Genomic DNA, 57,671 nt, shown 5'->3' on the forward strand with positions numbered 1-57,671 from the left:
TATGAAGTTAACAAAAGATTGGTTGAATTAAATGGTAATTCAGAATCTCAAGATTACGTTATAAAAAATTCATTAGGAAAAGGGTATGATGTAGATGCTGAATATTTTTTAAAAAAAGCATTAAAAAGAAGTCCTAACAATAAGAAGTTAAGAATTCAATTAATGGAGCTTTATAAGCCCATGAAGACTTTAGAAAACTACGAAAGAGAAGTTAAATTAAATCACGAACAATTTCCTAATGATTCTGATGTAACCTTTGCCTTTAATACAATGATGTATAGAAAAGGTAAAGAATATACTGAAAATAAACAATACGATCTTGCATTACCTATTTTTACTGAACTAACCTCTTTTCCTGATTTTACTAAAGAAGCAGAACAGCAAATTTTTGGTATTCTTTTAGAATTAGGTAGACTTGATGAAGCCGAAGACCAAATTGATAAACTAATAGGTTTAGACTCAGAAAACCCCGATTATTTAGTTAGAAAATCTACTCTATACCAAAGAATGGGGCTTTATGAAGATGCACTTGATATAACAAGGAGTTTAGAGCAAAAATTTCCATTAAATTTAAGATATCCTTCAATTTATGTTAGTCAAGTAGAAGCTTATGCTACTTTTTTAATGAAAGAACAAAGATATAGTAAAGTATTACCAGTAATAGAAGATGGTTTAACAAGAGAAAACAATAACAAAAGGTTATTAGATATGGCTATTAATGCCTCTTCTGCAATACCAGATTACCCGAAAGGAATAAATTATAGCTTAAGTGCTTTGAGTTTTTATCCTAAAAACAAAAATTTTAAGTTAAAACTAACAGATTTATATACTCAAAACAAAGAATACGATAAAGCTTTAACTATTTTAGACACTTTAAAAACTACTTATCAATATGATAGAAAAATAAAAAATGCAGAAGCAGAAATTTTATTTTTTAGGGCTAAAAATCAAGAGGAAAATGGTTTAATAGATGAAGCATTAGCAAATTACGATTCTGCTTATACATTAAACCCTGCAGATGAAGGTTCTTTAATGAGAATGATAAACCTACACATTACTCAAAAACCTAATGACGAATCTTTAGAGTTTATAAATGCCAAAATAAAAAAGAATCCAAATGACAATTTCTTAAAATACAAAAAAGGTGTTGTTTTTGAATTATTGAAACAATACGACTCTGCATATTATTATCAAAAGTTTAGAAAATTAGATAATCCCTATGAGCAAATTGAATGGAATCATACTTTAGAAACAATTAGAGCTGGAAATCTTAAAAACGAACTAGCAGTTACTTATTTAAAAGCAACCTCAGATTCTGTTGCATTTAATACTTCTTTAGCAAGTTTAAATTATAGAAGAAAAGATGGTAAAAACACTTATGGTGCAGATATAAATTATGCAGCTAGAAGATCTGGTGTTGGGGTTCAAGGAGGAGTAAACTTAGCTCGAATATTTACTGAAACTTTGTATGCTGATGCAGGAATATTAATTGGATCTAAATTTTTTCCAAAATTTAAATTGTATGGAAATGCATATAAAGGTTTCAAAAATGGTTATGAAGCCCAAGTTGGAGTTAGTTATGATCGATTACAAAATGATCAGAACTATTTTACTTTAAAATTAGGTGCTGCCAAAACTTGGCAAGACATTTGGGTTAATGCAAGATTATCTTTAATGAATACGAGTCCTTCATTTTTTCAACGAAACCCAACTACTGGAGAAATATTAACAGAAACAGTTACTGTTAATGGTGAACCTGTCGTAAGAAATTTGACATATACAGAAAGTCTTTTTTATACTAATTTAATGGTACAAACAAGAATTAATGTAAATGCACGAAAGGATTATTTTTCTGTAATAGCTTCTGGTGGTAGTGCTCCTTTTGATCAACAATTAGAGTTTCAAACAAATACGTTTTTAAATTTTACAAATGTAATGATTGGTGCAGGTTATAAATATCATATGACGCCTAGAACATCAATTTTAGTAGATGGTACTTGGATAAACTTTCAAAGTAGTCAAACAACTCTTGATTCTATAATTACTGAAACTTTCTTTACTAATCAATATAATATTTCTGTAACATTAATTACAACATTTTAAGAATTCTACTTAACAATGAAGTTAGTAAAGTACATTTATATCGTTATGTTTTTTTAAGCCTCACTGCATGTGCTCAAAATAAAGTTACATTTTATTCTAAAAAACATAAAATTTTTCCTAAAATAAGTATTCCTCTTAATGCTGATAAGCTTCTAAGTAATGCTGCTAATGAATTTAATAACAATTTTAGAACCCTAACTGGCCAATATTTAACTATAGAGAGAGGAAATAGTCTAAATAAAAATTACAATTATATTCTTATTAGAGTAAATCCTACTCAAAAAGATAATTATTGTTTATATAAAAAAGGAAGAAACATTACTATTCAAGGTAAAACAACACAAGATTTAACTTATGGAATAGGTACTTTTTTTAAAGACTTTACAGGTTTAAGTTTTAATGATACTAAGAATACAATTAAAACATACAACACCAAAACAGAAATAGACATCCCTTATGAATTTAGTGTCTGTTCCTCTCCTCATTTTGAATATAGAGAACCTTACTTCTTTACAAGTTTCGATCCTAAGTTTAGAGTTTTTAACAAAACTAATTATCTAGAATTAGAATGGGGAATTTGGGGGCATAATTTAAATAAAGTTTTAAAAGGTAAAGATTTACCTAAATCAATTTATGCTAAGGTTGGTAATAAAAGATTAGAAAATCAATATTGTTTTACAAGTGATAGTTTATTTAAATATGTAAATGAAAGTGTAAAAAATATTTATGATAGTGATCATGCATTGTCAAAATATATGATTTTACCTAATGACAACTCTATAGTTTGCACTTGTAGTACTTGTAAAGCAGTTGGTAATTCAAGTAAAGATGCAGCTCCTGCAGTTTTTACTTTCTTAAATAAGCTTGCTAAAAATTATAAAAACTTATCTTTTTTTACTACTGCTTATATAACTATAAAAGATATCCCTAGGTTTAAAGCAGCAAATAATGTAGGTGTTTTTTATAGCACTATAGATTTCCAAAAAGGTGTTCCTTTAGAAAATACTAAGTTTTTTAATACATTTGAAGAGGATATTAAAAACTGGAGAAAATATTTAGACTATGTTTATATTTGGGATTATGCAGTAAATTATGATAACTACTTTGATATTTACCCATCCTTAAAAGTTACACAACAAAACTTAAAACTATATAAAAAATTAGGTATAAAAGGTGTATTTATTCATGGTAGCGAATATGAATACAGTACATTTCAAGATTTAAAATCTACAATTTTAGCTAAACTTTTATGGGATACAAACATTGATATAGATGAAGAAATCAACTCATATTTTAATTCAAAGTTTTCAAAAAAACTAGCAAATTCTTTAAGCAATTATTATTCATTTATAGATAACTCATTCTTTCTTAATAAAAATGAGTTAAGTATATATAGCGGAATAGGTAAATCTGTAAAAAAATATTTAGATCCTAAAGTGTTCTTTAGTTTTTATAATGAGTTTGATTTACATACCCAAATAAATAAATATGATAAAGATTATTTAAGAATAGCTACTGCTCTTACTTTTCTAAAACTAGAAATAATGAGAGATTCTGGTATTGGTACTTATGGTTTTGCTACTTTAAATAATAATAAAGAAATCATCGTTAAAAATGAAGCAGCCTTACTTTTAGACAAACTAAATGCCTATAGTAAATCTGCTAACCTTACTACTTACAACGAAAGAAATTATCAAATTGACGATTATATAAACAGTTGGAGAAAAACGATTTACAAGTACCATAAAAGAAAACATTATTTTTATAAAAAACCATTTGAAGTCTTATCAAAATTAGATGAAGACTATACAGATATTACTGTTTTAAATGATGCCGCTTTTGGTTTAAAAGATTATAATACTAATTGGCATATAAGTTCTCTAGATAATTTAGTTTTAAAAATTGACAAGTTACAGATAACAAAATCTAAACAAATTACGTTTTCATTTTTACAAGACTCCAAACATCATATATTTTATCCTAGTTCAATTGAAATTTTAGATACTGATTTTAAATTAATTAAAAAGCATAATTTAATACCTGATAATACTATTTTAAACACGAAAGAGGTAACTATAATTTTACCAACAGAGTTTGATGATGAACAGCTAACTAAAAAATTTATTATTAAGATTAACAAAAATAAAATAGATGGAAAAAATGCTTTAGCATGCGATGAAATCATCTTTAATTAAAAATTATTAAATTTACAGTAATGAAAAATATATTCTGGCTCTTATTAATTGTTCTTTTATCTTCCTCATGCGAGTTTAGAAAACCAGATATTGAAAATGTTGAAAAAACAAAAATGGAGATAGTGGACCCAGAAAGAAGCTACTATCCTATTATACGAGGTTCTGAACTTACTGCGTCTTATAAATTTTATAATAGAGGGAATGAGCCTTTAATTATATATGATGTACAAGCCTCATGTGGATGTATTGAAGTAGAATTCCCTTCTTCTTCTATTGGTAAAGACGATTTTGGATTTATAAATATAGATTATGATAGTGCCAAGAATATTGGGTATGTAGAATTTTATATAACAATTGTTGCCAATACAGAAAAAGATGTTTTTAGTACTATTAAATTCGATTTAACGGTTGTAACATCTCCACATTATACTCAAGATTACGAAGAAATATATTTAGATAGAAGAAAGAAAAAGTTGGCTGGAGAAGTTGATGGTGATTTAACAGAACAGGGGTATATGACTCCTGATGAAACTAAAACAGTTAGATAATTTAATAAAAAAATAAAACAATGAAAGCAAAATATCAAAGTGTACTAGATTTAGGACAAGAATTAGAAATTCAGAATGGTAATGTAAACGAAGAAAACGGTGTTTTACATGTTTCAGGAACTGCAAAGAACCAATATGAAAAAAACCTACTTTGGGATAAAATTAAAGAAATTGGTGGTGATAATCCTACAGATATAGTTGCAGATATTTTAATTGCTGACGAATCTGTTTATGCTAACCATACAGTAAAAAGTGGCGATACTCTAGGTAAAATAGCAAAACAATACTATGGTAATGCAATGAAATATACTGCTATTTTTGAAGCTAATACTAATATCTTAAAAAACCCTGATGTTATTCATCCAGGTCAAGAATTGGTAATACCAAATATATAATATAATTAATAAGATTTAGAAAACCGAAACAAATAGTTTCGGTTTTTTTATATTTGAAAATAAAATTAAGTTTAAAACATTGATCACAAACAAGAAAAAATTTTTCTCAGAAATTATTAAAGCTCTAATTAAGTTAATCATTGCTGGTATATTAATTGGAGTTTTAAAACAATACGATTTAATTATTGCTATACTCCTATTATTAAAAATTACTTATAATATTTACACAGAAATAATAAAACCAAAGTCGAATAAAAATTGGTTGTTATTAGTAGGAATGTTATTAACAGCTTTTGGAGGTATTGTTGGTGAAACTTGGGGTGTAAAAAGTGGTTATTGGGAATATCATGAAGTTACAAGAGAACTACCGTTATGGTTGCCTTTTGCTTGGATTCTTGCTTTTCATTATTTATATAAAGTAGAAAGAAATTTAATTCCGCTTTTAACAAATCAATCTCAAAAAAATAAAATAATTTTAGCAATAGTTCTTGCCTTAATTTTACCCGCTTTTGGAGAAGTAATTACAATTTATTTAGGAGTTTGGACTTATTATTGGCCTTATCAACTACTTGGTGTTCCTTTATATGCTTTTATATGTTTAGTTTTTGTACACATGCTTGTTTACACTCTTTTACATTTTATTTGTAAAAAATACAATATAAACGATCTGGTTTTCAATTAAAATAGAACGCAAAAAAATAACCTTTCTTCATAGAAAAAAAGTTATACTGTTTTCTATTAAATATTTCGCGTATGTCACTTCGAGTGATTTTTATGAAGTGGCAACATAATGAAAATTGTATCGAGAAGCGTTTGATTACTTCTCGATACAAAATTATTTTCCATAACATTTCAAATAATTTCACTCGAAGTGACAATACATTAATGCGAAATAATTACATATAAATCGTATAACTTAATTATTATTCTTTATTAAAATCATCTACTTAATATCTCCAACAAGCAATTCTAGTTACCTTATTTCCTTGATTCATAGCAATAACTTTAAACTCTTTTGCGCCTAATTTTCTAGACGATTTTTGTAAACTATCTATATTATCTTTTTTAGAAACTAAGCTTGTAAACCATTTACTAGATTCTTTAAACAAAGAACTTTCATATAAATAGTTATGCAAAAAAGCTTTTTCGCCACCAACATACCATAACTCATTATTGTTACCAGAAAAATTTCTAACCGCGCTATTACCTAAATTCCTATTTTTACGTTTGTTTGCTCCTTGTGCTTCTTCTGCAGATTTGTAAAAAGGCGGATTACAAATAACAGCAGAAAAAGAATCTTCATCTTTTAAAACACCTTTTAAGATATTATTTTCATCAAACTGCTGGCGTAATTCTATTTTATCACTAAAATTATTATCATCAATATTATCTTGTGATGTGTCTAAAGAGTCTAAATCTATATCTGTGGCAACAAAATCCCAATTATTTTCAGCTACACCTAAAAGTGGATAAATACATGTAGCGCCTGTACCGATATCTAAAATTTTTACATTTTCTTCTTCAGAAAGTAAATCTGTTAAATAAAGAATGTAATCTAATCTACCTGGAATTGGCGGACATAGATTTTCATCAGGAAAGTCCCAAACAGAAATCTTATCATAAGAAAATAATAATGCTTTATTTAATTCTTTTACGGCTTCCGGTATCGAAAAATCAATCGTTACAACATCAAATTTATTCTTAGAAACATAGGCTTCTAATTTAGGATTTGTTTGTATTAACTCTTCAAAATTGTATCCTTTATTAAATTTATTCTTTGGGTGAAGATTTTTTTCTTTCATTATAATTCTACTACTGTAAACTCTAATTGTAAAGGTTTTAAAGCACCTTTTAAAACTTTAATAAATGATTCTCCATATTCTAAATAATATTCAGAAAAGTTACGTTGTCTCTCTTCTAAAGATTGATTAGGAAGAATTTTATTCTGTAATTCTACAATTCTATCAACTAAATCCTTTTGTCTTTTCTTTTCGGCTTTTAACAAACGTTTTTCTAAATTCTCTAATCCTTTAATCTGTTTTCTTTCTTGTGCATTAACTGCATTTACAAAAGAAATATCTGTTTTTTTTGCAACATCTTTTAAATCTGCAAATTGATTTTTTAAAAATTGAATTTTCTCTTTAAAGTTTGTTTTTATTTCTGAATTTTCAATTACTTTTTTGGATAATAAATTATACTGATTTAAAAATAGTTCTTCTAATGAAATATTTAACTTCTTTAATTTACCTGCTTGTTTTTCTGAAACAACTTGAACAGAATTACGCAACAATAAAATAGGAAAAGGAATATTTACTTTTTCGAAATATGCTTTTAACTCAAACCAATACGCCATTTCTCCACCACCACCAATATAACAAAGGTTTGGTAAAATTACCTCTTGATACAAAGGTCTCATAATAACGTTTGGCGAAAAATCTTTAGGTTTTTTATCAACTTCTGCAAGAATTTCTGCTTTGGTAAAAACAATATCTGTGTTATTTACTTTATAAACATTGTTTTCATAAATAATTCGTTCTCTAAAATTATCGCCCAAATAAAACAAATTAATTTCTCTTGGATTTACTTGAATTTTATAATTCTTTTCAAGTTCTAAAATAGATTTAGATACTTCTGTAAATGAAATATTATTTTCTAACTCTTGTTTTACAAACGGATTAAATAATTCTTTTAATTTTTCATCATCACCATCAATAATTACCAAACCAAACTCACCAAACAAATTATTTGCAATAAAACGTGTAGCTTCGGCTAAATTAGAATGCTTTAAATAAGCTTCAGAAAAAAGGTTTTTTAAATATTTTGCGTTTTTAGAATTCCCTAAATGACTTGAAAATACTTCAAAAACATCTTTTAAATCATCAGTTGAAAAACGCCCTACTGCTCCGCCATCTTTTCTATTCCAAGAGACTTTTTTACCATCAAAATTAAAATAATTTATCTCATCAAAATCATGATCTTCTGTTGCCATCCAATAAATTGGGACAAAATTTTGCTCTGGAAATTTTTCTGATAATTCTTCGCATAAATTAATCGTAGAAATAATTTTATATAAGAAATACAAAGGTCCTGTAAATAGGTTTAACTGATGACCTGTAGTAATCGTAAACGTATTTTGTAATTTTAATAAATCTAAATTCTCTTTTGTTTTTTCTGAAGTTTTAACAGCAGAATATTGATTATTTAAAGCATCAACTAAAGTAAACCTACTTTGAAGTCTAAATGATTTTTGCTTTTCTTCTATTTGATTATGGAATCCTGATATATCAGGAAAATTATTATAAAACGGTTTTATATTTTCATTTTTCTCTAAATAATGATGCATTATTTTAGAGAAAAAACCTGTTTTTTGAAAAGGTATTTGTGTTACTTTCATATTTTAAAGGACACAGTTTTGGTAACAGTCAGATTCTGAAATAGAATTCATGTAGTGTTTATTTTTTTGATAAAAATACGATTATTTTATGCTTTGTCGTAAAAACAAAATCAATCTAACTAATTTTTAACATCTCTAAAAATTATCATATTTAAATAGTAGAATTTATTCCTTACTTTTGATTATAATCAAATCTTTATTCATGAAAATTAAATTTTTTTCTTTCTTACATTTTTTACAGTTAGTAGTGTTTTTTCTCAAAGTATAAAATCGCCTTCAGAATTTTTAGGTTACGAAATAGGTACTCGTTTTACAAGACACCACAAAGTAGTAGATTATTTTAAATACGTTAGCAATACCTTATCTAATGTTAAACTAGATAAATATGGCGAAACAAATGAACATAGACCTTTGTATTTAGCTTATATATCATCCGAAGAAAATATAAAAAACATAGAGAATATTAGAAAATCTAATTTATCTCAAACAGGAATTATAGAAGACAAAACTAAGAATAAAAAAGCTATTATTTGGTTAAGTTATAATGTACATGGTAACGAAGCATCTAGTACAGAAGCCTCTATGTTAACCATTTATGAATTAGTAACTAATAAAAAACCATGGTTAGAAAATACGGTGGTAATTATAGATCCTTGTATAAATCCTGATGGTAGAGATCGTTATGTTAATTGGTACAACCAAGTTAAAAGTACGCCTTTTAATAGCATGCAAGATGCAAAAGAACATCGTGAACCTTGGCCTAGTGGAAGACCAAATCATTATTTATTTGATTTAAATAGAGATTGGGCTTGGGCAACTCAAATAGAATCTAAACAAAGAATTAAAATGTACAACAAATGGATGCCACATGTACATGTAGATTTTCATGAACAAGGTATTAATAGTCCGTATTATTTTGCGCCTGCAGCAGAACCTTTTCATGAGATAATTTCTGATTGGCAACGTAGTTTTCAAACTCAAATTGGAAAAAATCACGCAAAATATTTCGATAAAGAAGGCTGGTTATATTTTACAAAAGAGAGTTTCGATTTGTTATACCCAAGTTATGGCGATACGTATCCTACTTTTATGGGAGCAATTGGTATGACTTATGAACAAGCAGGACATGGAAGAGCGGGTTTAAGTATACATACTGATGAAGGAGAAGTTTTAACTTTAAAAGCTAGAGCAATCCATCATATGACAACTGGTTTATCTACTATTGAAATTTCTTCTAAAAATGCAGAAAAATTAAATTCTGAATTCAGAAAATTCTTCGATACTAAAAAAGTAACCTACAAGAGTTATGTGTTAAAAAACGAAAATGATGATAAAACAAATCGTTTAAAAAAGTTATTAGATACACATGAAATTGAATACGAATTTGCAAATAAAGGAACTGTAAAAGGGTATAATTTTAATTCGCAGAAAGAAGAAAAAATGAATACTTCTAATGGTGATTTAGTGATTCATACAAATCAACCAAAAGGGAAAATGGTAAAGGTTTTGTTTGAACCTAAAGCAAAATTAGTAGATTCTTTAACCTATGATATTACTGCTTGGTCTTTACCTTATGCACACGGTTTTAATGCAATTGCTTCTAAAAGCAAAATAAGTTCTACAAAAAATTCATCAGTAAAAAATAATATAAATAATATTGATAAAAGTGCCTATGCATACATTTCTAAATGGAATAGTTTAGAAGATGCTACTTTTTTAGGTGCTCTTTTACAACAAAATATTACACCTCGTTTTTCTAGCAAATCATTTTCTATTAATGGTAAAACTTATAAAAGTGGAAGCTTAATTATTTTAAGAAATGATAATAAAAATTTAAATTTTGATAACAAACTAATAGAAATTGCTAACAAGAATAAAAGAGAAATTACAGCTGTTTCAACAGGATTTGTAGATGCTGGTTTAGATTTTGGGTCTTATTCTGTAAAGCCAATTAACAAACAAAAGGTTGCCTTACTTTCTGGTAAAGGAACTTCTTCTTTAAGCTTTGGAGAGATCTGGCACTTTTTTGAAACTGAATTAAAATATCCTTTAACCATTTTAAATTCTGATTATTTTAGTAGCGTTAACTTTTCTAAATATGATGTAATTATTATCCCAAATGGTTATTATAGTCGCGTTTTAAATAAAAAAACTTTAGAAAAACTAACTTCTTTTGTGAGTTCTGGTGGCACTTTAATTGCAATCGGGAATGCGTTAAGTAGTTTTGCTGATAAAAAAGGTTTTTCATTAAAAAAGAAAGAAGGTGAGAAAAAAGACACTACCAAGTCTAACTTAATTCCTTTTGCAGAACAAGAGCGTAAAAATGTAGCTAACTTAATAACAGGAGCCATTTTTAAGAGTAAAGTAGATGTTACACATCCTTTAGCTTTTGGCTACAAAAACGAATATTTTTCTTTAAAACTAAGTGGATCAACCTATAATTATTTAAATGATGGCGTAAATGTTGCCTATTTTGATAAAGAAACACAAAATGTTTCTGGTTATGCTGGTAGTAAAGCTATTAAAAATATTCCTGAATCTTTATTATTTGGAGAAGAACAAAAAGGAAGTGGTAGCATTATTTATATGGTTGATAATCCTCTTTTTAGATCTTTTTGGGAAAATGGAAAGCTCTTTTTAGCAAATGCAGTTTTCTTACTGAACTCTGATAAACTAAAATAATAGAAAATAAAAAAACCACTCTAACAAGAGTGGTTTTTAAGTTTAAACTATTTTGTTTAGAACCCGAAGCTAACTCCAATCATTGGTAGAACTCCTCCTCCATTTATTTCTGAATGATATTTTACAACTGCTAATAAATTCATACTATCGGATAATGAATATATAGCTCCTGCTCCTCCAGTAAAACCCGTATTACTTGCAGAGACACCAGTTGCACTTACACTGTTAATAGAAATACCTCCTGTTAGAAACCAATTAAAGCTTTCATCTCCTAAATAATAACGAGCATCTAAGTCAAATTGTGTTGATGTAATTCCGCTACCTACAAAATAATAAGTATAACTTGGAGCTGCAGAAATATTGTCTGCAAAAACATATTCAATTCCAGCTGTGACTCCTAAATCCGAACCGGATGCTAACGGGTACGAAACACCGGCAAAACCATTAAAATCTCCTTTTTCTTGCGCAAGTAGCACACAAGAAAATAATAATGCAATTCCTAATAATAATTTTTTAAAATTCATATCATTTTTTATTTAGTTAATACTTAACAAATTAAAAGAAACAAATTAAATAAAAAAATACGGCAAATGCCGTATTTGATTAAAACCTATTAATTATCTATTTCTAGCTCTAAACCCATGATAATAACATCTTCTACATAAACTTGATATATACAAACTATATAATTTTAATGTTACTCTCTGTTATATCTATTAAGCGTCATTATTTTTATCAAATGAATATTATCTACCTTTTTTATCTAGTAAAGTTTATTACTATCCTTTATATTTCAAGTCGCAATACCAAAATTTAGTATCGTGGTTTGGTACTTCTTTTTCTGGTTGATGGCAATTATCATCTTTATCTTTATGCAAGGTATAAGAACGTAAAACTTTTTCTCCTACAGAAAAATCAATAGGAAACTTAAAAATAGGACCATCAAAAACAAAAGTATGAAACTCACCATTTTCGCCACAAACATCTACATTTTTAGGTAAATCTTTTATAAATTGTTTGTCTATTACTCTACCAACAAACTCTTCTCCTAAAAGCTTCGCATTTACACAAACAGTAATTGCTTTAAACCCTAAATCTAAAAATTCTTGTAATATTTTCTTTGTATCTTTTTTCCAAAGCGGATAAACGCCACTAATATTTACTTCCGCTAATTTAGCATCTCTATATGCTTTTAGATCTTCAAGAAAAATATCACCAAAAACTGAGTGTGTATAACCTTTCTCTAACAAAGAATCCATCGCTTGTTTCATTATTTTTGCATACAAACTCATTGTAACATCAGCAGGAAATGCGATCGTTTTTAGATTAATACCAATAGATTCTACTTGCTTAAATAACAACTCTTTTCTAAGACCATGCATAGAAACTCTATCAAAATCTTTATTAATAGTTGTTACTAATAAATCTAAATTATAATCTGGGTTTTGAAGTGTTTTATAAAGGGCTAAAGCGGAATCTTTACCAGAACTCCAATTAAAATAAGTTTTTTTCATAAGAATAATTGCATAAAAAAATCCTACACAAAGTAGGATTTTAATTTTTTATTTCTTTTTTTGATGTAAAGGAACTGGTTTTTCAACTTTAGTAACTGGTGTACCGTGTAAATCGTAATCTCCAGCTTCATGAATTTTTATATCTATAAATTCACCAATTTTAATATAATGTTCTTTTGCATCTACTATAACATCATTATCAACATCAGGAGAATCAGATTCTGTTCTTCCGTAGAAAAACTCACCATCTTTTCTATCAAACAAACATTTAAAAGTTTTTCCAATTTTTTCTTGATTCAATTCCCAAGAAATTTGAGATTGAACTTCCATAATTTCATTTACTCTTTTAAACTTTATATCTGCAGGTACATCATCTTCTAAAACATAAGCTCCTGTATTTTCTTCATGAGAATATTCAAAAGCACCTAAACGTTCAAAACGCATTTCTTCAACCCAATCTTTAAGTTCCTGAAACATTTCTTCTGTTTCACCAGGATAACCAACAATTAATGTAGTTCTAATAGCCATTTCTGGTACTGCTTCTCTAAACTTATGAATTAATGCTGTTGTTTTTTCATGTGTTGTACCACGTTTCATCGATTTTAACAACTCCGTATTAATGTGCTGTAAAGGAATATCTAAATAATTACACACTTTAGGCTCGCGTTTCATCACCTCTAAAACATCCATTGGAAAACCTGTAGGAAAAGCATAATGCATTCGAATCCATTCAATTCCTTCTATTTTAGCTAAGGCTTCTAATAATTGTGCCAATGCTCTTTTTTTGTAGATATCAAGTCCATAATATGTTAAATCTTGAGCGATTAACATTATTTCTTTAATCCCTTTCTCAGCTAATTTTGTAGCTTCAGTAACTATATCTTCAATTGGAGTAGATCTATGTTTACCTCTCATTAATGGAATTGCACAAAACGAACAAGGTCTATCGCAACCTTCTGCAATTTTTAAATATGCATAATGTTTTGGTGTTGTTGTTAAACGTTCTCCAATTAATTCGTGCTTATAATCTGCTTCTAAAGCTTGTAAAAGATTTGGTAAATCGTGCGTACCAAAATATTGATCTACGTTTGTAATTTCTGCTTCTAAATCTGGCTTATAACGCTCACTTAAACAACCAGAAACAAAAACTTTATCTATTTCACCAGCTTCTTTTCTCTTTGCGTAATGTAAAATAGTATCTATAGATTCTTCTTTGGCTTTACCAATAAATCCACAAGTATTAATTACAACTATATTTCCATCATCTTCTGGATCTTCATGTATAACGTCTTTTCCATTAGCTTTTAATTGTCCCATTAACACTTCACTATCGTAAATGTTCTTAGAACAGCCTAAAGTAACTACATTAATCTTATTTTTTTTGATGGTTTTTGTACGCATATCTGTTTTTTTCTGACTGCAAATATACAGCTTAATTAGAGTAATTTTATATAGTTTTAAATTTGGTTATGATAAACAATTTTAATTTATTTCTATATTAAAATATCTTAGTGAGCATTGAGTTAAAAATTATAAAAAGATTGGATATTCAGAAACAGAATATTTACTTTTTAAAAACATAAATAACTCCTTTATGAGGAGTTATTATATGTTTAATTGATTAAATATGTATTTTATTTAAAAAAAGAATCTACAAATTCGTGTTTATTAAATACCTGTAGATCTTCTATACCTTCACCAACACCAATATATTTTACAGGAATTTTAAATTGATCTGAAATTCCAATTACAACTCCACCTTTTGCGGTACCATCTAATTTTGTAACTGCTAAAGAAGTTACTTCAGTTGCCAACGTAAATTGCTTTGCTTGTTCAAAAGCATTTTGACCAGTTGACCCGTCTAAAACTAATAAAACTTCATGTGGAGCATCATCTACAACTTTTTGCATTACACGTTTAATCTTAGTTAACTCATTCATTAAATTAACCTTATTATGTAAACGACCTGCTGTATCTATAATAACAACATCTGCATTTTGTGTTACTGCCGATGCCAAAGTGTCAAAAGCTACAGAAGCAGGATCTGAACCCATTTCTTGCTTTATTATTGGCACATCTGTTCTATCTGCCCATACTTGTAGTTGATCTATTGCTGCTGCTCTAAAAGTATCTGCAGCACCTAAAACAACTTTTAAACCTTGCTTTTTAAACTGTGAAGCTAACTTACCAATTGTTGTTGTTTTACCAACACCATTAATTCCAACAACCATTATAACATATGGTTTCTTACTCCCATCTTTATTTGGTGTTAAGTTAGGTATTTTAAACTCAGTTTCATTTCCTTTATTAGTCTCAGATAAAAGACCAGCAATTTCTTCTCTAAGAATTTTATTTAATTCGTCTGTACCAACATATTTATCTGCAGCTACACGCTCTTCAATTCTTGTAATAATTTTAAGTGTAGTATTTACACCTACATCAGAAGCTACTAAAACTTCTTCTAAATTATCTAAAACATCATCATCTACCTTAGATTTTCCTGCAACGGCTTTAGATAATTTACCAAAGAAACTTTCTTTAGACTTTTCTAATCCTTTATCTAATGTTTCTTTTTTTCTTTTGAAAATATATTTTTAAAAAAACTCATTCTTTATTTTTTATACTACTTAACAATACGTTAAAAAACGTGCCATTAATTTTGATTGGTCAAATTGTCATTAAAACTGACTGTATTAGTGATTTAAACTACATCCTTTTTAGTTTTCATATAAAAAGGTATAATAAACACAACTTTATTCTTAATACTTTCTAAATAAAGTAATCACCTCAAAAATACGGAAATATAAGGCACAAAAAAAACTACTTTCTAAAATAAGAAAGTAGTTTAAATATATTGTCTATAAGTAATTACTTTTTAGCTAAAAAGTCATTTACTTTAGAAGGATCCATAATTGATTCTACAAACATGTATGCTCCTGTTTTTGGAGATCTTACCATTTTTATAGCTTTACTTAATCTTTTAGAAGAAGTTTGTAAAGATGCTACTGTTTTCTTTGCCATTGTGTATGATTTTTTATCTATATGCTCTGTTCTGAGTTCTAGATATATTTATTATTTAATTTCTTTGTGAACAGTCATTTTCTTTAAGATAGGATTGAATTTTTTAATTTCCATTCTATCTGGAGTGTTCTTTTTGTTCTTAGTTGTAATATATCTAGAAGTACCTCTTTCTCCTGAAGCTTTATGCTCTGTACATTCTAAAATTACCTGAACTCTGTTTCCTTTTTTTGCCATCTGTATAAAATTTTAAATCGCTTGAGCTTATTTAGTTAAAAATCCGTTAGCTCTTGCTTCTTTTATTACTGCAGAAATTCCTTTCTTATTAATATTTTTTAAAGCAGATGCAGATACTTTTAATGTAATCCATTTATCTTCTTCTGGGATGAAAAAACGCTTAGTCATAAGATTAGCATCAAACTTCCTTTTGGTTCTATTCATAGCATGAGAAACATTGTTCCCAACCATTGCTTTTTTTCCTGTTAATTCACAAATTCTAGACATCTTCTCGACGGTATTTATAGTGTTATCTCTAAACGAGGTGCAAATCTACAAATAATTCTAATTGTGAACAAAACAATTTTATTAATTTTTTAATATTTCTTTTTGAAGAATTTCTAAGGCCTTATTTACCGTTTTATCAATGACTCTTCCTCGTGGTTTTCCAAAATTAAATTCCTCCACAAAAAACTCGTTATCAGTAGCTAACGCAATAAAAACAACTCCAACACTCTTGTCATTATCATCTGTGGTTGGTCCTGCGTTTCCAGTTACTGCAATTGCATAGTTTGTTTGCAACTTATCTTTAGCATTTATTGCCATTTCTAGTGCAACTTCCTTACTTACAACAGAATGATCTTCTATTGTTTGTTTTGAAACATTTAATAAATTAATTTTTGTTTCTACAGAATAAGTTACAAAACTTCCTTTATAATAAGCTGAAGAGCCAGAAATAGAGACTAAAGTACTTGCGATTTTCCCTCCTGTTAAACTTTCTGCAGTACAAATTGTTTTTCCTTTTTTTGCTAGCAACTCTCCAACAGTTTGTTCAATATTTCCTCCATCATCAATTCCAGTAATAATTTCTGGAATAATTTTATATAACTCAGAAATTTTATCTTGTAAAGTTTCTTGTAAAAGTTTCTTATTGTCTCCTTTAGCAGATAACCTTAAACGCACTTTTCCATAATTTGGCAAATATGCTAACTTAATAAATGGAGGTAAACTATTTTCGAAATCTTCTATTCTCTCTGCTAAAGAACTTTCTCCCATTCCATAAGTCATAATCGTTTTATGAATAATAAACGGTAATTTAAATTGTTGCTGAATTTTAGGCAACACTTTACCTGTCATTAAACCTTTCATTTCATTTGGCACACCTGGTAATGACACAAAGACTGTTTCGTTTTCATAAAACCACATTCCAGGAGCTGTTCCTAAATAATTTTTTAAATACGTTGCTTTAGTTGGCATTAAACCTTGCAACCTATTTAATTCGCCAAATGGGATGTTATATTTTAAAAATAACGTTTTTACATGATTAACTACATCTTCATTTAACTCTAAAGTATCATTAAAATATTCTGCAATTGTATGTTTTGTAATATCATCTTTTGTAGGACCTAATCCACCAGTAACAATAACAATATCTACTCTTTCTTGCGCTTCTTTTAATGCATTTAATATATGTTGCTTATCATCTTGAATAGATGAAATCTGATATACAGAAACTCCAATTTTATTTAATTCGGTTCCAATCCATTGAGAATTTGTATCCACAATTTGACCAATTAAAATCTCATCTCCTATTGTTATAATTTCTGCTTTCATATTTTATAAGTTACAAAGTTGTAACGTTTATAAAGTTTAAAAGTTAAGTCTGAAACTTTCTACTTTTTAACTTTAAAAACTTTTTACTGATTTACTTTACTCTAATATTAAATACCTCTCTACCTTCAATAACTCCTTTTAAAACATCATTTTCTAAAACTTTACCAACTCCTGCTGGTGTTCCTGTAAAAATAATATCTCCTTTTTTTAAGGTAAAATATTGAGAAACATAAGAAATTAATTCATCTGTAGTCCACAACATTTCATTTGTATTTCCATCTTGAACAATTTCATCATTCTTATACAATTGAAATTTTAAATTATTTAAATCGAATTGTTCCTTCGGATAAAATTCCCCAACAACTGCACTTCCATCAAAAGCTTTCGCTTTTTCCCAAGGCAAACCTTTTTCTTTGCATTTGGCTTGTACATCTCTTGCTGTAAGATCGATTCCTAAACCAACTTCGTCATAATACTTATGTGCAAATTTTGCATCTATATGTTTACCAACTTTATTAATTTTTACTAAAACCTCAACTTCATAATGAACATCATTAGAAAATGGAGGAATAAAAAATGGATTCTTTCTTGGTAAAATTGCAGAATCTGGCTTTAAAAAAACAACAGGATTCTCTGGTCTTTCATTCGCTAATTCTTCTATATGTTTTGCGTAATTGCGCCCAATACAAATTATTTTCATTTTTATTTATTGAAAAATTAAATGATTCAAAAATTGAAAACTTATAACTGTTACTTAAAAATTACTCTCCTGCTTCCGGAAAAACAATTGCTCTATTTCCAGAAACTATTATTTGATGGTTTAAATGGCATTTTACTGCTCTTGCCAATACTAATTGCTCTATATCTGCTCCAATTCTTTTTAAAGTGGTTGGCGTACTTTCGTGAGTTACTGGTTTTACATCTTGCTCTATAATTGGACCTTCATCTAAATCTACTGTAGCATAATGCGCAGTTGCACCAATTAACTTTACACCTCTTTCATAAGCCTTTTTATATGGATTTGCTCCTTGAAAAGCGGGTAAGAAAGAATGATGAATATTAATTATTTTCTCTGGATAATAATTAATAAAATCGGCAGATAAAATTTGCATATATCTTGCCATAACAATTAAATCTATCTCATTACAATCTACAATTTTTTTAACCTGCGCTTCTTGTTCTAGTTTGGTTTCTTTTGTTATTGGCAAATGATAAAAAGGAATATTAAACATATCTGCAACATATCTTAATTTATTATGGTTGCTAATAATCATTATTACGTTACAATCTAAACGTCCTTCTTTTGAGCGCTCTAACAAATCATATAAATTATGACTTGTATGAGATACCATAATAGCTACATTTTGTTTTTTATCACCATAATTTACAGACCAATCTATATTTAATGGTGTTGCTAATTCTAAAAACTCGTTTTCCAATACTTCTTTAGAAATATTAGTTCCGTCTGCATTTAAACGAACTCTCATAAAATAAGTATCTTCAATAGCATTTACATATTGCTGAGAACTTAAAATATTGAATCCTTTTTCGTGAAAAAAACTAGTAATTTTTGCTACCAGCCCTTTTTGATCTGGGCATTTTATTAAAAAAGATACTACTTGTGATTTCATTTGTTATTATTCCAAAATTGAAAAATTTGTCATTTAAAAATTAAGTTTCGACTGCGCTCAACTTAGCAACTGCCAACTGTTTTATGGTATCCAAACTTTAGGAAAATTAGGTTTTCTTTTTTCAAGAAAAGCATCTCTTCCTTCTTTTGCTTCATCGGTCATATAAGCAAGTCTTGTTGCTTCACCTGCAAAAACCTGTTGACCAACCATACCATCATCTGTTAAATTCATTGCAAATTTTAACATTTTAATTGAAGTTGGAGATTTTTCTAAAATTTCTTGTGCCCATTCATAAGCAGTATCTTCTAATTCTTTATGCGGAATAACAGCATTTACCATTCCCATTTCATAAGCTTCTTGAGCAGAATAATTTCTACCTAAAAAGAAAATTTCACGTGCTTTTTTCTGACCCACCATTTTTGCCAAATAAGCAGAACCATAACCACCATCAAAAGAAGTAACATCTGCATCTGTTTGTTTAAAAATAGCATGTTCTTTTGATGCTAACGTTAAATCGCAAACAACATGTAAACTATGTCCGCCACCAACTGCCCAACCAGGAACCACAGCAATAACAGCTTTTGGCATAAACCTAATTAAACGTTGCACTTCTAAGATGTTTAATCTATGGTAACCATCTTCTCCTACATAACCTTGATGTCCTCTTGCTTTTTGATCGCCTCCAGAACAAAAAGAATACACACCATCTTTTGTACTTGGGCCTTCTGCAGAAAGTAAAACAACACCAATAGAAGTGTCTTCTCCTGCATCATAAAAAGCGTCATATAACTCCTTTGTTGTCTTAGGGCGAAATGCGTTTCTAACATTTGGTCTATTAAATGCTATTCTTGCAACACCATTACATTTCTTATATGTAATATCTTCATATTCTTTGGCAACTTTCCATTCAGGTTGTATCATATTTTTGTATTTTAGACGTTCTTGTGACAGAACAAAAATCATTCCTCGCAAAAATAAACATTCTAGCTTATGATTAAGAACTCACTAACATTAATATTTATTCTTTTTTACTTCTTCAGTTATTCACAAAAAACCATTCAAAAAGGATTAGAGTCAGATATTTTAGAAACAACTAGAGATATTAAAATTTATATTCCGCAAGGATATGAAAAAGATAGCATCAAGAATTATCCTCTTGCTATTGTTTTAGATGAAGATTACATGTTTGATTTATATGTTGGTAATGCAGTTTTATTCTCAAAAAAAGACAAAGCTCCAAAACAAATTGTAGTTGGTATTTCTATGGAAGATACAAAAGGAAATGATATTTCTTTTGATAGAAATTCTGGTAAACTTACAGGAAGTGCTAAAAATTTTTATGAATTTATAAGAGACGAAGTTTTATTTTACGTAGAAAGCAATTACAGAACATCTCCTTTTATAACACTAATAGGGCAAGGATATTCTGCAAATTTAATTACACATTTTTTACAAGAAAAAACAGCTTTTATAAATTCTTTTATATGTTTAAACCCAAGTTTTTCAGATTTTATAGGCGAAGAATTAATTTCATATCAATTACATAGATTCGGGAAAGAAGACAATACTTTTTATTTTTACACAAATAATTCAGATTCCTTTTCATCAAAAAAACAAGTAAAAATAGATCAAGTACAAAAAGGATTATCTCTTTTAGAAATAAAAAATTTTAATATTATAAATGATATTACTAACACCTCTAGTTCCGTTTCTGCAATTAGCGAAGCTTTACCAAGAGCTCTAACTAAAGTTTTTGAAGTATACTCTTCCATTTCTAAAGAAGAATATGAAAAAAACATAAAAGAACTAACTCCGCTTGATGCAATTTCTTACTTAGAAAACAAGTATTTAGAAATCGAATTTTTATTTGGTAGCGATTTAGGAATTAGAGAAAAAGACATTTATGCTATAGAAAACATTATTATTGAAAAAGAAAATGGAGATCGTTTAAGAGATTTTGGTAAAATGATATTAAAGCTATTCCCTTCTTCTCCATTAGGTGAATATTATATTGGTAGATATTACGAATCTGGAAAAATGTTTAAAAAAGCCTTAAAATATTACAAAATTGGTTACGGAAAAATGGATCCTTCAGATAAAAATGCTGATGCTTTTTATGAAAACATTTTAAGAATTGGTGGGCAGTAAAATAGTTTTTAGCAAAAAAAAGATTAGAAATTATTAGTATAATTTCTAATCTTTTTTTTGCCTTTAGATCTTTAAATTCAAAAGCCTCACAACTTTGAGACTTTGAAAAAACCTACAAAAGCTCTATTCTATCTTCTTTTATTACAATTAGTTTTTGTTTATATAAATTACCAACCGCCTTTTTAAATGCTTTTTTACTCATTTTCATATGAAAACGAATAGAATCTGGAGAACTTTTATCTGTTAACAACAAAAAACCTTCTCTACTATTTTTTAACTTAGAAAGTACTTTTTCTACATCAGAATCTATTACATTTCTAAAACCTTGTGGTCTAAGAGAAACATCTATTTTACCATCTTCACGAATTTGTTTTATATAACCCGTAACTTCCATGTTTTCTTCTAAGTCTTGGAAAACTTCGCTTCTAAAAAGTAAACCATCAAACTCTTCATTAATTAAAACAGTATAACCTAAACCGGTTTCTGTTTCAATTACTAAACTCACTTTATCACCTTCTTTTAAGTACATTTTTTCATCTTGAGAATCATTTTCTCCGTCTTGTAATTGCCCTCCTCTTTCGTATAAATCTTCTTGTGAATCCATTATTGTATATATTTAAAATATGCTGATAAAATTAAATCATTTTCTTCACTTGGAGTGAAAATTTCTAATATTTTTGGTTTTTCTGATGTTTTATAAAACCCTACTAATTGCTCTTTTACTGTTACTTTAGAATCTGCTTTTAAATACTGAAATCCATACATTTTACACAAATGTTCAGCAGTTAAACTATGTGGTGTTTCAAAATATTTAATTGCATTTGTAGATTTGGGCCCAGGTATAATTTTAAAAATTCCTCCTCCAGAATTATTAATCAATATAATTCTAAAGTTATTAGGAATATTTGAATTCCATAAACCATTACTGTCGTAGAAAAAACTAATATCTCCAGTAATAAAAATAGTTTGATTTTTACTTGCAAAAGCGGCTCCTATTGCGGTACTTGTGCTACCATCAATTCCGCTTGTACCTCTATTACAAAATACAGAGTTAGAGATATCAATAGAAAATAATTGCGCATATCTAATAATTGAGCTGTTACTAATTTGTAACTGACTCTTTTTAGGAATACTCCCTAAAACTTGTTCAAAAACCTTAAAATCTGAATGTTTTGCCTTTAACAAATACTTAGCATGTTTTAAACGTTTCTCATTACGGATTTGCAACCATTTTTGTTGATAATCACTTTCTACAACTTCAACTGAATTATTAAAATTTAAAAAGAAATCTTTAGGTGCTGTTTGTATAAATTCTGATAAACAAAAAAAAGTATTTGTTGCTTTTTCTGTGTCAATATTCCAATGATGCTTTGGTTGATACTTCCTTAAAAATTGTTTTATTTTTTTAGAAATAATCATACCTCCAAACGTAATTAACACATCTGGTTTTAAATCCTTAAACTGATTGTCGTCTAAAGAAAATATTAACTGATCTATAGAATCAATCGCTTTTTCATGATGTAAATTAGACGTAGTTTCTGTTAAAATTAAAACAGATTTATCATCTGCAAATACATCCATTAATTGATGTAATTTATGATTAGGATAATTTACACCCACTAAAATCATTTTTTTTGCTGATGTATTCCAAATTTTAGCTAAATCATTATAATTAATATGAGAGTTATCTAAAGAACTCATACTAATATGAGGAAAATGAAAATCTTGCAATTTCTCTACAGTTTCATAAAGTGGCTCATCAAAAGGAACATTAATATGAACTGGCCCTTGTTGAGAAACTGAAATTTGTAAGGCTTCTCCAATTAATTGAGCGTTACGAGTTTTAAATTTTTCATTTTCTACTAAATTAGCAGAAAACAAGATATGTTTATCAAAAACATTTTCTTGACGAATTGTTTGTCCGTCTCCAATATCTATTAAATGTTTTGGTCTATCAGCAGAAATTATAACTAAAGGAATATTGCTATAAAAAGCTTCTGCAATTGCAGGATAATAATTTAACAAAGCAGAACCAGAAGAACATAAAACAGCAACTGGTTTCTGTGTCTGTTGTGCAATTCCTAAAGCAAAAAAAGCTGCACTTCTTTCATCTACTACGCTTAAAGTTTCTATTTCTGGATGATTAGAAAAACCAATTGTAAGAGGCGCATTTCTTGAACCTGGAGAAATAACAACTGTATCAATTTGAAATTGAATACAGGCTGATATTACAAGTTGTGCAAGTTCTTTTTTTGGATACATTAATATAAATTACGAAGTAGCAAAGTTACAAAGTCAAAAAGTTAATAAAGACAAAAAAGTCAGAAAGTAAAATATTTTTCTACTTTCTGACTTTAATTATATAAAAATCAACTGCGTTGGCTAGTTTCCTTTTTGATAATCTGCTAAAAACTTAGCCAAACCACTATCTGTTAAAGGGTGTTTTAACAAACCTTCTATTGCACTTAAAGGCCCAGTCATAACATCGGCTCCTAATTTTGCGCAATTAATAATATGCATTGTATGACGAACTGAAGCCGCTAAAATTTCAGTCTCAAAACCATAATTATCATAAATTAAACGAATTTCTTCAATCAAATTCATCCCATCTGTAGAAATATCGTCTAAACGACCAATGAAAGGAGAAACATAGGTTGCACCAGCTTTTGCTGCCAATAAAGCTTGGCCTGCTGAAAACACTAATGTTACATTTGTTTTAATCCCTTTAGAAGAAAAGTATTTACAAGCTTTTACACCATCTTTTATCATTGGCAATTTTACTACAATTTGCGGATTTAAAGCAGCCAAAGCCTCACCTTCTTTTACCATACCATCGAAATCTGTAGAAATAACTTCTGCAGAAACATCTCCTTCTACTAACTCACAAATTTCCTTGTAATGGTTAATAATATTAGTTTCACCAGTTATACCTTCTTTAGCCATTAAAGATGGATTTGTAGTTACACCATCTAAAATTCCTAAAGCTTGCGCTTCTTTAATTTGCTCTAAATTTGCAGTGTCTATGAAAAATTTCATTTAAATAAAGTTATAATTTGTGTTGTTATACATAAGATACAAATATAACAACAAAGGTTTTAGTTTTTAAGTATTTACCTATAAGTTTTAAACAAGTTTTTATAATAAAAAATTATTGTTAATCATTTAAAATGAATCTTTTAACTCGCTTAATTTTTTTCTTACTTTTCAAAATTATATTTTTGTTGAAAATTATATAATGTATTTTAGAAATATACTTTTTATTTTATTTTTCGCCTTATTTTTTTCTTGTGAATCACAAAATGAAAAACAAGATGAAATAGTAGAAGTAATTGATGAAACAATTGATGAAACAATTGAGTGCTCTAACGCTACAACTATCATTACAGAAGATGACGCTATTGCTATACCAAGTGACACAAATCCTGTATATTGGATTGGCAACTATAACAGTTCCTTAATTCAAATAAACTTTACTAAAGAAATTGGTTTTGATAATGCAACAGAAAGATTAAGTTTTGTTTTTAAGAAAATAAACAATTGTTTAGAGTTAGACTACGCCTATAAATATTATGACGGAAAACTAGTTGATGTTTCTGCTATAACAGAAATGGAGATTTATGATTTTTCTATACAAGATTGGGATGAAGATAAAAAACTGTCTGGAGATGTAACCTACAAAGATCCACATAATGGACAATTTTATACTAGAAAATTTTGGTTAGAATTCTCAAGTAATGACTATATTGAAGAACCTACTAATTTTAAACTATTTTCTGAATGTTATTTAGATAAATTACCTATCGAAATTGATATGAATAATGATGGAAATATCGATTTTAATTTAAGCTATACAGAGATTAGAAATTATGGCAGTAAACCCGCATATACTGAATATACTTTTCACTTAATCTCTAGTAACAATGATATAAATTTTATCCTATCTCCTAAAAGGAACTCGAGCCCTTATATCGTTCTTTTTGAAACTCCATTTTCTTCCGAAGACACTAAACAATATTTTAATGGCGTTAAAAAAGCTTTAGATGTATTTTATGAATTTGATGCTCCATATCAAAAATATAATTACTTTTTAAACAACAACCTTACCTACAGAAGCAAATTAAAAAATAATTCAGAAGATTATTTTGTAGTTAGTTTAACTTTAAATGGAAATCAGTATTTTGGTTGGATTAAGTTTAGTTTTAACACAGACAATTGTTCTGTTGAAGTTTTAGATACTTACTTAAACCCAACTCCTAATCAAAATATAAACGTAGACTAAAGTTTATAATGATTCATTAATATTTTTTGATACATTTTGTCTGGCAAAATACGTTTTAAAACAATTGAGAATTTCTCCATAAATCCACCAACTTTGTAATGAATTTTAGGGTTATTTGTATTTATAATTTTATAAACCGTTTTAGCCATTTCTATAGGATCCATACCACCACTTACATGAGAATCCATCAAATCTAAATTTGATTGATACATTTCTTTATAGGCAGAGTTTTCAAAAACTGGTGTATGATATCTACCTGCTGCAATATTTGTAGCAAAATCTCCTGGAGCAACATTTACAACCTTTATACCAAAACTTTTAACCTCCATACTTGTGGCTTCTGTTACTAACTCTAAAGCACCTTTTGTCGCAGAATACAATCCTCTAAAAGGCAACCCCATGTAACCTGCAATAGAAGTTACATTAAGTATAAATCCAGAATTTTGTTTCCTCATTTGAGGTAATACAGTCTTCATTACATCTACTGCTCCAAAAAGATTTGTATTAAACACAGCTCTCATTTCGTCTGTTGGTGTGTCTTCAATTGGGCCAGTAATTCCCATACCAGCATTATTTATTAACACATCTAGTCTTCCTTCTTTTTTTACAATGTAATCTACAGCCTTACGTATTGTATCTACTTTTAATACATCAAGTGCAATTAATTCAAAAGAAAAATTTTCTTGATTTTTTGGATTTCTACTTGTTCCAAAAACAGTGTATCCTTTTTCCTGTAAAAAAGTAGCAATAGATTTTCCTATTCCTGATGAAGCACCAGTTACTAGTATAACTTTAGACATAAGTAAATTTTAAAAATATGAAAGCAGTAAAGTTAAAAAGTTAAAATGAAAGAAACCCTTTTTCAGAACGAAACTTTAGGGCATAAAAAATGGCAAGCTACCTACATCACACTGCTACAACCTAATACCCTTGCTGTGTTCCCACCCTGGGGGATTCAAAGGGAGCTAGTTGTGTAGGACTTGCCGCTGCAAATTTACAACAGATTTTTATTATAACAATTAAAAAAATATAAAATTTTATGTAACATTTTTAACTAACTGAGTACTAATAATATGTTTTGTAAGTTTTCTAAAACTGAGAAAAATAAAAACTATCAAAATGAAATTAATATATTTGTAAAACTAACTAAATCATTAAACAATGGAAAACCAAGTAAACAGTAAAAGTATTATTTTAAACAACGGTCTTTACCTAGGTCTTATTGGTATAATTTGTCACTTAGCATTATATGCAACAGGTAGCTTATTAGAATTAAACTGGGTAAATAGTATTATTAGCTTAATAGCTATGATTATTTTTATAGTTATGGGTATTAAAACTTATAAATTAAATAATGGTGGTTTTATCTCTTGGGGACAAGGAGTTAAAATAGGAATGGGAATAACAATGATTAGTGCTGTAATTACTGTTCTTTATATTATGATATTTATGAACTTTATAGAACCAGATTTTCAGCAACAAGCATTAGAGTTTCAAAAACAAGCTTGGATTGATGGAGGTTTAACAGACGAACAAGTTGAAGCTTCAGTTGCTATGACAGAAAAATTTCAAACACCAGCTATTTCTGCGGCAATGATGTTAGCATTTTCTGCATTTATTGGGTTTGTTTTTTCTGCAATTATAGCAGCAATCATGAAAAAATCTGAAGAAGAAACTTATTAATTTTAGTTTTAACGTTTTTAAAGTAAAAAGTAAGAAAGTATCTACAATACTTTTTTAACTTTACAACTTGTAACTTTACAACTAGAAAATATGGATATTTCGGTAGTAATACCACTTCTTAACGAAGATGAATCTTTACAAGAATTACACGATTGGATTGCAAAAGTTATGCAATCCAATCGTTATTTATATGAAATTATTTTTATTGATGATGGTAGCACAGACAATTCATGGAATGTTATCGAGCAATTATCAACAAAAAACAAAGCTGTAAAAGGAATTCGGTTTAAAAAAATTACGGAAAATCTCAAGCACTAGACGCTGGTTTCGAATTGGCGCTTGGTAATGTTGTAATTACCATGGATGCAGACTTACAAGATAATCCAGATGAAATTCCTGAGTTATACAAATTAATTATCGATAAAGATTTCGATTTAATTTCTGGCTGGAAAAAGAAACGTTACGATAACGTAATCACCAAAAACATCCCTTCTAAACTTTTTAATGCAGCAGCAAGAAAAACTTCTGGACTTAAATTACACGATTTTAATTGCGGTTTAAAAGCTTATAAAAACGAAGTAATTAAAGCTGTAAAAGTTAGTGGAGAAATGCATAGATACATTCCTGTATTAGCAAAAAATGAAGGTTATACTAAAATTGATGAAATGGTGGTAAAACACCAAGCTAGAAAATACGGTGAAACAAAGTTTGGAATGGATCGTTTTGTAAATGGTTTCTTAGATTTAATAACTATTTCTTTTCTCTCTAAATTTGGTAAAAGACCTATGCACTTTTTTGGTCTCTGGGGAACATTGATGTTTCTATTTGGAACAACAAGTGCTTTTTACATTGGAGCCTACAAGCTTTATAAAGTTTATAATAATACTAAAACTATTTTAGTAACTGATAATCCTTGGTTTTATATTGCATTAACCTCTATGATTTTAGGAACTTTATTATTTTTAGCTGGTTTTATTGGAGAACTAATAATAAAAACAAAAAGTAACGAAAAACACTATACCATAAAAGAAAAACTCAATTTCTAAACAGTATATTTGTTTCCTATTAAATAATTCAATTTTTAATTCTATGAAAGATATTTTAGACAAAGCAAAACAATGGCTAACATCAACTTTTGATACTGAAACTCAAACAGAGATTAACGATTTAATCAAAAACAATCCTAGTGATTTAGCAGACAGATTCTATAAAGATATGGAATTTGGTACTGGTGGAATGCGAGGAATTATGGGTGCAGGAACAAATAGAATTAATAAATACACTTTAGGTAGAGCTACACAAGGTTTATCTAATTACTTATTAGAAAATGTAAAAAAAGAGCAATTAAAAGTTGTTATCGCTTTCGATTGTAGACATAATAGTAAAAAATTTGCCAAAATTGTTGCAGACATCTTTTCTGCAAACAATATTAAAGTTTATCTTTTTGAAGATTTAAGAGCAACTCCAGAGTTATCTTTTGCAGTACGTCATTTAGGTTGTGATGCGGGTATTGTTTTAACAGCTTCACACAATCCACCAGAATACAATGGATACAAAGTTTATTGGGCAGATGGTGGTCAAATAGTGCCTCCTCATGATGGCGGTATTATTGGTAATGTAAATTCGTTAGATTTTTCTGAAATCAAATTTGAAGCTAATGAGGATTTAATAGAAATCATAGGAAAAGATGTTGATGATGTTTTTATTACTGAGTCTGTAAAAAACGGATCTTTGTCAGATAAAATTGATAGAAACAATTTAAAAATTGTTTTTACCTCACTTCACGGAACATCTATTGTGTCTGTTCCAAATGCATTAGCAGAAGCAGGATACACAGATGTACATATTGTTGAAGAACAAAGAGTTCCAAATGGAGATTTTCCAACAGTAAAATCTCCAAATCCAGAAGAACCTGAAGCATTGGAAATGGCTACCAACCTAGCTAATAAAATTGGTGCAGATATCGTTATTGGTACAGATCCTGATTGTGATCGTTTAGGTGTTGCAGTAAGAGATACTGATGGAAAAATGAAATTGATGAACGGAAATCAAACAATGGTTGTTATGACTGATTTCTTATTAAAAAAATGGAAAGAAGAAGGTAAATTAAATGGCAAACAATTTGTAGGTTCTACTATAGTTTCTACTGAATTAGTAAATGATGTAGCAAACACTTATAATGTTCAAACAAAAGTAGGCTTAACAGGGTTTAAATGGATCGCTAAAATGGTTCGAGATTTTCCAGAACAAGAGTTTATTGGTGGTGGCGAAGAAAGTTTTGGCTACATGGTTGGAGATTTTGTACGTGATAAAGATGCAGTAACTGCAACACTTTTAGCTTGCGAAGTTGCTGCTTACGCTAAACAAAATGGAAGTTCTTTTTATGAAGAATTACTAAACATTTATGTAAAAAATAAATTTTACAAAGAACATTTAATTTCTATAACTAAAAAAGGAATGGATGGAGCTGCAGAAATTCAGCAAATGTTAAGTAACATGCGTAACAATCCATTAACAGAAATTGATGGCGAAAAGATAGAATCACTTTGTGATTACGACGCATCAACAAAGAAAAACTTAATTACTGGTGAGATAACAAACATCGATTTACCAAAATCTAATGTATTAATATACCAAACTGCTAATGGAACAAGAATTGCAGCCAGACCAAGCGGAACAGAACCTAAAATAAAATTTTATTTTAGTGTAAACTCCCTTCTAGATTCTACTAAAAATTCTGATGCAATTGAAAGTAATTTAGATGCAAAAATTCAACGTATAATCAAAGAATTGAAATTGAATTAATGAACCATTTCAAAGACATTTTAAGGCACGAAAAGAAATATAGAAAATTTACACTTCTAAACATTCTCTTTAATATATTTTATGCAATTTTTAATGTCTTATCAGTTTTAGCATTTATACCAGTTTTAGGAATACTATTTGGAACTGATAAAAAAATTATTAAAGAACCAACTTATACAGGAATAACTAAAATTGGAAGTTATTTAAAAGAAAGTTTTTATTTTTTTATATCTAATAAAATTGAAAAAGAAGGCGCAATAAACACATTATTATTTATTTGCTTACTTGCAATTTCTTTATTTTTCTTAAAGAATTTTTTTAGATACTTAGCATCTTATGTAATAACATTTTTAAGAACTGGAATTGTAAAAGATTTACGTGATAAGCTTTACAAAAAAATTGTTGAACTACCTATATCATACTTTACTGAAAAAAGAAAAGGAGACATAATTGCTCGCATGACAGCTGACGTTCAAGAGGTTGAAGTTTCTATACTAACCTCTATAGAAACTATAGTTAGAGAACCACTTACAGTAGTTATTGCTATTTCTATTATGCTATTTATGAGCGTTAAGTTAACTTTGTTTGTTTTTATTTTATTACCAGTTTCTGGATTTATAATTTCTTCTATTAGTAAGAAATTGAAAGCAAATTCTGTAAAAGCTCAAAAAGAAACTGGTACATTTTTATCTTTTATAGAAGAAACTTTAACAGGCTTAAGAGTAATTAAAGGTTTTAATTCTGAAAAAATAATTGAACATAAATTTAACAAATCAACGAGTACATTTAGAAATTTAATGACAAGTGTTTTCCATAGACAAACTCTAGCCTCACCTATGAGTGAATTTCTTGGATCTGCTACAATTATTGCTATTTTATGGTATGGAGGATCTGAAGTATTATCTAACACTAGCCCTTTACAACCAGATGAATTCATGGGATATATTGTATTGTTTTATACTGTATTAAACCCTATTAAATTAATTACAACCTCTTATTATAATATTCAAAAAGGAGAAGCTTCTGCAGAAAGAATTATGCAAGTTTTAAATACTGAAAATAGTATTAAGAACAAACCGAATGCATTAGTTAAAAAAGAATTTGAAGATGAAATAGAGTTTAAAAACATTTCATTTAAGTACAAAAAAGAATATGTTTTAAAAGATTTTTCTTTGAAACTAAAAAAAGGGCAAACGGTTGCTCTTGTTGGGCAATCTGGAAGCGGAAAATCTACTTTAGCTAATTTAATTACTCGTTTTTACGACGTAAATAAAGGTTCTATTTTAATTGACGGAGTAGACATTAAAGATATTACTAAAAAATCATTGCGCGATTTAATGGGTATTGTTACACAAGAATCTATCTTATTTAACGACACTATTGAAAACAATATAAAATTAGGAACTGAAGATGCTACTAAATTAGAAATAAAAGAAGCTTCACAAATTGCTAATGCATTTGAATTTATAAAAGATTTACCAGAACAATTTGAAACTAATATTGGAGATAGTGGAAATACTCTATCTGGAGGTCAAAAACAAAGACTATCAATTGCTAGAGCAGTTTTAAAGAATCCACCAATAATGGTTTTAGACGAAGCCACCTCAGCACTTGACACAGAGTCTGAACAATTAGTACAAGTTGCATTAGAAAAAATGATGCAAAATAGAACCTCTTTAGTAATTGCACATAGATTATCTACCATCCAAAAAGCAGATAGTATTGTAGTAATGAAGAAAGGTGAGATTGTAGAACAAGGAAAGCATGAAGAGCTACTCGCCAAAAAAGGCGAGTATTTTAAGCTCGTTTCTATGCAATCTCTTTAACTAAATTTTAGCTTAATTCAATTATTAAATCTTCTGAATTTACCATAATTCCCGGCTTTAAAACGACCTTCTCTATAGTTGCATCTTCTGTTGCAGTTATAGTGGTTTCCATTTTCATAGCCTCAATTATAAACAATGGTTGATTTTTAGTTACTTTTTCTCCTTTCTTTACGAGTATAGTAGACAACATACCTTGTAAAGGAGCACCAATTTCCTTTTCATTAGATTTATCTGCTTTTGCATGTTCTACTTTATCTATTTTTATAGACTCATCTTTAATTTGTACAGACCTACCTTGTCCGTTTACTTTAAAATAAACAGTTACCATACCGTCTTTATTTGGCTTACCAATAGAAGCTAAAGTAATTAACAATGTTTTACCCTTATCTAATTCTACAATAATTTCCTCACCTCTTTCCATTCCATAGAAGAAATTTTTAGTTGGCAAGTTTATTAAGCTATCATACTTTAAATGATTATTGTAAGCATCTGTAAAAACTTTTGGGTATAATTTATAAGATAAGAAATCTGTAAAATCAATAGGTCTACTTAAATCATTTTCAAATATTTGTCTAAATGCTTTATACTCTTCTTCAATATCTAATGGTTCTATATGTGCATTTGGTCTATCTGTATAAGGTTTTTGATCTTTCAAAATCAATTTCTGTAAATCTTTAGGAAATCCACCAACTGGCTGACCTAAATCACCTCTAAAGAAACTTACAACAGACTGCGGAAAAGAAATAGTATCCCCTCTTTCTAAAACATCCTGAATCGTTAAATTGTTACTCACAAGATATTGTGCCATGTCTCCAACAACTTTAGAACTTGGAGTTACCTTTACGATATCTCCAAAAAGTAAATTAACATCACCATACATTTTTGTTATTTCATGAAAACGATCTTCCAACCCTAAAGCTTGTGCTTGTGGCTTTAAATTAGAATATTGACCTCCAGGAATTTCATGCTTAAAAACTTCTCCTGAACCTGCTTTTAAACCAGATTCAAACGGATAATAATATTCTCTTACAGTTTCCCAATAATTAGAATATTCATTTAAAGAATCGATGTTTAAATCGCTTTCTCTTTCGTTGAATTTCATCATTTCTGCAACCGAATTAAAATTAGGTTGTGATGTTAATCCAGACAAACCTCCAAGTGCAACATCAACTACATCTACACCAGCTTCAATAGCTTTTAAATAGGTTGCAGATTGAATTGATGAGGTATCATGCGTGTGTAAATGAATAGGAATATTTACTTCTTGTTTTAATGCTGAAACCAACTCGAATGCTGCATACGGTTTTAATAAACCAGCCATGTCTTTTATAGCTAAAATATGAGCACCTGCGTTTTCAATATCTTTTGCTAAAGTGGTGAAATATTTAAGGTTGTATTTTTTATTTTTTGGATCTAAAATATCGTTTGTATAACAGATCGACCCTTCTGCTAAACCATCTGTTTTATTACGAACATGCTCAATACAAGGGGCAATAGATTTCATCCAGTTTAGAGAATCAAAAATTCTAAATATATCAACTCCATTTTCCCAAGATTGCTGAACAAAACTCTCTATTAAATTATCTGAATATGCAGTGTAACCAACTCCGTTAGATCCTCTAATTAACATTTGAAGCAATACGTTTGGCATCGATTTTCTTAATAACTTTAGACGTTCCCAAGGATTTTCTTGTAAAAAACGCATACAAACATCAAAAGTTGCGCCACCCCAAACTTCCATACTAAAAATATTCGGATTATTTTTTGCATACCCTTCAGCAACTTTTAGCATATCATACGTTCGCATTCTGGTTGCCAATAAACTTTGATGTGCATCACGCATTGTGGTGTCTGTAAAATGAACTTTCTTTTCATTTTTTAACCACTGAGAAAACTTATCTGGACCTAATTCTGTTAATAAATCTTTTGTTCCTTTCGGAAAACTTGCGTTTGCATCAAATTTAGGCACAATAGGTTTTACAAAAGTTTTTGTTGGATCTAGTTTTTTAACATCTGAATTACCATTTACAATAACATTTCCTAGATAAGTAACAAGTTTAGTTGCTCTATTTCTTGGTGCTTTAAAATCAAATAAATCTGGATTTTCTTTAATAAAATTTACTGTAACTTCTCCTTTCCTAAAAGTATCATGCTTTAGAATATTATCTAAAAAAGGCATATTAGTTTTTACTCCTCTAATTCTAAATTCTGCTAAAGCTCTTCTTACTTTTCTACAAGCTCCATCTAAAGTTCTACTATTTGCAGTTACTTTTACCAACATCGAGTCAAAAAATGGCGAGATAACCGCACCTTGATAAACACTACCAGCATCTAAACGGATACCGAACCCAGATGCACTTCTATAAGTTGTAATTTCTCCATAATCTGGCTTAAAGTCGTTTTGAGGATCTTCTGTAGTAATTCTACATTGCAATGCATAACCATTGACTTTAACAGCTTCTTGATTTGGAATTTTTATTTGTTGATCTGCTAACTTGTAACCGCCAGCAATAAATAATTGTGTTTTTATTAAATCAATATTTGTTACTACTTCGGTAACAGTATGTTCTACTTGAACTCTTGGATTTACTTCTATAAAATAAATAGAACCATCATCATCCACTAAAAACTCTACAGTTCCAATATTATTATAATCTACCGCTTTACAAATATCTATTGCGTATTTATAAAGTGCATCTTTTGTTTCTTGCTTTAAATCGAAAGAAGGCGCAAATTCAATTACTTTTTGATAACGACGTTGCACAGAGCAATCGCGTTCAAAAAGATGGACTGTGTTACCATAATTATCGGCAACTATTTGGATTTCTATGTGTTTAGGGTTTTCTACAAATTTTTCAAGAAAAACGGTATCATCACCAAAAGCATTTAAAGCTTCTCGTTTACTTTCATTAAAGGCTCTTTTTAACTCCTCTGCTTTTCTTATAACACGCATTCCTCTACCTCCTCCTCCAGAAGCAGCTTTTAACATAATAGGATAACCAATCTTATCTGCTTCAATTAAAGCTGTTTCAATATCTTTTAAAGGATTTTCATTGCTTTTTATAATTGGAATATTGTTAGCAACAGCAACTTCTTTTGCAGTAATCTTATCTCCTAAAGACTTTAAAACTGAAACTTTAGGACCTACAAAAATAAGACCATTATCCTCACATTTCTGAGCTAAATTTGCATTTTCTGATAAAAAACCATAACCAGGATGAATAGCATCTACACCACTTTCTAATGCTACTCTTATAATCTCGTTAATATTTAAATAAGGCTTTAAAGGCTCGTTGTTTTCACCTATTTGGTAAGACTCGTCTGCTTTATACCTATGAAGAGAATATCTATCCTCGAAGGTATAAACTCCAACTGTTTTTACATTTATTTCTGTACAGGCTCTAAAAATTCTTATAGCAATTTCACCTCTATTTGCAACGAGTACCTTTTTAATTTTCATTTAATGTATATTATTAATTAGCGAATGTTCGCTGTAAATATACAAAACGCAAATTAAGAAATAGTTTTAAGTAGTAAAAAGTTATTAAGAAAGTAGCAACTACTTGTTTTGTTGATATTTTAGTAACAATTCTCCCATTTTTTGATGAACTAAATTCACCGCTTTTAACGGTCTTAACATCACTTTAAAACTTGTAATTTTACCTTCAGAATTCCAAGAAATCATATCAATTCCGTTTACAAGAATCCCATCAATTTCAACCTCAAACTCTAAAAAAGTATCCGTTTCATTAACAACTTCTCTTACGTATTTAAAAGTATCATTACACAATACCACAAAAGCAGCAGATAAGTACATAAATACTATTTTCTTCCCTTTCTGTGGCGTATGTACAACAGGAGAATAAAAAACAACATCATCAGCTAAAATTTCTGATAGTTTTGCTTTATCATGATTTAAAATTATACTGTGCCAAGTTTCAAGATTCGTGTTCATTTAACTTTGTTTTAATCCTAAAGATAAACCTTTTTTAATCATAAAATTAAAACATGCTTCATGTTCATTTGGTATTTCTCCTTCTAAAATTGCTTCTTTAATTGCTTCTTTAATTTGCCCAATCTCTCTACAAGGTTTAATATTAAAAGCTTTCATAATTTCCTCTCCTGTAACAGGTGGTTGAAAATTTCTAACTTTATCACGCTCTTCTACTTCTTTAATTTTAGTTCTTACAAGCTCGAAATTGTTATGGTAACGTTTAAATTTCTTTGGGTTTTTAGTAGTAATATCTGCTTCACATAAAGTCATTAAAGAATTAATGTCGTCTCCAGCATCAAAAACTAAACGTCTTACTGCAGAATCGGTTACTTTTGAAGCTAAAACAATTGGTCTAGAACTTAAAAGCACCATTTTCTGAACAAATTTCATTTTGTTATTCAATGGCATTTTTAATCGCTTAAATAATTTATACACCATTTTAGAACCAACAAATTCATGACTATGAAAAGTCCAACCTACTTTTTTACTAAACCTTTTTGTTGGAGCTTTACCAATATCGTGTAATAAAGCCGCCCAACGCAACCAAACATCATTGGTGTTTTCAGATATATTATCTACCACTTCTAATGAGTGATAAAAATTATCTTTATGTTTCTGTCCTTCAACTTCTTCTACTCCTTTTAAATCTATTAATTCAGGAAGAATCTGATGCAATAAATCCGTCTGTTCTAATAACAAAAACCCTATTGATGGTTTTGGTGATGATAAAATTTTATTTAATTCATCAACAATTCTTTCTCTAGTAATTATTTTTAGGCGATGTGCATTTTTATTAATAGCTGATAATGATGCTATCTCAATTTTAAAATTTAATTGAGTTGCAAAACGAATTGCACGCATCATTCTTAAAGGATCATCAGAATAGGTAATATCAGGATCTAAAGGAGTTCTAATAATTTTACTTTCTAAATCATCTATTCCGTTAAACGGATCTAATAATTCGCCAAAATTATCTTCATTTAAACTTAACGCTAAAGCATTAATTGTAAAATCTCGCCTGTTTTGATCGTCTTGTAATGTTCCTTCAGAAACTTCCGGATTTCTACTATCTTCTGTATAAGATTCTTTTCTTGCACCAACAAACTCAATTTCTACATCTTTATAGCGCAACATTGCTGTTCCGTAAGTTTTAAAAACTTGTACTTTTGGTTTATTAGGCAACAACTTAGCAACCTTTTGTGCAAGCTCAATTCCACTACCTACAGCTACAACATCTATGTCTTTTGCGGTTCCTCTTTTTAAGAAAAAATCTCGAACAAAACCTCCTATTACATAAGAGTCTATTTGTAATTGTTGAGATGCTTTTGATATAACACTAAAAATTTCTGATGAAATTGCTTCTTTGAAACTTGTTTTTTTATTGGCCACGAATTCACTAATTTTTATTAATTGTTACAATACAACTCTTTTATATTCCAAAGAGTCTTTTTTAAAATTTGCCAAAATAGACAATTTACATTTCGATACTTTTAAATAATTAATGCATTGAGAAATATGTTTATCATGAAAATTTTCTACACATTTTAGCTCTAAAATTATCTTATCAAAAACCACAAAATCCGCATAAAATTTGTGAGGTAAAATTACATCCTTATAATTAACAAAATATTCTTTTTCTCTCGAATAAGGAATTTCTAAACGCTGAAATTCATATTCAATAGCATCTTTATACACAATTTCAGAAAAACCACTTCCTAAATTATTGTATACTTCAAACAAAACACCAACAATTTGGTAACTTTCATCTTTATATACAATATTCGACATTATTAAAAAAGTTTTATTTGTGAATTTGTGGCATAAAATTACGCTCTTAAAACTTGAATATTTTTTCCATCAATCTTTAAAATAGTTGATGATTTTGTGTTCATTTTATTTTTGTGCAAATTTACTATATAATCTACACCTTCTAAAATAGGTTTACTAATTTCTTTAAATGATTTTGGTGTTTCATTTCCACTAATATTTGCCGAAGTAGAAACTATTGGTTTTCCAAATCTTTTAATTAATTTTCTACAAAAAGGATCTTGTACAATTCTTATCGCAATTGTACCATCATCTGCAATTGTATTTTTTGCAAATCCTTTTGGGTTCTTATAAATTATAGTTGTAGGTTTCTTTACTTGTTTTAAAACTTCTAAAACTTTTTTAGGTACAGTAACATACTTTTTAAGCATATGAATAGAACTTACCAAAACAATTAAACTCTTACTTTCTTCTCTATTTTTAAGCTGATAAATTTTAGACACAGCGTTAAAACAAGAAGCATCGCAACCTAAACCCCAAACCGTATCTGTAGGATATAAAATTACTTTCTCTTCTTTTAAATACGTATTTGTAGTTGATATTTCTAATAACATTCTAATTTCAAAAAGATAATATTAATTAAAGTTTTAACTATTTAATTGTATTTTTACAACCAGTACAAAAATACCATATTCTTATTAAAATAAGCAGAAAATGATTATTGTTAGAATTGTTGGCGGACTTGGAAATCAAATGTTTCAATATGCATATGCAAAAGCACTAAAACAAAAAGGTTATAGTGTTAAAATTGACATTTCTAAATTTAAAAAATACAAACTACACGGTGGTTATCATTTAGATAAGTTTAATATTGATTTAGAAACCGCTACTCCACTTTCTGTTTTTTTATCTAAACTAGGCTTAAAAAAATCTAGGAAAGAAAAAAGCTTATTGTTTAATGAGCAATTTATAAATCTTACAAAAAACGAATACGTAAAAGGCTATTTTCAAACAGAAAAATATTTTTCAGAAATAAGAGAAGTTCTATTAGCACAATTTAGTCTTAAACAAGAATATTCAATCTCTACTACTTTATACTCAAAAGAAATAAAAAAAGCTTCAAACTCTTGTTCTTTACATATTAGAAGAGGAGATTATATTTCTGATGAAAAAGCAAATAGTGTTCATGGTACATGTGATTTAAGTTACTACAACAAAGCTATAAAACTGATAAACGAAAAATTTAAAGATATTCATTTTTTTGTTTTTTCTGATGATATAACTTGGACTAAAAACAATCTTAAAATTGAAAATGCTACTTATATAGATCATAAATGTTTACCTCATGAAGATATCTATCTAATGAGTTTATGTAGAAATAATATTACTGCAAATAGTAGTTTTTCTTGGTGGGGCGCGTGGTTAAATACTAACAATAGTAAAACTATTATTGCTCCAAAAAAATGGTTTGTAAATAAAGAAAATGAAGTTGCTTGTAAAAGCTGGATAAAATTATGATGTCTTACAAAGTTTATTACATAAATTTAGACAAAAGCACTAATAGACGTGACTTTATGGAAAATCAATTTAAAAAATTGAAGGTTCCTGTTACACGAATTTCTGCCACTTATGGCAAAAATTTAGACGCTAAATTCTTAAAAAGTGAAAAACGTAAGCATAATATTTTAGCACATTTTCCTTTTCCGAATGATGGAGAAATTGGTATTTGTTTAACACATTTTAAATTATGGGATTTTTTATCAAAACAACCAGAAGATTTTTCTATAGTTTTAGAAGATGATGCAGAAATTCATAAAGATTTCTTTGAAGACCTAGAAACACTTTTATCACAAATTACAACTAATGATTTTATAGACATTTCTGGAAAAAAAGGTTTTTATTCTCTAGAAAAAACTGAGTTATTAAATAAATTTTTAATGCCTCCTGTTTTAATGATAGGTCAAATTATTGGCAAAAATGCCGCTAAAAAACTTACTGATAATTTAAGTGATTATTATGCTCCAATAGATGTAATGAAACAAGATGTTTACAAGCACAAAGTGCCATTATACTCTACCAATAAACAATATGTTGTAAGTATTGATAAAAAAATGGGCGGTAGTACAATTCAGCAAAACAACATGATTGTTTGGAAAAAAGCAGTTAGAGAACTTATTCGTCCTTTTTGGCAAATAATTACACTTTTTACTTACAAGCTAAATAGATGTGTTAGAAATTATTTTTTCTACAAAAACAATTAGTTTTCTTCAATTCCTTTATTTAATAACCACAACTTAATATACCTAGTTAAAACACCATAAGCCTGAGTTTTAGCTACTAAAAAACCTGTAAAACCGTCTAAAAAACCAAGACGAATTATGTAGTGAATAAAAAAACGTGCTGGCGGTTTTATCATTACATGATAAATATTTACTTTATCTCCTTTTTTATGTAATTCTTTAGCTCTTATTGTTGCATAATGGTTTAATTTAGAAATATAATGATCGTAATTTCTATACGAAAAATGATCAATTTTGTTTTTAAAAAAACCTATTTGTCCTTTTGTTATAATCCTTTCATGAACTAAACCTGTATATTTACAATGCTCTTTTAAAAATAAACGAACTACTTTATCTCTCTGAAAACCACTATAATCAACTCTTTTTCCGCAAAAATAAAAAGTTCTTCTTACATTAAATCCAACAAAGTTTTTAGGGCTCTTAACAGCTTCTAAAATTTCGACCTCAACTTCTGGTGTCACTCTTTCATCTGCGTCTAAAATATAAATCCAATTATTTTTTGCTTGCTGAATAGCAAAATTCTTTTGAGAAGAAAAATCATCAAACTTTCGTTTGATGATTTTTACATTATACTTTTCTGCTAATTCTAAAGTTTTATCTGTGCTGAAAGAATCGATAACTATAATTTCGTCTGCAAATTTAACAGACTTAATAGCTTCTTCAATATGAATTTCTTCATTTAAAGTAGGGATAATTGCAGTAATCTTTGTCATAGCATTTTCAAATCTTAAACAGCAACGTCATACTCACGAAGCGCATCGTTTAAAGATGTTTTCTTGTTTGTACTCTCTTTTCTTTTTCCAATAATTAAGGCACAAGGTACATTATATTCACCTGCCGCAAATTTCTTAGTATAACTACCAGGTATTACTACAGATCTTGCTGGTACAACACCTTTTGTTTCAACAGGCTCATCTCCAGTAACATCAATGATTTTAGTGCTCATTGTTAAAACAACATTCGCTCCTAAAACTGCCTCTTTTTCTACTCTTACTCCTTCTACAACAATACATCTAGAACCTATAAATGCACCATCTTCGATAATTACTGGTGCAGCTTGTAATGGTTCTAAAACACCACCAATACCAACACCACCAGATAAATGAACATTTTTACCAATCTGAGCACAAGAACCAACTGTAGCCCAAGTATCAACCATTGTTCCTTCATCTACATAAGCGCCAATATTTACATAACTAGGCATTAAAATAGTTCCTGCAGAAATATAAGCTCCATGTCTGGCAACTGCATTTGGCACAACTCTAATTCCTCTTTCTGCAAAATTCCTTTTTAACGGAATTTTATCATGATATTCGAAAATTCCAGCTTCTAATGTTTCCATTTTCTGAATAGGGAAATATAAAACTACTGCTTTTTTAACCCATTCATTTACTTGCCAACCACCATTAACAGGCTCAGCAACTCTTAATTCTCCTTTATCTAATAAATCAACAACTTTTCTAATTGTGCTAATCGTTTTTTCATCTTTTAATAAATCACGATTATCCCAAGCCGATTCAATAATATTTCTAATTTCTTCCATTTTAAAATTTACTTTTAGCAAATATAAATCTATCTATAAAATCTAAGGCGAATATACATTTTTTAAACATATTACTCGTCCTTGTTTAAATTCTAAAAATAGAATATCTAACAAATTCACATAAAATTACATTTAACTAATTGATAATATTTAAGTTATTGCCTTACTATTTAAATTTAACGTTTATTTTTGCACAAAAACAAACAATTGGGAAGAGTTTTAGCCATCGATTTTGGAAAAAAAGAACAGGTATTGCTGTTACAGACGAATTACAAATTATAGCATCTGGTTTAACTACTGTAAATACTAATAATTTAATATCATTTTTAAAAGAGTATACTTCTAAAGAAAAAGTAGAACTTTTTCTTGTGGGAAAACCTAAACAAATGAATAATTTAGATAGCGAGAGTGAAGCCCTTATACTTCCTTTTCTAAAGAAATTATCCCAACAAATTCCTAATATTCCAATGCAAAGAGTTGATGAACGTTTTACATCAAAAATGGCTTTTCAAACAATGATAGATGGCGGACTAAATAAAAATAAACGTAGAAATAAAGCTTTAGTAGATGAAATTAGCGCTACAATAATTTTGCAATCGTATTTATACAACAAATAGTTTTGTTCAAGTTACAAACTTTGTACTTTTGCAATCGTTAAACAAACAAAAATGATTTTACCAATTGTTGCTTATGGAGATCCTGTTCTTAGAAAAGTAGGAATAGAGATTGATAAAGATTACCCTAATTTAAAAGAGTTAATTGCTAATATGAAAGCAACTATGTACAACGCTTCTGGTGTTGGTTTAGCTGCCCCTCAAATTGGTAAAGCAATTCGTTTATTTATTATTGATGCTTCTCCTTTTGCAGAAGATGACGATTTAGACGAAAAAGAAAGAGAAGTTTTAAAAACCTTTAATAAAGTATTTATCAATCCTCAAATTATTAAAGAAGAAGGTGAAGAATGGGTTTTTAACGAAGGTTGTTTAAGTATACCAGATGTTAGACAAGATGTCTCTCGTCAGCCAAAAGTAACTTTAGAATATCAAGACGAAGATTTTAATACACATACAGAAGTCTTAGAAGGTTTAGCAGCAAGAGTTTTTCAGCACGAATACGATCATATAGAAGGTGTTTTATTTACTGATAAACTTTCTTCTCTTAAAAAGAGATTGATAAAAAAGAAGTTAGAAAACATTTCTAAAGGAAAAATAAATTCAGATTATAGAATGCGTTTCCCTAATTTAAAGAAAAAAATAAGTCTTACTAAGACAAAAAAACATACACATGGAATTTAATAAAATTATAGCAGTAACCGGTAAAGCTGGTTTATTTCAAGTTGTTTCACAATCTAAAAACGCAATTATTGTAGAAGCTTTAGCAGATAAGAAACGTTTAGCAATAAACACAACTCAAAATGTAAGTTTGTTAGAAAATATTGCAATCTATACTTATGAAGAAGATGTACCTTTATTAGATGTTTTTCAATCTATGTTTACAAAAACTGAAGGAAAAGAAGCTATTTCTCACAAAGAAAGTGGTAAAAAATTAGCTGCTTTTTTCGCAGAAGTTTTACCTAATTATGATGATGAAAGAGTATACACTTCTAATATAAAAAAAGTGATACAATGGTTTAACTTATTAGTAGTTGCTGGTATGGATTTTTCTAAAGTAGAAGAAGCCTCTAAAGAAGAAAACACTGAAGAAGTATAATCTATAGCTGTTTCGTTTTTATATAATTTTAAAAAAACTATATCGCTTAAAAAAGCATATTTAGAAACAACTTTATAAAATATCATTTTTTTGAACACAAGAAAAGAGCAGTTAGCAGCTTTTAGCCGTTTGTTAGATATTATGGACGATCTTCGAGAGAAGTGTCCTTGGGATAAAAAACAAACTCTAGAAAGCTTACGTCATTTAACAATTGAAGAAACGTACGAGCTAGCAGATGCAATTCTTGAAAATGATTTACCGGAAATTAAAAAAGAATTAGGCGATGTTTTACTTCACATCGTCTTTTATGCTAAAATTGGTAGTGAAAAAAGCTTTTGATATTGCTGATGTCGCTAATAGTATTTCTGATAAATTAATTCATAGACATCCTCATATTTATGGAGATGTTAAAGTAGAAAATGAAAAAGATGTTAATCGAAATTGGGAGCAACTAAAACTTAAAGAAGGTAAAACATCTGTTTTAGAAGGTGTTCCAAAAAGTTTACCTGCTGTTGTAAAAGCGAGTAGAATACAAGAAAAAGTTGCTAGTGTTGGTTTTGATTGGGAAAAACCAGAACAAGTTTGGGAAAAAGTACAAGAAGAACTTACAGAACTAAACGAAGAAATTAAAGTTGGTAATAAAGAAAACATCGAAAAAGAATTTGGAGATGTTTTATTTTCTATGATTAATTACGCTCGCTTTATTGATGTAAATCCTGAAAATGCATTAGAAAAAACGAATAAAAAATTCATTAATCGTTTTCAATTCTTAGAAAAATCAGCTAAAAAAGAAGGGAAAGAACTTTCTAATATGTCTTTAATAGAAATGGATGTTTATTGGGAAAAATCTAAAGAATACTATAAATAGCCTTTTTTTATATCATTTTAAACACAAACTAAAAACCTGTCTAACTTACTTAAAAAGAGTTTTAAATTTTTCTTAATATATTTATAGAAGAATTTAAAAAATCCTTTTATGAAGTATTTAGCCAAAACATTATTTTCGTTTGCAATAACAAGCAGCCTTATTTTTTCTTCTTGCAATCAAAAGAACGCTAAAAAAGAGTTTAACAAAGAAGATTATAAACTTGTAAATACTGCCATACAAGATTATGTAGAGGGTTTGTATTTTGTAGATTCTACCAAAATTGACAGAAGTGTAGATAAAAAAATGCGTAAAATTGGTTACTACTACAGTAAGAAAACTAAAACTTATAGAGATAATTTAGAAATGACACATACTCAATTATCTAATTTAGCTGCTAGGTGGAATAAAGACGGAAAAAATGTCAATAAGAATTCTCCAAAAGAAATTGAAATATTTGATGTAAACTCTAAAACAGCTTCTGCTAAATTAACTGCACAATGGGGTATTGATTTATTTCATTTAGCTAAGGTTAACAATCAATGGAAAATAGTAAACGTAATGTGGCAAAGTATGCCTAAAAAAGAATTATAATGAATAATACTATAATTCTATATAAAAAATTAGTTGATGAAAACCCTAATTTTAAAGCAAAAGGGAAAACCACTTTTTACACCTCTTCTAACGGATATATGTTTTCTTTTGTAAATAAAGCAAATGAAATTGGTATTCGATTATCTAAAGAAGACACCAAAATATTTGGAGAAAATTACACGATACAACCTTTTATATCTCATGGTGCTAAAATGCGCGACTATGTTTTAATACCTGAAGAAGCATTAAATTATAATTGGAATTTTATAACTAATATGCTTCAAAAAAGTTTTGAATATGTAAACTCATTACCAGAAAAATAAGATGATTCAACTTAAAAAAATTGACTTTCTATTTTTTGGATATGTTTTTATAACCTCAATTTTATTATTCTTTTCTTGGAATACTATCGATAAATCTCTAGAGTTATTTTTAACACGAGGTTTATTGTTAGGTCTTGGTATTTTATTAATTTATTTCGATTCTAAAACTAAAAATACACTTATAAATCTTTTAAGAAATTGCTATCCTATTTTATTTAGCATGCTTTTATATACAGAAACCGTATTTTACAACAAATTATTTTTCAACAATTTAGATCAATATTTAATTGATTTGGATTTTCAATTATTCGGATTTCAACCAAGTATAAAATTTTCAGAACATTTTTCTCAACCTTTTTTTAGTGAATTAATGTACCTTGGATATTTCTCTTTATACATTTTAATTATCAGTTTTGTTTTTATCAGTTACATTAAATTAAAAAAGGATTCAGAAGAATTATTTTTTAAACTAGCAGCATCTATGTTGTTGTTCTATTTATTCTTTTGCTTTTTTCCTGCAGCAGGACCACAATTTTATTTCGAATCACCAAAAAAAGAATTACCAACAGCGTTTGTATTCGATAAAATAATGCACCTTATCCAAAAAGCAGAACAACCAACAGGCGCTTTCCCAAGTTCACATGTAGGTATTTCATTAATTATTTTAGTCTTATTTAGAAAACGAGTTTCCAACTATTTTAAAATAGCATTTCCGTTTGTAATTTTACTCATATTATCTACAGTTTACATAAAAGCACATTATGCAGTAGACGCAATTGCTGGTATTATTTCTGTGCCAATTGTTTTATTTATTAGCAATCTTTTGTATAAAAAAATCCCTGACTTTAAACTATGATTCAACTAACAAAAGTTATCTCTAAAAAGGAATTAAAACAATTTATTCTTTTGCCTTATAGCATACATAAAAATCATGAAGAATGGTTACCTCCTTTAATTTCTGATGAATGGAAAGTGTTTGACAAAACCAAAAATCATTCTTTTGAGCATTGCGATACAATTATGTACTTAGCAAAACAAAACAACAAAGTTGTAGGGAGAATTATGGGAATTATCAACCACATGTATAATAACGGAAACAATGAAAAAAATGTTCGTTTTTACGGTTTAGAATGCGAAGATGATGCAGCCATTTATGATACTTTAATAAACGCTATAGAAATTTGGGGAAAACAAAAAGGGATGAATACTATTATTGGCCCTTTAGGTTTTTCCGATAAAGATCCGCAAGGTTTTTTAATTGATGGTTTTAAAGAACCTATGACAGTGATGGTAACAAATCATAGTTATAAATACATGATTAACCATTTAGAAAGAAATGGCTTTAAAAAGAAATTAGACATCTTCCAATACAGTGCAAAAATACCAGAAAAAACCGAAGCAATTTATACACGAATTGCAAAAAGAGCTACTAGAAGTGGTTACAAAATATTAGAATTTAAAAAATCGAAACACGTAAGACCTTATGTAAATGAGGTTTTTAAATTGATAAATGAAACCTATAAAAACATTTATGGTTTTGCCCCTTTAAGTGATATTGAATCAAAAGAATTTTCTGAACGTTTTTTACCTTTATTAAAGCCACAGTATATAAAAGTAGTGTTAGATACTTCGGATAAAATTGTAGCTTTTGTAGTAGCAATGCCCGATATTTCTGTAGGATTTAAAAAAGCTAAAGGAAAACTTTTTCCTTTTGGATTTATACATATTTTAAAGGCTTTTAAAAAAACCAATCAACTAAATTTATTATTAGGCTGTATAGATGAAAATATTAGAAATTCTGGCTTGGTTGCATTAATGAATATTGCTTTGTTAAATTCTGCAAGAGAAAACAATTTAACGGTTTTAGATAGCCATTTAATTTTAGAAGAAAATACTAAAATGCGTGCTGTTATGGAACGCATGGAACACAAAATTTACAAAAAGTATCGAATTTTTGAGAAAGTTTTAGATTAAAAGAACAGGTATTTTTCCTATTGATATTCTTAAATAAAATCGGTAGATTCGCTAACTACGAATATAAAACATTGAAACGTTACATATTCGTGTTAACGTTGTGCATAATGCAAAAAGGCTTACTAAAATTGAACTTTCCGCTGTAAAAGTTTTCAAAAAATCTAGAAAATTCTTCCCGTAAGAGCTTAAAAATCTCCCAACAACATAAGCCTACGCAAAATTTTTAAGCACTTACTCGCCCTGTCCTTCGATTGATTATTCTCTCACCATACGCAAAAAAAAATGAAATCATAATCAAACTTTCAGCATATTTCAAATACAAATTATATTTAAGACTACGCAAAAGAGTGTATTACTTTTGTATATTAATAGTATTACTATTATATTTGCATCCATGAATATTAAATTATGCAAGAATTATTAAAAAACATCAAGATTCAGGTTAATGAAAAAACCTTTATTAAAAATCCTGAAACGTCTGAATTAGGCAAGCGCATAGTCGAGCAAAGTATTACGCTCATTGACGAGATTGGTTTTGATGCTTTTACTTTCAGAAAATTAGGCGTAATCATTTCATCAAATGAAAGTTCGATATATCGTTATTTTGAGAATAAGCACAAACTGCTATTATATCTTACTTCGTGGTATTGGGCTTGGATGGAATATCAAATAGTATTACAGACTTATAGTATTCCTAATGCGAGTGAAAAACTTGAAAAAATTATTTCGATTATAACAGCAAAAAATAAAAGTGATTCAAATTTCTCGCACATTAATGAAAAACTTTTAAACAAGATTGTAATTAACGAATATTCCAAATCCTTTTTAACAAAAGAAGTGGATGCCGAAAATAAGGAAGGGTATTTTTCAATATATAAACGGCTCATCACACGTATTAAAAACGTAATAATTCAAATAAATAAAAACTATCCCTTTCCTGCTTCATTGGCAAGTACACTTGTGGAAGGTTCTTTACACCAACATTTTCTTGCAGACCACTTTCCAACTATTACAGATTGTGGAAAGCAACATCCATCACAAAAATTTTATACACACTTAATTTTCAATACGCTCAAAAAATAATTTAGATGAAAAAAGAAATGAAGCCTTGGCAGCGTTTTATAAACTTGCTCAAACTGGATAAAAGGGATATTAGACAAATTTTCTATTATGCTGTTTTTGCTGGATTGGTTGCTCTTACTTTACCAATAGGTATACAAGCCATTATTAATCTTATTCAAGGCGCAGAAGTATCGACTTCTTGGATAGTTCTAGTTGTGCTTGTTACTTTGGTGTTGCCTTTCAAGGAATTTTACAACTAATGCAAATACGAATACTCGAAAATATTCAGCAAAAGATTTTTACTAGGTCGTCTTTTGAGTTTGCATACCGTTTCCCAAAAATAAAATGGAATGAGCTAAGACAAGACTATCCGCCTGAACTGGCCAATCGTTTTTTTGATACTTTAACGGTGCAAAAAGGATTGTCCAAAATTCTAATTGATTTTCCAGCTGCAATTCTTCAAATTTTATTCGGTTTGATATTGCTTTCACTCTATCATCCATTTTTCATTATTTATGGATTACTACTTTTAATATTAGTTTATGTAGTATTTAAGTTTACGGCAAAAAAAGGCTTGGAAACTAGTCTTAAAGAATCCAAATCAAAATATGAGGTTGCTCATTGGCTTCAAGAAATTGCACGTTCACTTACAAGTTTTAAACTCTCTGGACGTACTTCCCTTGCAATGGAGCATAATAACAGGTTGACCGAAAATTATCTTGAAACAAGGGAGAATCATTTTAAAATATTGATGTCACAATTTATTCAGATGATTGGTTTTAAAGTTCTGGTAACCGCAGGATTATTGCTAATTGGTGGACTACTTGTTTTAAATCAACAAATGAATATTGGGCAGTTTGTAGCAGCAGAAATTATTATTCTTTTGGTCATTAGCTCTGTAGAAAAATTGGTTACAGGATTAGAAAGTTTTTACGATGTGCTTACATCCTTAGAAAAAATAGGGCAAGTAGTTGATAAAAAACTAGAAGCACAAGAAGGAACAAAACCTTTTTCACAAAATGATACGGCTTCAATAACATTGCATAATCTTACTTACCACACTAAAGAAGGAGATACCATTCTTAACAATGTAAATCTTGATTTAAAGCATAAGGATAGATTGTTAATTGAAGGCTCTTCAGGTTCTGGAAAAACTACACTTCTTAAAATACTTTCTGGCATAATAGAACCTTCAAATGGAGCAATCTACATAAATGACCATAGTTTTAAAGGAATGAATATTAATGCTTACAGGTCTAACGTAGGTCAAGTACTTCCAGAACAATTTCCTTTTGAAGGCACTATACTTGAGAACATAACATTTGGTAATAAGACAATTGCTATGGATAAAATAAACCAAATTGTAAAGGACATTGGATTACAAGACTATATTAGAAAACAATCTAAAGGTCTAAATAGTGAAATTTTATCGCAAGGTCAAAGCTTGCCGCATACCGTTTCCAAGAGACTTCTATTGGCTAGAGCCATTGTTCACGAACCAAAAATTTTATTGCTTAAAGATACACTCGAACATTTTGAACCAACTGAAGCAAAACGTTTGATGAAATATTTGGCTAGTCCTGAAAAATCTTGGTTACTTATAGTTTCAGGAAAAAATGAAGACTGGAAAACAGTTTGCAATAAAAATATACGTTTAGAATCAAATTAACCGACTCAACAATGCTAAATATATCTCATAATCAATTAAACAAAAAAGTGAATTTTGACAGCTATTCCGCTTTAGCGAAAGCGCAAAATGTAAAACACAATAAACACTTTAATCGCTTTTTACTTGCATCTGCAATAATTGGTCTAATTATACTCTTTTTACCCTGGACGCAAAACGTTACAGGTGCTGGTTATGTAACAACGCTTACACCAGACCAACGACCACAAACCATTCAATCACCTATTCCTGGTAGAATTGAGCAATGGTTTGTTCGTGAAGGCGATTATGTGGCAAAAGGCGATACTATTTTATTTGTTTCTGAAATTAAGAACGAATACCAAGACCCACGCCTTGTTGAGAGAACTATTGCGCAACGCGATGCAAAAAGTAATGCTGTGATTTCTTATAAAGATAAAGTTCGCGCGCTTGAAAATCAAATTAATGCCTTACAGTCAGAACGCAAATTAAAAATTGAACAAGCTCAAAACAAACTGAAACAAACACAATATAAAGTAAAGAGTGATAGTATTGATTTGGTTGCTGCAAAAACCAATATAGACATTGCACGAAAACAGTACGACCGAACGGTTAACTTACAAACCGAAGGCTTAAAGTCAAGAGCAGATGTTGAAGATAAACAGCTAAAACTACAAGAAACAGAAGCAAAGTTAATTGGTCAAGAGAATAAACTGTTGGTTAGTAAAAATGAATTAATAAACACTCGATTGGACATCAATAGAACTGCCACGGAATATGCCCAAAAAATAAGTAAAGCACAGAGCGATAAATTTACAGCAAGTTCTGCACAATTTGATACAGAGGCACAAGTATCAAAGTTAGAAAATGCTTCTGCCAATTATGAACTAAGGGATAAAATGCGCTACATACTTGCACCTCAAAACGGTTATATAAACAAAGCAATAAAATCTGGTATTGGAGAAACTTTTAAAGAAGGAGAGCAACTGGTTGGTATAATGCCAGCCAATTATGACATTGCAGTTGAAACATTTGTTTCACCCATTGATTTACCTTTAATTCACATAGGCGAAGATATAAGAGTTCAATTTGATGGTTGGCCTGCAATTGTATTTAGCGGTTGGCCAGATGCATCTTTCGGAACATATAGTGGTACTGTGGTTGCAGTTGAAACATTTATAAGTGCAAATGGTAAATTTAGAATTTTGATTGCACCTAAAAAGGAGGCTGAACAATGGCCAAAAAATGTACGAGTTGGCTCTGGTGCACGCACTATCGCCTTACTTCAAGATGTGCCGATTTGGTACGAATTATGGCGAAAACTTAACGGTTTTCCACCAGATTATTACGTACCTACAACTGCAAAAGACTCAAAATTTGAAAAGAAATGAAAAAATTGAAGAACATAATTGTAGTCATTTTAGTCTTTTGTTGTACAAATACTGTTTTTGGTCAGATACAAGAGGAAAATTCAGTTGATATTTCAAGTGAAATATTAACTTTTGAAGAATTCCTCGGATTTGTAAAAAAACATCATCCTTTAGTTAAGCAAGCCAATCTTACTCTAAGCATCGGAGAAGCAAATTTGTTAAAAGCAAGAGGTGGTTTTGACCCAAAGATTGAGGTGGATTTTGACCGCAAAAAATTTAAGAACATTGAATATTACGAGCAATTAAATTCTACCTTCAAAATACCGACTTGGTTTGGTGTGGAATTAAAAGCCAACTTTGAGCAAAATAGTGGGCAATTTCTAGACCCAAGTCTTACCGTTCCCAATGAAGGTCTTTATAGTGCTGGATTTTCATTTTCACTCGCACAAGGTCTTCTAATCAACGACCGAATGGCAGCTTTAAAAAAGGCGAAGATATTTGTTAGGCAATCACAAGCCGACCGTGAGCTTTTAGTGAACGAAATAATCGTAGAAGCAAGTAAGGCTTATTTTGAATGGTTGCAAGCTACAAATGAGCAAAAAATCTACACCAATTTTCTTGATAATGCACAGGAGAGATTACTAGCTGTAGAACGAAGTGTTGAAGAAGGAGATAAAGCAGCTATAGATTTTACAGAAGCAAGAATTACATTTCAAAATAGAAAACTAGAACTAGAAGCTGCAAAATTAAACGGAAGAAAGGCATCACTTAAAGTAAGTAACTTTCTATGGCTTAATGAGGTTCCTTTACAATTGGAAGAAGAAGTTTTACCAAAATCCCTTGAAATTGAAATACTTGAGAATATTTTAAATATTAATTCAATTTTAAATAATAAAATACCTAGTAAAAATCATCCGAAATTATTGAGCTTACAAGCCAAAATCGATGGATTAGAAGTAGAACGAAAACTAAACAGGAACAACTTATTACCAAAAGTTGATTTGCAATATAATTTTCTTTCAGAGGATTATGATAAGCTAAATACCTTTAATACGGCAAATTATAAAGCCTTTGTAAATTTGAGTTTTCCGATATTTTTAAGAAAAGAACGTGGCAATTTAAAATTAACCAACTATAAAATTCAAGATGCAGAATTTGAACAGGATGCAACTATTTTAGAATTAACCAATAAATTAAATGCGATACGTTTTGAAATAAATTCATTGAGTGAACAAGTCCTGATAATTGAGGAAATAGTAATAGATTACGAGACATTAGTAAGTGCTGAAGAGCGAAAATTTTCTTTAGGCGAGAGTTCGCTATTTTTAATAAATACACGCGAACAAAAATTGATTGATGCTCGATTAAAGGAGAATGCTTTATTTACTAAACGACTTAAATCTTATGTTTCATACTTCAACGTTATAGGTTTAGCTGACCCGTCCTGAATAAAGGCTACATAATTTTTAATGATAAATAAACCTGATATCAATTATGAGATTGCCTCAGTTTTCAGTAAAGTAAACTTCGTAATAACAAAAGAACACAAAAAAAGACTCACAATACTGTGAGTCTTTTAACATTACGCTAATTTCTTAGCATTTTTTACTTTCTGTTTTGTGAGTGCAATTTCTATTACTTCTCTCATTTCTGTTACATAATGAAAAGTTAAGCCTTTTAAATAGCTTTCTTTTATTTCTAAAATGTCTTTTTCATTTTCTTTACACAAAATAATTTCTTTAATATTTGCTCTTTTAGCAGCCAATATTTTTTCTTTAATTCCGCCAACAGGTAACACTTTTCCACGTAACGTAATCTCACCAGTCATTGCTAACTTGTTTTTAATTTTACGTTGTGTATAAGAAGAAACTAAAGAAGTTAACATGGTAATACCTGCACTTGGCCCGTCTTTAGGAGTTGCGCCTTCTGGCACGTGAATATGTACATCGTATTTTTCTAAAATTTCTGGTTTAATACCAAACTCTTCAGCATTCGATTTTATGTATTTCATGGCAATCGTTGCAGACTCTTTCATTACATTCCCTAAATTACCCGTAATAGAAAGTGCTCCTTTCCCTTTAGATAAAATAGATTCTATAAATAAAATATCGCCACCAACTTGTGTCCAAGCTAAACCAGTTACAACACCAGCAACATCATTATTTTCGAATTTATCTCTGTTTCTAGGTGTTCCTAAAATTTCTTCTACTTTTTCTGTAGACAAAGCTACTTCATATTCTTCTTCTAAGGCAATCGATTTAGCAGCAAAACGCACTACTTTAGCAATTTTCTTTTCTAAACCACGCACTCCAGATTCTCTTGTATATCCTTCAACAATTTGCTCTAACTGTTTTTTACCTAACTTTAAATGCTTGGTAGTTAAACCATGTTCTTTTAATTGTTTTGGTAATAAATGTCTTTTAGCTATTTCTATTTTTTCTTCTATTGTATAACCTGTAACATTTATAATTTCCATTCTATCTCGCAATGCCCAAGGAATTTGCCCAAGGTTGTTTGCAGTTGCAATAAAAAGTACTTTCGATAAATCGTAACCAACTTCTAAATAGTTATCATAAAACGTTTCATTTTGTTCTGGATCTAAAACTTCTAACATTGCAGAAGATGGATCTCCTTGATGACTTTGCCCTAACTTATCTATTTCATCTAATACAAAAACAGGGTTAGAAGTTCCAGATTTTTTTAAATTCTGAATTAAACGCCCTGGCATAGCACCAATGTATGTTTTTCTGTGCCCTCTTATTTCTGCTTCATCACGTAAACCACCTAAAGACATTCTTACATATTTACGACCTAAAGCCTCTGCAACAGATTTTCCTAAAGAAGTTTTACCAACTCCAGGAGGACCGTATAAACAGATAATTGGAGATTTCATATCGCCTCTTAACTTTAAAACAGCTAAATGCTCTATAATTCTCTCCTTTACTTTTTCTAAACCAAAATGGTCTCTATCTAAAACCTTTGTTGCATGCTTTAAATCGAATTTATCTTCAGAATAAATTCCCCAAGGCAACTCTAACATCAACTCTAAATAACTTCTTTGAACACCATATTCTGCTGCTTGAGGGTTCATTCGTTTTAAACGACTGATTTCTTTATTAAAAGTTTCACCAACTTCTTTATTCCATTTTTTAGTCTTCGCTTTTAAGCGCATTTCTTCTAACTCTTGGTCGTTAGAAACACCACCTAATTCTTCTTGAATGGTTTTTAATTGTTGGTTTAAATAATATTCTCTTTGTTGTTGATCTAAATCTTCTCTAGTTTTAGACTGAATATCATTTTTTAATTTTAATTTTTGAAGCTCTTTATTTAAGTTTTTAAGCGTTAACAAAGCACGTTCTTTTAGATTGTCTTTTTCTAAAATTACTTGCTTTTGCATTACAGTTAAATCCATATTAGAAGCAATAAAATTTACCAAAAACGAATTTGATTGAATATTTTTTATTGCAAATGAAGCTTCTGAAGGCAACATAGGATTTTCTTTAATTACTTCTAAAGCTTGCTCTTTTATAGAATCTATTATAGCATTAAACTCTTTTGTATTTTCAATTTCTCTGTCTTCAATCGCTTCTTTAACAGTTGCTTTTAAATAAGGTTCATCTTGAATAATTTCTTCAATTTCAAAACGTTTTTTACCTTGAATAATAACTGTTGTATTACCATCTGGCATTTTTAAAACACGTAAAATTTGTGCTACAACACCTGTAGTATTAATGTCTTTTAAACCAGGGTCTTCTTCTTCCTCATTTCTTTGAGCTACTACTCCAATAATTTTATTTCCTTTGTTTGCATCTTTAATTAACTGAATAGATTTATCTCTACCTGCAGTAATTGGTATTACAACTCCTGGAAATAAAACGGTATTTCTTAACGGAAGTATTGGTAATATTTCTGGTACACTTTCTTTATTAATGATTTCCTCATCTTCTGGGGTCATTAATGGTATTAATTCTGAGTCTTCGTTCATCATATTTTGTAGAGACAAACTGTCTATCTTTATAACCTTTGTTTTGCTCATGTGCTATATATCTGTCATTGTGACACCGACTTTTTAAAATAATAAAAACCAATATCACTATATTAATTGTAAGGTACTAGTAATCAGATAAATAAATACACAGCTTTAATTATCTGTATTAAATAAAACAATTGTTATGCCAAAGGAATTTAACTCAAGGTTAATAAACTTATTTATTATATTTAATATTGTAATAAAAAAGATATAATGAAAAAAATATTTTTAACGGTTTTAATATGCATTACAGTTTCCTGTAAAGTAACTAAAGTAAACACAGACTATAATTCAATAAAAAGAATTTCTCTAAAAAAATTAAGAAAAAAGGAGCTATTATTAGGCCTAACAATAATAACCATAGTTTTTCTAATGTTTTTTTATATCACTTTTTAAATACAGATAATCAATTTAATAAGTTAAATGGCGATTATTATTCTTTAAAGCATCCAGACAATTTTGAGGTTAATATTATTGTTAATTATTCTAAAAAATTTATGGGCATAGAAAACTCAATAATAGCTCAAATTTGGGTAAATGCTAAAAATGAAACCGATCTTAAAAACTTAAAAGTTAAAGTTTCTTCGAAAAAGAATGGCATTTTAAATTTTCATTCTAATTTTAATAGAACTAGAAAAGAACAATTTTGGGTAGAAAAATTATTTGTAAAGAAAATAAATGATAATAGTTTGAACTTGCTTTCTGAAGACAAAATAGATATTGAAATAAATGGGCATCACTATACTTTTATAACTGCACAAATAAATTGATTATTATTTTAAGCATTATAATATTCAGAATTTAAACATTGTTAATATAAAAAATTAGCCAAGATAGAACAAGAAGTTATAAAAAAGAATACTTAAATCTTTTTATAATGTTTTTAATTATTGATCTCTTAAAGGATTTATAATTAAAATCTATCCATTATTTTTGCTGAATGAAAAATAATAAACAAACCACAAAAAAGTTACAACGTAATGTAGCAGAAGCTATTCAACAATTTTCTATGATTGAAGAGGGCGATAAAATTATGGTTTGTCTTTCGGGAGGAAAAGATAGTTACACTCTTTTAGATATGATGCTTTATTTTAAAAAAGTAGCACCAATTTCTTTTGATATTATTGCTGTAAACTTAGATCAAAAACAACCAGGTTTTCCTGAAGAAATTTTACCTAATTATCTATCCAACTTAGGTGTAGATTATAAAATTATAGAAAAAAACACATACAAAGTAGTTATGGACAAAACGCCAGAAGGTAAAACCACTTGTAGTTTATGTTCACGATTAAGAAGAGGTACTTTATATGAAGCCGCAAGAAATTTAGGCTGTAATAAATTAGCTTTAGGACATCATAGAAATGATATTTTAGAAACTTTTTTACTAAACTTTTTCTTTGCCGGAAAGCTAGAAACGATGCCTCCAAAATTTATAAATGACGCTGGTGATTTGGTTATTTTAAGACCTTTAGCTTTATGCAAAGAAAGTGATATTGAACTTTATTCTAACGCATTAAATTTTCCTATTATACCTTGCAACTTATGTGGTTCTCAAGAAAACTTACAACGTAAAAAAGTTAAAGAAATGATTACTAATTGGGAACTTGAAAGCCCTAACAGAAGTTCTGTTATGATGAATGCACTACAAAATGTTTCTCCTTCTCATTTATTAGATCATTCTATATATGATTTTACCAACCTTAAAAATAAGATTTCAGAAAATTCACTTTCTTAAAATTTATATTAAAACACTTCTAAAATAGACTTAAAATAAAAAGTTTATTTTTATTTCTGTAAAACTGTCACAACTTAAAAACAGTTTTGTCTTTAGTATAGAAACGTTTTATTGGAAGCTAACCAACCACATATAACCAAACTAATAGAAAACTGTAAAAAGTCGGATAAAAACGCTCAGTTGCAACTATACAAAGCTTATTATAAAGCTATGTATAATACTGCACTTAGAATTTTAAAAGATAATTTTGAAGCAGAAGATATTATGCAAGAAGCTTTTTTAACAGCATTTACTAAATTAAATATGTATAAAGAAGAAGTAGCGTTTGGAGCATGGTTAAAACGAATTGTTATTAATAAAAGTTTAACACAACTTAAAAAGAACAATCGTTATCAAGAAGTAAAAATGGAAATAATTCCTAAAAATGAAGTAGAAAATGAAACAATAGATTATACAGGTTTAAACCCAAAAAGTGTTTTAGAAACGTTACAAAGTTTAAAAGACAATTATAGAGTTGTGCTTACCTTAAATTTAATTGAAGGTTATGATTATGAAGAAATTGCACAAATATTAAATTATACTAATGAAAATGTGAGAACCACAGTTTCGAGAGCAAAGAAAAAATTAAAGCAAATTTTACTTGCAAATAATATACAAGCACAAGCCTATGAAGGATAAATTACATGACTTTTTCTCTGAAAATAATTT

General features: G+C 28.8%; 50 protein-coding genes, 1 other RNA gene and 5 pseudogenes (2 of these 56 cut by a window edge). 30 read left to right on the forward strand and 26 right to left on the reverse strand.

What is annotated here, in order from left to right; genetic code table 11:
* The 5 genes from N5A56_RS00570 to N5A56_RS00590 all read left to right on the forward strand — a co-directional run.
* Nucleotides 1–2,103 carry the 3' portion of a tetratricopeptide repeat protein gene (locus tag N5A56_RS00570; protein ID WP_265724262.1) on the forward strand. 888 nt of this gene lie to the left of the window's left edge, so the window shows 2,103 of its 2,991 coding nt (coding positions 889–2,991); its start codon lies off the left edge, out of view; its stop codon occupies nucleotides 2,101–2,103.
* A 416-nt stretch (nucleotides 2,104–2,519) separates the two neighbouring features.
* Nucleotides 2,520–4,298: a DUF4838 domain-containing protein gene (locus N5A56_RS00575; protein WP_337994750.1), complete on the forward strand. Its 1,779-nt coding sequence runs from the start codon at nucleotides 2,520–2,522 to the stop codon at nucleotides 4,296–4,298.
* Nucleotides 4,299–4,318: 20 nt separating this feature from the next.
* The gene (locus N5A56_RS00580; RefSeq protein ID WP_265724260.1) at nucleotides 4,319–4,846 is read left to right on the forward strand and encodes a DUF1573 domain-containing protein; all 528 of its coding nucleotides are present in this window, start codon (nucleotides 4,319–4,321) and stop codon (nucleotides 4,844–4,846) included.
* Nucleotides 4,847–4,866: 20 nt separating this feature from the next.
* Nucleotides 4,867–5,241: a LysM peptidoglycan-binding domain-containing protein gene (locus tag N5A56_RS00585; protein ID WP_265724259.1), complete on the forward strand. Its 375-nt coding sequence runs from the start codon at nucleotides 4,867–4,869 to the stop codon at nucleotides 5,239–5,241.
* A gap of 79 nt (nucleotides 5,242–5,320) precedes the next feature.
* Nucleotides 5,321–5,923 carry a hypothetical protein gene (locus N5A56_RS00590; RefSeq protein WP_265724258.1) on the forward strand — a complete coding sequence of 201 codons (603 nt, stop codon included), beginning with the start codon at nucleotides 5,321–5,323 and terminating at the stop codon, nucleotides 5,921–5,923.
* Nucleotides 5,924–6,188: 265 nt separating this feature from the next.
* Here the strand turns inward: N5A56_RS00590 and rlmF are convergent, their stop codons facing one another.
* Complete coding sequence (gene rlmF, locus N5A56_RS00595) at nucleotides 6,189–7,043, reverse strand: 23S rRNA (adenine(1618)-N(6))-methyltransferase RlmF (protein ID WP_265724257.1); 855 nt, start codon at nucleotides 7,041–7,043, stop codon at nucleotides 6,189–6,191.
* Complete coding sequence (gene bshC, locus N5A56_RS00600) at nucleotides 7,043–8,635, reverse strand: bacillithiol biosynthesis cysteine-adding enzyme BshC (RefSeq protein ID WP_274270124.1); 1,593 nt, start codon at nucleotides 8,633–8,635, stop codon at nucleotides 7,043–7,045. Before bshC ends, rlmF begins: the two co-directional genes overlap by 1 nt.
* Before the next feature lie 213 nt (nucleotides 8,636–8,848).
* Here bshC and N5A56_RS00605 point away from each other — a divergent pair, with 213 nt between their 5' ends.
* Nucleotides 8,849–11,317 carry a M14 family metallopeptidase gene (locus N5A56_RS00605; protein ID WP_265726081.1) on the forward strand — a complete coding sequence of 823 codons (2,469 nt, stop codon included), beginning with the start codon at nucleotides 8,849–8,851 and terminating at the stop codon, nucleotides 11,315–11,317.
* A gap of 56 nt (nucleotides 11,318–11,373) precedes the next feature.
* On the opposite strand, the gene N5A56_RS00610 is transcribed toward N5A56_RS00605, so the two are convergent.
* From N5A56_RS00610 to N5A56_RS00660, 11 genes and pseudogenes are all read right to left on the reverse strand, one after another.
* On the reverse strand, nucleotides 11,374–11,841 hold the full coding sequence (locus N5A56_RS00610; RefSeq protein WP_265724256.1) for a hypothetical protein: 468 nt from the start codon (nucleotides 11,839–11,841) through the stop codon (nucleotides 11,374–11,376).
* 255 nt (nucleotides 11,842–12,096) lie between these two features.
* Nucleotides 12,097–12,831 carry a Dph6-related ATP pyrophosphatase gene (locus N5A56_RS00615; protein ID WP_265724255.1) on the reverse strand — a complete coding sequence of 245 codons (735 nt, stop codon included), beginning with the start codon at nucleotides 12,829–12,831 and terminating at the stop codon, nucleotides 12,097–12,099.
* Nucleotides 12,832–12,879: 48 nt separating this feature from the next.
* A complete protein-coding gene (gene rimO / locus N5A56_RS00620) occupies nucleotides 12,880–14,232 on the reverse strand; it encodes a 30S ribosomal protein S12 methylthiotransferase RimO (RefSeq protein ID WP_265724254.1) in 1,353 nt (450 codons plus the stop codon).
* Between the two features lie 233 nt (nucleotides 14,233–14,465).
* A pseudogene (gene ftsY / locus N5A56_RS00625) lies at nucleotides 14,466–15,439 on the reverse strand (signal recognition particle-docking protein FtsY).
* A 260-nt stretch (nucleotides 15,440–15,699) separates the two neighbouring features.
* Nucleotides 15,700–15,852 carry a DUF4295 domain-containing protein gene (locus N5A56_RS00630; protein ID WP_265724253.1) on the reverse strand — a complete coding sequence of 51 codons (153 nt, stop codon included), beginning with the start codon at nucleotides 15,850–15,852 and terminating at the stop codon, nucleotides 15,700–15,702.
* 51 nt (nucleotides 15,853–15,903) lie between these two features.
* Nucleotides 15,904–16,086 carry a 50S ribosomal protein L33 gene (gene rpmG, locus N5A56_RS00635; RefSeq protein ID WP_026775116.1) on the reverse strand — a complete coding sequence of 61 codons (183 nt, stop codon included), beginning with the start codon at nucleotides 16,084–16,086 and terminating at the stop codon, nucleotides 15,904–15,906.
* A 27-nt stretch (nucleotides 16,087–16,113) separates the two neighbouring features.
* Nucleotides 16,114–16,353, reverse strand: a complete 240-nt coding sequence (rpmB, locus tag N5A56_RS00640; protein ID WP_265724252.1) for a 50S ribosomal protein L28 — start codon at nucleotides 16,351–16,353, stop codon at nucleotides 16,114–16,116.
* An 81-nt stretch (nucleotides 16,354–16,434) separates the two neighbouring features.
* Nucleotides 16,435–17,679 carry a competence/damage-inducible protein A gene (locus N5A56_RS00645; protein WP_265724251.1) on the reverse strand — a complete coding sequence of 415 codons (1,245 nt, stop codon included), beginning with the start codon at nucleotides 17,677–17,679 and terminating at the stop codon, nucleotides 16,435–16,437.
* A 91-nt stretch (nucleotides 17,680–17,770) separates the two neighbouring features.
* Nucleotides 17,771–18,379, reverse strand: a complete 609-nt coding sequence (locus N5A56_RS00650; protein ID WP_265724250.1) for a fumarylacetoacetate hydrolase family protein — start codon at nucleotides 18,377–18,379, stop codon at nucleotides 17,771–17,773.
* 61 nt (nucleotides 18,380–18,440) lie between these two features.
* On the reverse strand, nucleotides 18,441–19,310 hold the full coding sequence (gene purU, locus N5A56_RS00655) for a formyltetrahydrofolate deformylase (RefSeq protein WP_265724249.1): 870 nt from the start codon (nucleotides 19,308–19,310) through the stop codon (nucleotides 18,441–18,443).
* Nucleotides 19,311–19,391: 81 nt separating this feature from the next.
* Complete coding sequence (locus tag N5A56_RS00660; RefSeq protein ID WP_265724248.1) at nucleotides 19,392–20,231, reverse strand: 1,4-dihydroxy-2-naphthoyl-CoA synthase; 840 nt, start codon at nucleotides 20,229–20,231, stop codon at nucleotides 19,392–19,394.
* Between the two features lie 69 nt (nucleotides 20,232–20,300).
* Here N5A56_RS00660 and N5A56_RS00665 point away from each other — a divergent pair, with 69 nt between their 5' ends.
* The gene (locus tag N5A56_RS00665) at nucleotides 20,301–21,458 is read left to right on the forward strand and encodes an alpha/beta hydrolase-fold protein (RefSeq protein WP_265724247.1); all 1,158 of its coding nucleotides are present in this window, start codon (nucleotides 20,301–20,303) and stop codon (nucleotides 21,456–21,458) included.
* 112 nt (nucleotides 21,459–21,570) lie between these two features.
* On the opposite strand, the gene N5A56_RS00670 is transcribed toward N5A56_RS00665, so the two are convergent.
* The 3 genes from N5A56_RS00670 to fsa all read right to left on the reverse strand — a co-directional run bounded on the left by N5A56_RS00670 (nucleotide 21,571) and on the right by fsa (nucleotide 24,494).
* Nucleotides 21,571–22,062 carry a S1 RNA-binding domain-containing protein gene (locus tag N5A56_RS00670; RefSeq protein WP_265724246.1) on the reverse strand — a complete coding sequence of 164 codons (492 nt, stop codon included), beginning with the start codon at nucleotides 22,060–22,062 and terminating at the stop codon, nucleotides 21,571–21,573.
* Entirely contained in the window at nucleotides 22,062–23,720 is a 1,659-nt protein-coding gene (gene menD, locus N5A56_RS00675) for a 2-succinyl-5-enolpyruvyl-6-hydroxy-3-cyclohexene-1-carboxylic-acid synthase (protein ID WP_265724245.1), read from the reverse strand. Before menD ends, N5A56_RS00670 begins: the two co-directional genes overlap by 1 nt.
* Nucleotides 23,721–23,840: 120 nt before the next feature.
* The gene (fsa, locus tag N5A56_RS00680) at nucleotides 23,841–24,494 is read right to left on the reverse strand and encodes a fructose-6-phosphate aldolase (protein ID WP_265724244.1); all 654 of its coding nucleotides are present in this window, start codon (nucleotides 24,492–24,494) and stop codon (nucleotides 23,841–23,843) included.
* Between the two features lie 199 nt (nucleotides 24,495–24,693).
* Between fsa and N5A56_RS00685 the strand changes: the two genes are divergently transcribed.
* Nucleotides 24,694–25,737: a hypothetical protein gene (locus N5A56_RS00685; RefSeq protein WP_265724243.1), complete on the forward strand. Its 1,044-nt coding sequence runs from the start codon at nucleotides 24,694–24,696 to the stop codon at nucleotides 25,735–25,737.
* Here N5A56_RS00685 and N5A56_RS00690 read toward each other — a convergent pair.
* On the reverse strand, nucleotides 25,734–26,537 hold the full coding sequence (locus N5A56_RS00690) for an SDR family oxidoreductase (RefSeq protein WP_265724242.1): 804 nt from the start codon (nucleotides 26,535–26,537) through the stop codon (nucleotides 25,734–25,736). The genes N5A56_RS00685 and N5A56_RS00690 overlap by 4 nt on opposite strands.
* Before the next feature lie 87 nt (nucleotides 26,538–26,624).
* Nucleotides 26,625–26,723: signal recognition particle sRNA small type (gene ffs / locus N5A56_RS00695), an RNA gene on the reverse strand.
* Between the two features lie 175 nt (nucleotides 26,724–26,898).
* Between ffs and N5A56_RS00700 the strand changes: the two genes are divergently transcribed.
* The 4 genes and pseudogenes from N5A56_RS00700 (at nucleotide 26,899) to N5A56_RS00715 (ending at nucleotide 32,051) form a co-directional block, all read left to right on the forward strand.
* Entirely contained in the window at nucleotides 26,899–27,420 is a 522-nt protein-coding gene (locus N5A56_RS00700; RefSeq protein WP_265724241.1) for a DUF4199 domain-containing protein, read from the forward strand.
* 90 nt (nucleotides 27,421–27,510) lie between these two features.
* Nucleotides 27,511–28,466, forward strand: a pseudogene (locus N5A56_RS00705) (glycosyltransferase family 2 protein).
* A 43-nt stretch (nucleotides 28,467–28,509) separates the two neighbouring features.
* Nucleotides 28,510–30,225: a phospho-sugar mutase gene (locus tag N5A56_RS00710; RefSeq protein ID WP_265724240.1), complete on the forward strand. Its 1,716-nt coding sequence runs from the start codon at nucleotides 28,510–28,512 to the stop codon at nucleotides 30,223–30,225.
* Nucleotides 30,225–32,051, forward strand: coding sequence for an ABC transporter ATP-binding protein (locus N5A56_RS00715; protein ID WP_265724239.1), 1,827 nt, complete (start codon nucleotides 30,225–30,227; stop codon nucleotides 32,049–32,051). Before N5A56_RS00710 ends, N5A56_RS00715 begins: the two co-directional genes overlap by 1 nt.
* A 7-nt stretch (nucleotides 32,052–32,058) precedes the next feature.
* Here N5A56_RS00715 and N5A56_RS00720 read toward each other — a convergent pair whose 3' ends face one another.
* The 5 genes from N5A56_RS00720 to N5A56_RS00740 all read right to left on the reverse strand — a co-directional run bounded on the left by N5A56_RS00720 (nucleotide 32,059) and on the right by N5A56_RS00740 (nucleotide 38,426).
* Complete coding sequence (locus N5A56_RS00720) at nucleotides 32,059–35,511, reverse strand: pyruvate carboxylase (protein WP_265724238.1); 3,453 nt, start codon at nucleotides 35,509–35,511, stop codon at nucleotides 32,059–32,061.
* Nucleotides 35,512–35,610: 99 nt separating this feature from the next.
* Entirely contained in the window at nucleotides 35,611–36,006 is a 396-nt protein-coding gene (locus N5A56_RS00725) for a hypothetical protein (RefSeq protein WP_265724237.1), read from the reverse strand.
* Nucleotides 36,007–37,434, reverse strand: coding sequence for a CCA tRNA nucleotidyltransferase (locus N5A56_RS00730; RefSeq protein WP_265724236.1), 1,428 nt, complete (start codon nucleotides 37,432–37,434; stop codon nucleotides 36,007–36,009).
* Nucleotides 37,435–37,458: 24 nt separating this feature from the next.
* Nucleotides 37,459–37,833, reverse strand: a complete 375-nt coding sequence (locus N5A56_RS00735; RefSeq protein WP_265724235.1) for a GxxExxY protein — start codon at nucleotides 37,831–37,833, stop codon at nucleotides 37,459–37,461.
* 38 nt (nucleotides 37,834–37,871) lie between these two features.
* Nucleotides 37,872–38,426, reverse strand: coding sequence for an L-threonylcarbamoyladenylate synthase (locus N5A56_RS00740; RefSeq protein ID WP_274270125.1), 555 nt, complete (start codon nucleotides 38,424–38,426; stop codon nucleotides 37,872–37,874).
* Nucleotides 38,427–38,526: 100 nt separating this feature from the next.
* On the opposite strand from N5A56_RS00740, the gene N5A56_RS00745 reads away from it, so the two are divergent.
* Together N5A56_RS00745 and N5A56_RS00750 are read left to right on the forward strand one after the other, a co-directional pair.
* Nucleotides 38,527–39,330, forward strand: coding sequence for an alpha-1,2-fucosyltransferase (locus N5A56_RS00745; protein WP_274270126.1), 804 nt, complete (start codon nucleotides 38,527–38,529; stop codon nucleotides 39,328–39,330).
* Nucleotides 39,327–40,073, forward strand: coding sequence for a glycosyltransferase family 25 protein (locus N5A56_RS00750; RefSeq protein ID WP_265724232.1), 747 nt, complete (start codon nucleotides 39,327–39,329; stop codon nucleotides 40,071–40,073). Before N5A56_RS00745 ends, N5A56_RS00750 begins: the two co-directional genes overlap by 4 nt.
* On the opposite strand, the gene N5A56_RS00755 is transcribed toward N5A56_RS00750, so the two are convergent.
* A complete protein-coding gene (locus N5A56_RS00755) occupies nucleotides 40,070–40,825 on the reverse strand; it encodes a glycosyltransferase family 2 protein (RefSeq protein WP_265724231.1) in 756 nt (251 codons plus the stop codon). The two genes, N5A56_RS00750 and N5A56_RS00755, sit on opposite strands and share 4 nt — an antisense overlap.
* Before the next feature lie 14 nt (nucleotides 40,826–40,839).
* Nucleotides 40,840–41,655 carry a 2,3,4,5-tetrahydropyridine-2,6-dicarboxylate N-succinyltransferase gene (locus N5A56_RS00760; protein ID WP_265724230.1) on the reverse strand — a complete coding sequence of 272 codons (816 nt, stop codon included), beginning with the start codon at nucleotides 41,653–41,655 and terminating at the stop codon, nucleotides 40,840–40,842.
* 207 nt (nucleotides 41,656–41,862) lie between these two features.
* On the opposite strand from N5A56_RS00760, the pseudogene ruvX reads away from it, so the two are divergent.
* From ruvX to N5A56_RS00820, 12 genes and pseudogenes are all read left to right on the forward strand, one after another.
* A pseudogene (ruvX, locus tag N5A56_RS00765) lies at nucleotides 41,863–42,272 on the forward strand (Holliday junction resolvase RuvX).
* Between the two features lie 51 nt (nucleotides 42,273–42,323).
* Nucleotides 42,324–42,950 carry a peptide deformylase gene (def, locus tag N5A56_RS00770; RefSeq protein ID WP_265724229.1) on the forward strand — a complete coding sequence of 209 codons (627 nt, stop codon included), beginning with the start codon at nucleotides 42,324–42,326 and terminating at the stop codon, nucleotides 42,948–42,950.
* Entirely contained in the window at nucleotides 42,940–43,365 is a 426-nt protein-coding gene (locus tag N5A56_RS00775; protein WP_265724228.1) for a DUF5606 family protein, read from the forward strand. The genes def and N5A56_RS00775 overlap by 11 nt, the downstream gene beginning before the upstream one ends.
* Before the next feature lie 90 nt (nucleotides 43,366–43,455).
* Nucleotides 43,456–44,233: pseudogene (gene mazG / locus N5A56_RS00780) on the forward strand (nucleoside triphosphate pyrophosphohydrolase).
* A gap of 108 nt (nucleotides 44,234–44,341) precedes the next feature.
* Nucleotides 44,342–44,824: a nuclear transport factor 2 family protein gene (locus N5A56_RS00785; RefSeq protein ID WP_265724226.1), complete on the forward strand. Its 483-nt coding sequence runs from the start codon at nucleotides 44,342–44,344 to the stop codon at nucleotides 44,822–44,824.
* A complete protein-coding gene (locus N5A56_RS00790; RefSeq protein WP_265724225.1) occupies nucleotides 44,824–45,147 on the forward strand; it encodes a hypothetical protein in 324 nt (107 codons plus the stop codon). The genes N5A56_RS00785 and N5A56_RS00790 overlap by 1 nt, the downstream gene beginning before the upstream one ends.
* A gap of 1 nt (nucleotide 45,148) precedes the next feature.
* Nucleotides 45,149–46,003, forward strand: coding sequence for a phosphatase PAP2 family protein (locus N5A56_RS00795; protein WP_265724224.1), 855 nt, complete (start codon nucleotides 45,149–45,151; stop codon nucleotides 46,001–46,003).
* On the forward strand, nucleotides 46,000–47,121 hold the full coding sequence (locus N5A56_RS00800) for a hypothetical protein (RefSeq protein WP_265724223.1): 1,122 nt from the start codon (nucleotides 46,000–46,002) through the stop codon (nucleotides 47,119–47,121). Before N5A56_RS00795 ends, N5A56_RS00800 begins: the two co-directional genes overlap by 4 nt.
* A 408-nt stretch (nucleotides 47,122–47,529) precedes the next feature.
* On the forward strand, nucleotides 47,530–48,204 hold the full coding sequence (locus N5A56_RS00805; protein ID WP_265724222.1) for a TetR/AcrR family transcriptional regulator: 675 nt from the start codon (nucleotides 47,530–47,532) through the stop codon (nucleotides 48,202–48,204).
* Between the two features lie 5 nt (nucleotides 48,205–48,209).
* A pseudogene (locus tag N5A56_RS00810) lies at nucleotides 48,210–49,852 on the forward strand (peptidase domain-containing ABC transporter).
* Between the two features lie 11 nt (nucleotides 49,853–49,863).
* The gene (locus N5A56_RS00815) at nucleotides 49,864–51,219 is read left to right on the forward strand and encodes an HlyD family secretion protein (protein ID WP_265724220.1); all 1,356 of its coding nucleotides are present in this window, start codon (nucleotides 49,864–49,866) and stop codon (nucleotides 51,217–51,219) included.
* Nucleotides 51,216–52,646 (forward strand): TolC family protein, encoded by a 1,431-nt coding sequence (locus N5A56_RS00820; RefSeq protein ID WP_265724219.1) that lies wholly within the window; start codon nucleotides 51,216–51,218, stop codon nucleotides 52,644–52,646. The genes N5A56_RS00815 and N5A56_RS00820 overlap by 4 nt, the downstream gene beginning before the upstream one ends.
* Before the next feature lie 134 nt (nucleotides 52,647–52,780).
* Here N5A56_RS00820 and lon read toward each other — a convergent pair whose 3' ends face one another.
* Entirely contained in the window at nucleotides 52,781–55,234 is a 2,454-nt protein-coding gene (lon, locus tag N5A56_RS00825; RefSeq protein ID WP_265724218.1) for an endopeptidase La, read from the reverse strand.
* Nucleotides 55,235–55,725: 491 nt separating this feature from the next.
* Between lon and N5A56_RS00830 the strand changes: the two genes are divergently transcribed.
* The 4 genes from N5A56_RS00830 to N5A56_RS00845 form a co-directional block, all read left to right on the forward strand.
* Nucleotides 55,726–55,998: a hypothetical protein gene (locus N5A56_RS00830; RefSeq protein ID WP_265724217.1), complete on the forward strand. Its 273-nt coding sequence runs from the start codon at nucleotides 55,726–55,728 to the stop codon at nucleotides 55,996–55,998.
* A gap of 170 nt (nucleotides 55,999–56,168) precedes the next feature.
* A complete protein-coding gene (gene ttcA, locus N5A56_RS00835) occupies nucleotides 56,169–56,963 on the forward strand; it encodes a tRNA 2-thiocytidine(32) synthetase TtcA (RefSeq protein WP_265724216.1) in 795 nt (264 codons plus the stop codon).
* Between the two features lie 111 nt (nucleotides 56,964–57,074).
* Entirely contained in the window at nucleotides 57,075–57,641 is a 567-nt protein-coding gene (locus N5A56_RS00840) for an RNA polymerase sigma factor (RefSeq protein ID WP_265724215.1), read from the forward strand.
* Nucleotides 57,631–57,671, forward strand: partial view of a hypothetical protein gene (locus tag N5A56_RS00845; protein WP_265724214.1) — the start only. The gene runs 100 nt beyond the window's last position; the window shows 41 of its 141 coding nt (coding positions 1–41); the start codon lies at nucleotides 57,631–57,633; its stop codon lies off the right edge, out of view. The genes N5A56_RS00840 and N5A56_RS00845 overlap by 11 nt, the downstream gene beginning before the upstream one ends.

The sequence above is a fragment of the Polaribacter ponticola genome, from assembly GCF_026191475.2.
GTDB classification, from domain to species: domain Bacteria; phylum Bacteroidota; class Bacteroidia; order Flavobacteriales; family Flavobacteriaceae; genus Polaribacter; species Polaribacter ponticola.

Excerpts from the sequence above, each read along its gene's own strand:
- N5A56_RS00580 (WP_265724260.1), top strand. The coding sequence starts at position 4,319 with ATGAAAAATATATTCTGGCTCTTATTAATTGTTCTTTTATCTTCCTCA.
- N5A56_RS00585 (WP_265724259.1), top strand. The coding sequence starts at position 4,867 with ATGAAAGCAAAATATCAAAGTGTACTAGATTTAGGACAAGAATTAGAA.
- rlmF (WP_265724257.1), bottom strand. The coding sequence starts at position 7,043 with ATGAAAGAAAAAAATCTTCACCCAAAGAATAAATTTAATAAAGGATAC.
- bshC (WP_274270124.1), bottom strand. The coding sequence starts at position 8,635 with ATGAAAGTAACACAAATACCTTTTCAAAAAACAGGTTTTTTCTCTAAA.
- N5A56_RS00610 (WP_265724256.1), bottom strand. The coding sequence starts at position 11,841 with ATGAATTTTAAAAAATTATTATTAGGAATTGCATTATTATTTTCTTGT.
- N5A56_RS00615 (WP_265724255.1), bottom strand. The coding sequence starts at position 12,831 with ATGAAAAAAACTTATTTTAATTGGAGTTCTGGTAAAGATTCCGCTTTA.
- rimO (WP_265724254.1), bottom strand. The coding sequence starts at position 14,232 with ATGCGTACAAAAACCATCAAAAAAAATAAGATTAATGTAGTTACTTTA.
- N5A56_RS00630 (WP_265724253.1), bottom strand. The coding sequence starts at position 15,852 with ATGGCAAAGAAAACAGTAGCATCTTTACAAACTTCTTCTAAAAGATTA.
- rpmG (WP_026775116.1), bottom strand. The coding sequence starts at position 16,086 with ATGGCAAAAAAAGGAAACAGAGTTCAGGTAATTTTAGAATGTACAGAG.
- rpmB (WP_265724252.1), bottom strand. The coding sequence starts at position 16,353 with ATGTCTAGAATTTGTGAATTAACAGGAAAAAAAGCAATGGTTGGGAAC.
- N5A56_RS00645 (WP_265724251.1), bottom strand. The coding sequence starts at position 17,679 with ATGAAAGCAGAAATTATAACAATAGGAGATGAGATTTTAATTGGTCAA.
- N5A56_RS00650 (WP_265724250.1), bottom strand. The coding sequence starts at position 18,379 with ATGAAAATAATTTGTATTGGGCGCAATTACGCAAAACATATAGAAGAA.
- purU (WP_265724249.1), bottom strand. The coding sequence starts at position 19,310 with ATGAAATCACAAGTAGTATCTTTTTTAATAAAATGCCCAGATCAAAAA.
- N5A56_RS00660 (WP_265724248.1), bottom strand. The coding sequence starts at position 20,231 with ATGATACAACCTGAATGGAAAGTTGCCAAAGAATATGAAGATATTACA.
- N5A56_RS00665 (WP_265724247.1), top strand. The coding sequence starts at position 20,301 with ATGATTAAGAACTCACTAACATTAATATTTATTCTTTTTTACTTCTTC.
- N5A56_RS00670 (WP_265724246.1), bottom strand. The coding sequence starts at position 22,062 with ATGGATTCACAAGAAGATTTATACGAAAGAGGAGGGCAATTACAAGAC.
- menD (WP_265724245.1), bottom strand. The coding sequence starts at position 23,720 with ATGTATCCAAAAAAAGAACTTGCACAACTTGTAATATCAGCCTGTATT.
- fsa (WP_265724244.1), bottom strand. The coding sequence starts at position 24,494 with ATGAAATTTTTCATAGACACTGCAAATTTAGAGCAAATTAAAGAAGCG.
- N5A56_RS00685 (WP_265724243.1), top strand. The coding sequence starts at position 24,694 with ATGTATTTTAGAAATATACTTTTTATTTTATTTTTCGCCTTATTTTTT.
- N5A56_RS00690 (WP_265724242.1), bottom strand. The coding sequence starts at position 26,537 with ATGTCTAAAGTTATACTAGTAACTGGTGCTTCATCAGGAATAGGAAAA.
- N5A56_RS00700 (WP_265724241.1), top strand. The coding sequence starts at position 26,899 with ATGGAAAACCAAGTAAACAGTAAAAGTATTATTTTAAACAACGGTCTT.
- N5A56_RS00710 (WP_265724240.1), top strand. The coding sequence starts at position 28,510 with ATGAAAGATATTTTAGACAAAGCAAAACAATGGCTAACATCAACTTTT.
- N5A56_RS00715 (WP_265724239.1), top strand. The coding sequence starts at position 30,225 with ATGAACCATTTCAAAGACATTTTAAGGCACGAAAAGAAATATAGAAAA.
- N5A56_RS00720 (WP_265724238.1), bottom strand. The coding sequence starts at position 35,511 with ATGAAAATTAAAAAGGTACTCGTTGCAAATAGAGGTGAAATTGCTATA.
- N5A56_RS00725 (WP_265724237.1), bottom strand. The coding sequence starts at position 36,006 with ATGAACACGAATCTTGAAACTTGGCACAGTATAATTTTAAATCATGAT.
- N5A56_RS00735 (WP_265724235.1), bottom strand. The coding sequence starts at position 37,833 with ATGTCGAATATTGTATATAAAGATGAAAGTTACCAAATTGTTGGTGTT.
- N5A56_RS00740 (WP_274270125.1), bottom strand. The coding sequence starts at position 38,426 with ATGTTATTAGAAATATCAACTACAAATACGTATTTAAAAGAAGAGAAA.
- N5A56_RS00745 (WP_274270126.1), top strand. The coding sequence starts at position 38,527 with ATGATTATTGTTAGAATTGTTGGCGGACTTGGAAATCAAATGTTTCAA.
- N5A56_RS00750 (WP_265724232.1), top strand. The coding sequence starts at position 39,327 with ATGATGTCTTACAAAGTTTATTACATAAATTTAGACAAAAGCACTAAT.
- N5A56_RS00755 (WP_265724231.1), bottom strand. The coding sequence starts at position 40,825 with ATGACAAAGATTACTGCAATTATCCCTACTTTAAATGAAGAAATTCAT.
- N5A56_RS00760 (WP_265724230.1), bottom strand. The coding sequence starts at position 41,655 with ATGGAAGAAATTAGAAATATTATTGAATCGGCTTGGGATAATCGTGAT.
- def (WP_265724229.1), top strand. The coding sequence starts at position 42,324 with ATGATTTTACCAATTGTTGCTTATGGAGATCCTGTTCTTAGAAAAGTA.
- N5A56_RS00775 (WP_265724228.1), top strand. The coding sequence starts at position 42,940 with ATGGAATTTAATAAAATTATAGCAGTAACCGGTAAAGCTGGTTTATTT.
- N5A56_RS00785 (WP_265724226.1), top strand. The coding sequence starts at position 44,342 with ATGAAGTATTTAGCCAAAACATTATTTTCGTTTGCAATAACAAGCAGC.
- N5A56_RS00790 (WP_265724225.1), top strand. The coding sequence starts at position 44,824 with ATGAATAATACTATAATTCTATATAAAAAATTAGTTGATGAAAACCCT.
- N5A56_RS00795 (WP_265724224.1), top strand. The coding sequence starts at position 45,149 with ATGATTCAACTTAAAAAAATTGACTTTCTATTTTTTGGATATGTTTTT.
- N5A56_RS00800 (WP_265724223.1), top strand. The coding sequence starts at position 46,000 with ATGATTCAACTAACAAAAGTTATCTCTAAAAAGGAATTAAAACAATTT.
- N5A56_RS00805 (WP_265724222.1), top strand. The coding sequence starts at position 47,530 with ATGCAAGAATTATTAAAAAACATCAAGATTCAGGTTAATGAAAAAACC.
- N5A56_RS00815 (WP_265724220.1), top strand. The coding sequence starts at position 49,864 with ATGCTAAATATATCTCATAATCAATTAAACAAAAAAGTGAATTTTGAC.
- N5A56_RS00820 (WP_265724219.1), top strand. The coding sequence starts at position 51,216 with ATGAAAAAATTGAAGAACATAATTGTAGTCATTTTAGTCTTTTGTTGT.
- lon (WP_265724218.1), bottom strand. The coding sequence starts at position 55,234 with ATGAGCAAAACAAAGGTTATAAAGATAGACAGTTTGTCTCTACAAAAT.
- N5A56_RS00830 (WP_265724217.1), top strand. The coding sequence starts at position 55,726 with ATGGGCATAGAAAACTCAATAATAGCTCAAATTTGGGTAAATGCTAAA.
- ttcA (WP_265724216.1), top strand. The coding sequence starts at position 56,169 with ATGAAAAATAATAAACAAACCACAAAAAAGTTACAACGTAATGTAGCA.